Source organism: Parapedobacter deserti, from assembly GCF_042646065.1.
Taxonomy (GTDB): domain Bacteria; phylum Bacteroidota; class Bacteroidia; order Sphingobacteriales; family Sphingobacteriaceae; genus Parapedobacter; species Parapedobacter deserti.
In genome coordinates, this window is sequence record NZ_JBHRTA010000030.1 from 230,687 (window position 1) to 288,357 (window position 57,671).

Below are 57,671 nucleotides of genomic sequence, written 5' to 3' on the forward strand. Positions count from 1 at the left end.
ACCCGTTCCACCGTCGTACCCGGCGATGAGGATAACATCAGCATGGGCTTTGGCTACACCGGCCGCTATTGTACCCACTCCCGCTTTGGAAACAAGCTTCACATTAATACGGGCATCCCGATTGGCATTTTTCAGGTCGAATATCAGCTGAGCCAAATCCTCTATAGAATAAATATCGTGATGGGGAGGCGGGGAAATTAACCCCACACCCGGCGTGGAGTGCCTTACTTTGGCTATCCATTCATCGACCTTGTGTCCGGGAAGCTGCCCACCTTCGCCCGGTTTGGCGCCCTGAGCCATTTTGATTTGGATCTCATCGGCCTGTGTCAGGTAGTTGGAGGTGACACCGAACCGGCCGGAAGCCACCTGCTTTATGGCCGACCGCATCGAATCGCCGTTAGGCAGCGGTTTATAACGAATTTCATCCTCGCCACCCTCGCCTGTGTTGCTCTTGCCGCCGATACGATTCATCGCAATGGCCAACGTGCTGTGTGCTTCGTGCGAAATGGAACCGAATGACATGGCGCCTGTGGCGAAGCGTTTCATGATGTTTTCGGCCGGCTCCACCTCCTCAATGTTAATAGAAGTTCTGTGCCTTGCAAAATCCAGAAGGCCCCGCAAAGTAAACATGCGCTCCTTTTGGCTGTTAACCAATGCCGCATACTTTTTATACGTTTGATAGTCTCCCGTACGACAGGCTTGCTGTAGTAAGTGTACCGTCTGTGGGTTGAACAAGTGCGCTTCGCCACGGCGTTTCCATTGGTAGATGCCGCCTTCGGGCAGGAGGTCCTTCGCATTGCGCGAGCTGCTGAACCCCCTGTTGTGCTTGTTCAGCACTTCGCGAGCAATATCATCCAGGTCGAGACCGCCGATGCGTGATACCGCCCCGCAGAAATAGTTATCCACCACACTCTTGTTGATGCCGAGCACTTCGAAAATCTGTGCACCATGGTACGATTGCAACGTGGAAATGCCCATTTTCGAGAAAATTTTGAGTAAGCCGCCGCACACCGCCTTCACGTAGTTCTTAGCCAATTGCGGCCAGGTGAGTTGCGTATCCAGGACGTTCTGCTCTTTGAGCGTGCGGATGGTAGCCAATGCCATGTAGGGGTTAATGGCCGTGGCGCCAAAGGCCAACAGGCATGCAAAATGGTGCACTTCCCAAACATCACCGGCTTCTACCACCAAGCCCACGGCGCCGCGGTGTCCCGTCTTAATGAGGTGGTGGTGCACGGCAGATACAGCCAGCAGCGACGGTATGGCAGCATGCTGCGAATCGATAGCCCGGTCGGAGAGGATAATTACTTCAAAGCCGTCACGCACAGCATCCTCGGCATAACGGCAGAGGCGTTGCAGTCCGTCCTCAAGTGCGCCGGGCTTGCCGTTGGCGTTGAAATAGCATTGCAGCGTTTTGGCCTGAAAAATACCCGTATCTATACTGCGCAGCTTTTCGAGCTCTCGGCTGGTCAATATCGGGTGTTCCAATGCGACGCAATGGCAGTGCATTTTGTCTTCGCCGAGTATATTCCCCGCGTTGCCGATAAAAGTAGCGAGGCTCATCACCAAGCGTTCCCGTATGGGATCGATGGGCGGATTGGTTACCTGCGCGAAGAACTGTTTGAAGTAAGCGGAAAGGTGCTGTGGGTGGTTGGATAGCACAGCCAGGGGCACATCGGTACCCATAGAGCCTATCGGCTCCTTGCCGTCCAGTGCCATCGGAGTAATGATGCCCTCCACGTCTTCCCGCGAGTAGCCGAATATTTGCTGGTATTTAAAGACTGATTCTTTTGAAAGGTAGGTGAAAGTAACCCGCGGATCGGCCAGTTCTTCCATCCGGATTTTGAATTGGTGCAACCAGTCGCCATAGCGCTGCCGGTTGGAAAGCCCACCCTTCACTTGTTCGTCTGACAGGATTTCGCCTTTTTCCATATCGATGAGCAATATCTTGCCCGGCTGTTGGCGCCCCTTTTTAATGATAATACTTTCATCGATTGGCAGTGCCCCCGCTTCGGAAGCAACGATGACCCGGTCGTCTGAAGTGATTGCGAAGCGCAGTGGGCGCAGGCCGTTCCGATCGAGCATGGCCCCGATGGTTGTCCCGTCGGTGAAACAGAGTGCCGCAGGGCCATCCCATGGTTCCATCAGTGTAGCATGGTACTCATAAAATGCTTTCTTGAGCGGATTCATCTGGGAGTTTCCATCCCAAGCTTCCGGCACCATCATGAGCATCACGTGTGCGATGCTTCGTCCGCTGTGTAGCAACAATTCAGCAACGTTATCTAGACAGGCCGAGTCTGACTGGTGACCGTCTACCACTGGCAGAAGAATCTGCATTTCCTCTTCAGTGAAATAAGGGGACGATAACGACCGAAGACCGGCATAAAACCAGTTGAGGTTTCCGGTGAGTGTGTTGATTTCCCCGTTGTGTGCCAGCATACGGAATGGCTGAGCCAATTGCCACGATGGGAACGTATTGGTAGAAAAACGTGAATGCACCAAGCCGAAAGCCGAAACCACGCGCTGATCCAAAAGATCAGTAAAATAAGTAGCTACCTGATAGGTCGTCAGCTGGCCTTTATAAACGATGACTTTGCATGACAAAGATGCGATATACAACTCCTCAGTAAGGTCGTTATGCTCCCGCGTACGTTTGGAGATGAGCCGCCTAAGTACGAAGAGCTTCCGCTCAAAATCCGCCGTATTGGTCACCCCTGCCGGGCGGGAGACAAAAAATTGCACAATTTCCGGCTCTACGCTAAGGGCAGTACTGCCGATATCTGCGGGGTTCACAGGTACACGCCTGAAACCAAGAAATTTCATTCCCCTGTCTTCCGCTGCCTTTTGGATGATCTGCCGGCAGATGTGATTTGCCGTTTCTTCTTTGGGTAGAAAAGCCATGCCGGTGCCGTAATACCCAGGTTCGCTCAGCTGAATGCCTAGTGCTATGCACTCTTCCCATAAGAATTCGTGCGGCAGTTGTATCATAATGCCCGCTCCGTCTCCACTTTCCGGGTCACAGCCACATGCACCACGATGCTCCATATTTTCCAGCATGGTCAGCGCATCCCTCACTTGTGCATGGGTTTTGTTTCCCTTCAGGTTCGCTATAAATCCAACTCCACATGCATCGCGCTCAAAATCAGATCGGTATAGCCCATCCTGTTGTTTCAATATATCAGTCATTCTATTTAGTTAGCTATATTTATTTGCTAAATTAGTAATTAATTTGGGGATATTTAAAATTATTTTCAAATATTTATTTCATTTGTTGATAATTACCTATTATTTATAACGATTTTTGATAAAATGGCAAATTTGAACTTACGACGATCATCTTTGGTCGGTCTTCCCGTTAAAACATTAACTTCGAACCGGTGAATAATACCATAAGTAAAATTAAAAAAAAATGAAGATAACCCACACGGAAATCTATCGGTTCAGTATTCCAATGGAACCCTTTGTAATCGCTACTGGGACGATGGAATATGCACAGAACATTTTTATTAGAATACATACCGACACCGGTATTTCTGGCGTGGGCGAATGTTCTGCGTTTCCAATGATTGTTGGCGAGACGCAGGAAACCTGTCTGGTGCTTGCGCGTGAGTTTGCGTATTTATGGAAGGGAAAGGATCCGCTGGCTATTGACGACCGTCTGGCAGAACTCGATGCGTTTATTGCGCGAAACACCACGGTCAAAAGTGCTTTCGACATTGCGCTGTACGATCTTGCCGCTAAGCATGCCGGCGTCCCGTTATATCAGTACCTTGGCGGTGCCATACGCGATATCGTCACCGATATCACGGTCGGAATAGGTAGTCCCGAGGAGATGGCAGCCAAAGCGCTTGCATTCAAGAACCAAGGGGCAGAGGTGCTTAAGGTGAAGCTGGGTAAAACACCAACAGCAGATATAGCCCGCATACAAGCCATCCGCGATGCCATTGGATACCGCATTCCTATACGCATAGATGCCAACCAAGGATGGAGCTACGAGGCGGCCGTGGAGGCTTTGCAAGGCCTACAGGAATTGGATATCCAGTTTTGCGAGCAGCCCATGCGCAGCTATGACGACGGCCTGCTGCCGCGGCTCCGGAAAGAGACCACCATACCACTCATGGCCGACGAAAGTTGCTACGACCACCGGGATGCTATTCGGCTGGCCGAACAAGGAGGGAGCGATTACTTCAATATCAAATTTTCTAAATCCGGTGGTATCGCCGAAGCCCTCCGCATCGAGCAAGCTGCGGCGCAATACGGTATCCCGTGCATGATCGGCGGTATGCTCGAAAGCCGGTTGGCGCTTTCGGCCAAGGTGCACTTTGCCTACGCTGCGCCTAATGTGTTTTTTTTCGATATGGACACGTGTATGCTAGGACACCTGGAAGACCCCATTACGGGCGGTGTCCAATTCAATGGTTACCGCATCTCGTTACCTGAACTGCCCGGTATCGGTGCCGACGTCGACGACGTGTTCTTGCAACAATGTGAGCGATGGGAGGTGTAGCCAGCTTCCACATGTCGTAGTGAATCCATACCTTTGTAAGCACGAAACCAAGTACAACAAGAAATGAGCAAAGCAAGAGGCCCCATATCCCAGTTTATCGAGAAGAACTATTTACATTTCAACGCTGCGGCGTTGGTGGACGCGGCCAAAGGCTATGAAGCCCACCTGGATGCCGGAGGCAAGATGATGATCACCTTGGCGGGCGCAATGAGTACCGCCGAATTAGGCATCTCACTTGCTGAGATGATCCGTCAGGATAAAGTAGCCATCATCAGCTGCACGGGAGCCAACCTTGAAGAGGACATCATGAACCTGGTGGCGCACTCGCATTACAAACGCGTGCCAAACTACCGCGACCTCAGCCCACAGGACGAATGGGAACTGCTGGAAAATCACTACAACCGCGTTACAGACACTTGCATCCCCGAAGAAGAGGCTTTCCGGCGCCTCCAGCAGCACATACACAAAATTTGGGAAGACGCGGAAGAGGCCGGCGAGCGTTATTTCCCGCATGAATACATGTATAAGATGCTCAATAGCGGAGTGTTGCAGCAATATTACGAGATCGACCCGAAAAACTCCTGGATGCTGGCCGCTGCCGAAAAGAATCTTCCTATGGTGGTGCCCGGTTGGGAAGACAGCACCATGGGAAATATTTTTGCATCATACGTCATTAAGGGGCAGCTAAAGGCCTCAACGATGAAGAGCGGTGTCGAATACATGGCTTACTTGGCAGATTGGTACGTTAAAAATTCCGATGGGAAAGGTGTCGGCTTTTTCCAGATCGGTGGGGGTATTGCAGGTGACTTCCCCATCTGTGTGGTACCCATGCTTTATCAGGATATGGAAATGGAGAACATCCCGTTCTGGAGCTATTTCTGCCAAATTTCAGACTCAACCACATCGTATGGTTCTTATTCAGGTGCCGTACCCAATGAGAAAATTACCTGGGGCAAACTGGGCATTGACACGCCAAAATATATCATCGAATCAGACGCCACCATTGTGGCGCCGTTGGTCTTCGCATGGGTGTTGGAGCAGTGAGCTGAAGGTTATGCCGCAATCGAACATAAACACTGTTGACCCCATAGCGCTTTGCCATCTGATGACGGAGACAATCTTCGGTATGGAAGGGAGAAAGGGTGATGTAGCAGCTGAACAGCTATCGCAGGCCATGCCTACGGCCAAGCCGGCAGCGTCTTTCTCGTTTTACGGCCAAAATAGGCGTAACTACCTGTTCCTGACGCGGGAAACACAGTACGAATGGATGTCGGTGAATGCCATGGATGCTTTTCTCAAAACATTGGCTGCACTGAAGCTTACTTCGGACGATATCGCCTTGTTAAATGTGGGGAGGCTCAGTGTATTTCCGCAAGAAGATGACCTGTTCTCGTTTTTTAAACCGAAAACGGTGGTTTCCCTCGGCGTCGCCCTGCCATGGACGGAGTTGAATAATGCCGCGCCTGTCATGGATTGCAAGGGCGTCCGGTTATTCCGCACGTATACGTTTGATGAAATGCTGGCCGATGCGGATAAAAAGCGGCAATTTTGGACAACAGCAAAGACTATACTGGTATGACTCAATTGGTATTTGCAACCAACAATGCGCACAAGCTGGAAGAAGTGCAGGCGATGGTTGGCGATAATATCCATCTGCTCACACTTGCCGAAATCGGTTGTACGGACGATATTCCGGAAACGGGTAATACCTTTGAAGCGAACGCTTCGCAGAAGAGTGCTTACTTGAAAAACCGGTACAAGTATGATTGCTTTGCCGATGACTCTGGCTTGGAAGTGGAAGCACTCAATAACGAACCGGGCGTGTATTCCGCACGCTATTCCGGTACGAGGGATATGGAAAAGAATATTGATTTGCTGCTTAGCCGGCTGGACGAACATACCAATCGGAAGGCTAGATTCCGCACAGTTATTTCCCTGCGGCTGAAGGGTAAGGAATACTTTTTTGAAGGGTCTATCGAAGGGACGATCGGTTTCGGACGAAAGGGCACGGGTGGCTTCGGTTACGATCCGTTGTTTACACCCAACGGTTACACCCAAACGTTTGCCGAGATGTCCGCAGCGGAAAAAAATGCCATTAGCCACCGTGCCATCGCTGTCAAGAAGCTTGCGGATTTTTTGAAAAGGTACCAGGCCGGGTAGGATAGCCTTACGTTTGCCAGGATAATTTTGCGCCTTGTATTTTTTTGCATAATCGTTTTAGCTATTTCCTGGTGATTGTTATTCAGAAAATTTTATATTTGGCCAGTGATATGCCAGTTACTTTCGCGGCTGGCGGTTATCACGGCTAAATGATGACAAGTTATAAACCATAAGTAATGATTTCCTATCAAATTAAAGCAAATCCAACGGTCTACGACGCAATTGTTGTCGGTTCGGGGGCCGGGGGAGGGATGGCGGGATATGTGCTGGCCAACGCGGGACTAAGGGTGCTGATGCTGGAGGCCGGTCCTTTTTTTGATCCTGCCAAAGACGCAATGCAATTACGATGGCCGTGGGAATCCCCTCGTCGGGGTGCCGGTACCGTGCGTCCATTCGGTGATTTTGACGCAGCCTATGGAGGTTGGGAGCTTGATGGAGAGCCTTATACGCGTGCCGCGGGCACATCCTTTGAATGGTTCCGGGCGCGGATGCTGGGCGGGCGGACAAACCACTGGGGGCGCATTTCGCTGCGCATGGGCCCTGATGATTTCAAGCCGAAAGACGGTGTCACAGAAGCGTGGCCGATTACCTATGACGAGGTAAAGCCTTATTATGACCGTATTGACCGGATGATCGGGATCTACGGTACGGTTGAAGGATTGCCCAATGAGCCGGATGGCATCTTCCTGAAACCGCCTAAGCCGCGACTGAATGAACTGTATATCAAACGGGGTGCACGGAAAGCCGGTGTACCCGTGATCGCAGGCCGAGGATCTGTGCTTACTGAAGCGCTGCCTGGTGTGGAAGACCGTGGAACATGTTTCTACTGTGGGCAGTGCGGTAGAGCATGCCGTGTTTATGCAGACTTTTCATCGTCTTCTTGCCTGGTAATGCCGGCCATGAAAACGGGTAATCTGACGGTCATTGACAACGCCATGGTGCGTGAGGTGCTTACCGATGACGAGGGCCTGGCTACAGGGGTTTCATATGTTGATACACAGGATCTACAAGAACATACGGTAAGGGGAAAACTGATCGTGTTAGGTGCAAGTGCGTGTGAGAGTGCGCGACTGCTCCTTAACTCGAAGTCTGCGGTCCATCCCGGCGGACTTACCAATAGCAGTGGATTGGTGGGCCGTTATCTGCACGATTCCACGGGCGCCAGCGCGGGCGGCTTCCTGCCGCAGTTGCTGGATAGGCCGCGGTATAATGAGGATGGCGTAGGTAGTGTGCACATTTATTCACCCTGGTGGCTCGACAACAGTAAACTCAGCTTCCCCCGGGGCTACCATATCGAGTATGGCGGCGGTCTGCATATGCCCTCATACGGTTTTCTGGACTGGGTAGCTCACGTGAACAACCTGGTGCCGGCCAAAGATGGCCATCAACGTGAGCAGGGCGGCTATGGCATATCGTTGAAAGAAGACTACCGCCGTTTCTATGGAGCAAGTGTTGGAATGGCCGGCCGCGGCACGGCGCTTGCCCGCTATGACAATTACTGTGAAATCGATCCCATAGCGGTAGACAAGTATGGTATCCCGGTAATGCGTTTTCATTATAAGTGGGCCAACGAGGAGGTGGAGCAAGCCCGGCATATGCAAGAGACATTCAAGGAAATCCTCCACGAGATGGGAGCCGTCGCGGCTTCGCCGATGCCGGGCCCCGAGACCCTGTACGGACTGGAGGCTCCTGGCAAAATCATTCACGAAGGGGGGACAACGCGCATGGGCGACGATCCGAAGAAGTCGGTACTGAACCGCTGGTGCCAGTCACATGACTGCCGCAACCTGTTTGTGGTGGATGCTGGGCCGTTTGTGCAGCAGGGCGACAAAAATCTTACGTGGACCATTCTCGCACTGTCAATGCGAGCGGCGGAATACATGCTAAAGCAGAGAAACAAACTGAATATATGAAAAGGATAGCCCTATGAACAGAAGAGAATCGTTAAAAGCCCTCGGGCTTGCGGCGGCAGGTGGAGCGCTATTGCTGGAATCGTGTGGGCCGGATAATGTTAAAACTTCAAAGCAAACGGACGCGGAGGTGGACAACAAGCTGCCCGGCGTTACCGACGTAGAACACCGCCGTAACCAACAACTTGCGGCAGATCAGTTTTTTACACCCCACGAACTGGCTACCATAGCGGCGCTGGCCGATATTATTATACCCGCTGACGGGGTTTCTGGCAGCGCCACCGATGCCGGTGTGCCGGATTTCATAGAGTTTATGGCGAAGGACATTCCGGTATACCAGACGCCGATGCGGGGAGGATTGAAATGGCTGGATTTACAGAGCCAACGACGATACGGTGGTGTATTTACCGCATGCAACAAGGAGCAGCAGCTCGAATTGGTGGATGATGTCGCCTATCCGGCCAAGTCCAAGCCTGAGATGAAGCAAGGTGTAGCGTTCTTCAGCTTAATGCGTAACCTCACCGCGTCCGGATTTTTCACCAGTGAGATCGGAGTCAAAGATATCGGATACGTAGGCAACCGCCCGGGAGTATGGGATGGTGTCCCGGAAAATGTACTCAAAGCCCACGGGTTTGCAGATGGATGGGGCTAAGCCGCCATCTTTCTGCAAACAGCCGCACATTGCCGACACGCCGCTGCACACGCTGCGCAGTGTTCGTGATCGTGTTTTTCACATTCCTCCGCACAGTCGTCACAGATTTTGGCGCACAGACCGCATATTTCGGTCACGTATCCTTCATGGCCAGTCGTACTGGATTTCGCCATGAAGGAAGCGGCCGTTCGACAGATTTCTGCACAGAACCGGTCCAAATGTATACAGGCTGCCATCGCTTTTACATGATCTTCCCGCAAGCAGGATGTCGCACAATGGTCGCATGCATCTGCACATTGATAACACAGTGCTATGCATTCCCTGAATTTCTCTTCTACCATGATTTACTGAATTTGTAGGGTTAAAAGCATATACTTACCTATGCTAACAGCCACCGTGACCATTTGTTTATTACGATGTCATTCCGCTCAGAAAAGCAATGGAAGGTCCAGCAGGGAGATGTTATTTCCTATTCGGTTGATTTGAATCCGCATGAATGTCTGCCCGCTGCTTTCCACGCGACCTAAAGTGAATTCATACCGTTTTTCTCCTTCAAAAGACCAGCGGTATCCCTGCCATTTGTTGTCGAACCTATCGTTAATAATCACTTTTTTTACGCCAACATAATTTAACTCGGCTTCACCGATGATGACAACGTTTTGTTTAAGGTTTATTTGAACCTTATCCAGCATATTTGTCGGTAAGGAGTGGCCATCGTAAGTATGAAACCATATATGCTGGCCATCACTGCCTATTGAAAAGCTCAATCTGCCGAAAGCTCGCATCCCGTATGAGCCTTTTATATCCAGAATAACCGCTAGAATATCACCTTCGGGAAGCATGGCTGCGATGTCCTGCTGTATCCAGTCAGTCGGCTGCCTGTCTGTTTTGGCAAAGGCACAGATGGCTATACAAAGCAAGATACCATATAAAATTGGTTGTTTCATTGCGTGTGTGTCTGGTTTCCAAAGCGCAAGGCAAAACTAACCAGTATCCATAAATATCTGTAACTTTAGCGTCAAAATCAAAAGAAGTAATGACTTACACCCCGAAGTCCATTGTTCTCTTGGGATGCTTTGACACCAAAGCAGCAGATTTTGCATTTCTGCGCGAGTGTATTTTAGCCCACGGTGAGACCGTGATTACGATCAACACAGGTATATACACCGGTACAGCAGTAGGTTTCCCAGTTGATTTCGATGCCAATGAGGTGGCCTTGGCTGGTGGGCATACGCTCAGTAGTTTAAGGGAACGTGCAGACCGTGGGCACGCTGTCGATGTGATGGGGCGCGGCGCGGCTGGTATCCTTACCCGGTTGTGTGAGGCTGGCAAGCTGAAGGCAGTCATTGGCATGGGGGGCGGAGGAGGTACTTACATGGCGATTGCAGCGATGCAGGCGGTGCCGCTGGGCATCCCCAAAATTTGCCTTAGCACGGTAGCTTCCAAAGACCTTTCCCGGCAGATCGGCAGCAAGGACATCACAATGATGCCATCGGTTGTCGATGTGGCGGGATTGAACAGCATCAGCCGGATGTTAATCCGGCAGGCTGCGGCTGCCATATGTGGCATGGCCAATGCGGGGGCAACTGCAGAGGAAGCAGCCCAAGCCCCGGCAGGCCGCATTGCTGTCACCATGTTTGGTAATACCACCGCCTGTGTAACAGCGTGTGCCGATTTGCTCAAATGCAGAGGTTACGAAGTGTTTGTTTTCCACGCTAATGGAGTGGGTGGGCAAACCATGGAGTCGTTGATCCGCGAAGGATGTTTTGACGGCGTGTTGGATCTGACCACTACTGAATTAGCTGATGAGCTTTGCGGCGGCATATGTAGCGCGGGGCCGCACCGACTTGAGGCCGCGGCGGAATGCGGCATTCCCCAAGTGGTCGCCCCAGGATGCTTAGATATGGTAAATTTTGCACACCCGGACACGGTTCCTGAACGATACCGTCATCGATTATTGTACAGCTGGGCACCCGACGTAACGCTGATGCGTACCGATGAGGCAGAAAATCGTCAATTGGGAAAACTGCTCACCCGCAAGCTGAGCGTTTCCCAAGCGCCTGTGGCTATTTTGCTGCCTATGAACGGGGTGTCCCAGATCGATGCGGATGGCGGTTTTTTTTTCCGTCCGCAGGTCAATCAGCTGTTGTTCCAAACAATAAAAGAGACCGCAACCGGGCCGGTCGAAGTTAGTGAAATCACAGCGCATATCAACGACAGCATCTTTGCTCGCCATGCCGTAGCCGTGTTGCAGCGCTTAATGGGACACCAGCATGACTGAAAGACAATTTGCGTATGTTGCCAAACTTGCCGACCTTCGCATGGCAAACAACAACGATTGACATATGCCAAATCCATGGACAGGGGTGGGCAATCCCTACACCAAGCAGGAAGTGAGGGAACGCCTGCAGCAGACATTAGCAGAAAACAAAGCCATCATTGCCGCCGGAGCAGGTACAGGTATCAGCGCTAAATTTATTGAGCGGGGCGGTGCTGACCTGATCATTATCTACAACTCTGGGCGTTTCCGCATGGCCGGACATGGCTCTACCGCAGGGATGATGGCGTACGGAGATGCCAACGCGGAAGCGCTGGAAATCGGTGAATTTGAAGTGCTGCCGGTGGTAAAGGAGGTTCCCGTAATATGCGGTGTGCATGGCTCCGATCCACGGCGCCGGATGTGGCACCACCTGCTGAAGGTAAAAGACATGGGTTTTTCGGGCGTAAACAATTTCCCTACCCATTCCATTGTAGATGGGCACTTCCGCCAGGTGCTGGAAGAAACCGGAATGGGTTTTGCAAAGGAAGTGGAAATGATTCGCCTTGCCACCAAAATGGATTTGTTTTCCATTGTTTATGTTGCCACAGCGGAGGAAGCCAAGCAAATGGCTGATGCCGGTGCGGATGCAATCATTTCCCATGTGGGCACTACAGTAGGCGGATCCATCGGTGTGGTTAATGCTACCCGAAGCATGGATTTTGCCATTACCCGGACGCAGGAAATAATTGAAGCGGGCCGGTCTGTTAATCCCGATGTTTTTTTTCTTGCTCATGGAGGCCCAGTCAATACGCCAGAAGATGTACGGCAGATGCTCGATCAGACCGACGTCCAAGGATTTGTAGGCGCTTCTTCACTTGAACGCATGGGCGTTGAGGAGTCGCTGACGGAATTGACCCGTTCCTTTAAGGCTTTGACCTTGAAATAGGGAAAGCCAGCTGGTGTCCGGCTTGTACACCTACAGCACGGCCGATCCCGGTGAAGATGACGGTTAAAAACAGGTATCTTAATACATTTTCCATAAAATTATAAATTCTAAAAATATTAGCATTAAATTTGTTGTCCAATCTCTGAAGATATGGCAACAATGTTGGAAAACAAAAGTGCGGTAGTGAATCGGTTGAAGCAGGATATCCTGCGTTTGCAGGGCTTTGCACCATCGGAAAATCCTACAGGCAAAATCGGGCTGGGGCCTATAGAAAGCGTGTTTCCAAATGGCGTCTTTCCGGCCTGGGGTATTCATGAGTTCATCAGCACAAGTCCCGAACAGGAAGCCGCAGCCAGTGGTTTCATCGGGGGGATACTGGCCCGCCTGATGGAAGGCGGCAAGGTTTGCTTGTGGATTAGCAACTCCAAAGTGTTATTTCCACCTGCCATCCGGGCCTTCGGTGTGGAACCGGACCGTATCGTTTTTGTAGACATGGCGCGGCAACGGGATGTCCTTTGGGCTATGGAGGAGGGGCTCAAGTGCCCGGGGCTTGCTGCGGTTGTTGCTGAGGTGCGTGAACTGGAGTTCGTGCAATCTCGGCGCTTGCAACTAGCGGTTGAAAAAAGCAGAATAATGGGGTTTGTACTGCGCAGCAATCCCCGCAAGATTGGAGCGACGGCTAGCGTTGCCCGCTGGCAGATCAGGCATCTAGCAAGTGCGCTGGAAGAGGGATTGCCGGGTGTGGGATTTCCGCGGTGGGAAGTTGAGCTTATGAAGGTGCGCAATGGTCATCCGGGATACTGGAAGATAGAATGGTCATCCGGGAATTTCATACCCGTTGATCTGCCAATGCAACCCGGTGTTCTATCGCTATATGACAGGAAATCGGGGTGACATGAAAAAAAGGTTTGCTTCTCTGTGGTTTCGACACCTTACGGCAGATCGGTTGGCGCTTCAACAACCCGAACTGCACGGCGTACCGTTTGTGCTGGCAGCGCCCATGCATGGACGCATGGTCATCACGGCGGTAAACACTTTGGCCGAGGAGCAGGGTGTAGCCCCTGGAATGGTTGTTGCTGATGCAAAGGCCTTTCTGCCCACCTTGAAAGTTATAGAAGATCAACCTCAACTGGCGGGAAAGCTGCTCAGAGCGATCGGTTTTTGGTGTATACGTTATACCCCTTGCGTGGCGGTAGACCCACCCGATGGCCTGATCTTGGATATCAGTGGCTGTGCCCACTTGTGGGGTGGCGAGCGGGCGTATTTGAAAGAGGTCGTTACTCACCTGAGGCGGAGAGGATACGACACGCAGATGGCTATTGCAGGCACCATTGGCACTGCTTGGGCAGTAGCCCGTTTCGGCAAGGCAACTCCCATAGTGGAAACGGGGAATGAAAGAGAGGCGCTGATGCACCTTCCACCTTCCGCGCTGCGGCTTGGGCCGGAAACCGTAGAACGGCTGTATAAGTTGGGATTGAACACCGTGGGCGGTTTCATTGGGATGCCACATGCCGCATTGCGGAAGCGCTTTGGTGAGCACCTACTGTCAAAGTTACGGCAGGCACTGGGAGAGGAAGAGGAACACTTATCTCCCCTGCGGCCTGTGCCCCCATATGAAGAACGGCAGCCCAGCTTAGAACCCATTCGGACAGCGACAGGTATTGAGGTTGCTATAGGTAAGCTGCTGGAAGCGCTCTGTAAACGGATGGCCGGAGAAGGAAAAGGCCTGCGTAAAGCGATCCTGACCTGCTATCGTGTGGATGGAAAAATCGTCAAAGTGGCTATTGGTACCGGTAGGCCAACCGCCAACACGTCACACCTTCTCCGGTTGTTCGGGTTGAAGGTGCCAGAGATCGAACCTGCACTGGGCATCGAATTGTTTGTATTGAAAGCCTGTAAGGTGGAGGATGTGGATACCATGCAAGAAACTTTATGGAAGAAAGCAGAAGGGTTGGGAAATACAGCATTGGTTGAACTGCTGGACCGACTGGAAAGCAGAGAGGGTACCTGTAACATCCGCCGCTACCTTCCTGATGAGCATTACTGGCCTGAGCGATCCATTAAGATCGCCTCGTCCATCGGGGAAAAGGCCACGGCCTCTTGGCCCGAATGCCGACCGCGCCCTATACGGTTGCTTGACAAGCCGGAGCCGCTGGAGGTAACGGCTCCAATACCGGATTATCCACCCATGCTATTCCGCTACAAGGGTGAGACGCATGTGATCAGGAAGGCCGACGGGCCTGAACGCATCGAGCGTGAGTGGTGGTTGGAACCTGGCGACCACAGAGACTATTACCAGGTGGAAGATGACGAAGGGCAACGGTATTGGCTGTTCAGGTCGGGACATTACAGCGATCGCAACCAATGGTATATTCATGGTTTTTTTGCTTGATCAAAAAGGTGCCGCATTGCCGAGAGGAGAGATTAGGGCGGTACTGTGGAAGGGATGCCCAGAGCCTGTTTAGTTCGCGGAGGTTGATCGGTTATAAGCAGGTAACGAAACAATGAAACTGGTCCCCGATTGTCCGTCGCTCTCCATATGAATGGTGCCGCCATGCGACTCAATGATTGTTTTGGTGAGATACAACCCCAGCCCGGTTGTAGGCTCCCCAACGGTTCCGGCGCGTTTTGCTTGCGTAAATTTATCAAATATCTTTTCCCGCATGGCTTCGGGGATGCCAATGCCTGTATCCTGTATAATGAGTACCACCCGGTCGTTTACCTCTTCCTTGGTAGAAAGGCTAATCATTCCGCCTGGATGGGTAAACTTGATGCTATTCCAAAGGATGTTATTGATCGCACGCTTCAACTTTAGACGGTCGGCCTTGATGGTCTTTGTGCAGTGCAGCTGTTTCGACAAGATGAGGGCTTTGTCTTCCAATTTGTCTGATAGCGAAACGGCACATTCGTTTACTAGATCATCCAGATCTTCGTCTTGAAGTGTCAGCATTTCACTTTGGGATTGTTCTGTAGTGAGGATATCTTGGATGAGTACCTCTGCGTAATCGCAGGACTCGCTTAACTTATCAATAAGATGTTGGTGTTTGTGTAACGCCGGGTCGGCTTTCAATATGGTTCCCAGCATACTTATAGCAGCTATAGGGCTGCGTAAATCATGCGCTGCTGCCAATAAGGCCGTCCGTTGTTTTTCCTGAATGGCGTGAAGGTGTGAAAGGATATCTGCCTGTTTAATTATTCCGCAAAAGCGCTCATAGCATGTAACGGGAAGTACGTTATTCCCGGTTGTTTTCATGAGGGTCAACACGTTACTTATTAATTCGGTGCAGGTTACGACTGGCCTATCTGGCAAACAATCGATGACCAATTGATGTGGTTTCATTGCCAGGTCTGCCGCCGTAATTATTCCGATCGGTGAGTTTCCATCCAGAATGACCACTGCATCCGTTGTACGCAACAACGCTTTTGCAGCGCCCGTTCCGGCATATGCATCGAGCGTCAGGTATTGCTTGGTAACCAATGTCTTTATATTCATAACAGGTGTACCTGCGGTCAACCGTTAATATTGTTCATCGAAATACGTACCTTCATATCAACCTGTATTAATTCCCCTTCACCAACGTAATCAAAGACATGCTGTTTTAATAACATTATCACGTTTTCGACCGGGATTTTAGTGAGGAGACGTTTGTTTATAAAAACAGCTTCAATATGCTCATGTCCTACATCTGTACTCACCGCCTCAAAGACGCCGGGTATAAGCAAGTCCAACGATTTTCCAAGTCCGTACTTTCCCTGGGCCGCATTTTTCGCAAGGATTAGCACGTCGTGGAACAGTGGCAGCTTAAGCTCCTCAAAACTGATGTCAATTCCATATGTTTTGCCCGTATTCAATCGGATTGTTCTGTTTTTAAATGAGTACGACTAATGGATCCTGTTCCATTAACTTGAGCAATTTTTCCCTCGTCAATGGTTTTTTATTAAAAGCGATGACTTGGGCGTACGATTTCGATTTTACCTCGTCTGCAATTTCCTCCGATGAAGTGTTTATGATAACCCAGATATTTTTATAGTAAGGTTCGTTGCACAGAAAATCCAGAACGTCCCAACCATCCATTTCCGGCATATTGATATCGAGCAGGACCAATATCTTTTTGCCTAAGACTGCCTCCTGTTCAATAGATTTAAGCGCACTTAACCCGTCGTGACAAACAGTCGGATCGTCCAATGGCCATATTGATTTTACCAGTGCCTTCTGTATTTTGCCCAGCATGATATCATCGTCTACGATAAATATACTCAAATTCATATATACCTTTTGGTATTAGCGGGCTAACGTGCATTGGCAGACCCGTTCCATAAGTGGTGGCAAAGGTATGAACGAGTGTGTATTATACAATGATAAACTAATTGATAATCAGATATTGTAGCGGATTTCCGACAACAGTAACTTATTAGGTATTATTTGCCATATCCTGCCGGACGGCAAAGTTGAGTGGAAGGGAGGTTCAGGTTGATAGCACGGGTTGGACTTTTATTTTCTCAGTTTAATTCGCAATACATATTGATGGTTTGTTATATACGCTGTTTTTTCGTCGGCCGATAATGCCACGTTGGAAGCTGCTTCGTCCAATTTTATTTTCCCCAGCACGTGTCCATCCGCGTTGAAAATCCATATTCCTCCGGGCCCGCTAGCGAACACAGTTCCGTTTTTATCGATTTTCAATCCGTCAGGCAGGCCTTTTAGCCTTTCCCGTTCGTTAGTGGCGCTGTAAAACAAGGACCGGGATGCGGTATGTTCGCCGATAGATAATACGTACCAATTGGCCGCCTTAGCGTCTGAACAAGCAACCAGTAATTTTTTTTCGCCGGGAAAAAATGCGATCCCGTTTGGTCTGGTTATGCTGCCTTCCAGCAAGACGACGTCTCCACCAGGGGTAATCTTATATACTCCGTTAAAACCGATTTCTTTTGCCGGATCATCGTCATTTTGTGCTGGTAGGCCGTAAGGAGGGTCGGTAAAGAACAGGTCTCCCATGCTGTTGTACACCGCATCATTCGGGCTGCTGAAACGCTTGCCGTTGTAGTGGGTTGCCAGTGCAACAAATCTTGCTTCTGGTTTATCCAATGGAGCGTCCATTCTGGCCAGTTGGCGGTTGCCATGTTGGCAGAGGACAAGGTGGCCGTTGCTGTCCAGCAATAACCCATTGCTGCCAGGTTCTCTACTCTGGCTGGGTTCAAGTCCGGTATAACCGCTTGGTCGCAGGTAAATTTCCGTGCCATTTTCTTCTGTCCACTTATAGATTGTATTTGCGGGAACGTCCGAAAACAACAACATTTGTTCACTTTCCACCCACAGGGGCCCCTCACTCCATTTAAAGCCTTCAGCGATGATTTCGGCTGTTGCACCCGTATCGATAATGGCATCCAACGCCGGGTCTAAGCGCTCGATGCTGCCGGTTGTTTTGTACTTCATTTGCCTTGGTTGTGCTTGGGTACACGCAATAGTAATTGCTAGAACGAATGGGATCGATATTAGTTTCATGCCTCAAATTTTGTGATGTTACTATCGATTTCCATCTGTTTTGTTACGAAAGCAACGCTAAAAGGTATACCTTTTGCTTGGTTCTCATCAGTGACGGACGGGATAGACTTTTGCCCTTTGAAGTTGAGTGCTTTGAATAGTTCGTTCATCTTCCATTAGTTTATAGCGTAAAATTACAAAATAAACGGGCAAGGCGGTAAAAGGTTTTCGGTAGTAACCGCGAGGACTGCCGATGAGCTGGAGTATGCCTATCCAGAAACAAACGCTATATTGCATATAAAAGTGAATTTGCATAAATTTGATGGATGAAACGAAAGATAGCACGCTATTTACTGGGTAGTATATGTCTCATTGGCACTACTATGAAAGCCAATTCGCAAGAGAAGAAAGCGCTGTTTAACCATGTCGCGCTATCTGTTTATGATCTGGAGAAAAGCGCATCCTTTTATCAGGACGTGTTGCAGCTCGATACAATTCCCGAGCCTTTTAAAATAGGCAAACATAAGTGGTTTGAAATCGCTCCGGGGTTGTCGTTGCATTTGATTAGGGATGCTGCCGAAATCAGGGAACACAACAGGAGTACCCACCTGTGCTTTAGCGTGGTCTCCATCGATGATTTCATTGCACGGCTTAAGAAATTTGGTGTTGATTACTACAACGTGCAGCATGAACTTGGCAAAGTAGGTACCCGTGTAGATGGTGTAAAACAGCTCTACATTAAAGACCCTGATGGATATTGGATAGAGGTAAACGACGAACGGCGTTACTGATTCGCTAATCGCGTGTTAGTTTATGAAGCGAGCCGTGCGATATATTTAAACATATCATTATACGTATTCATGAAAACAACATTTGGCCGTGTTATTATCCTGGTTGAAGACTACGATGCTGCCTTTGATTTTTACCATAGCAACTTCTTTTGCGAGAAATTATTTGACGCTGAAGTTTCAAGCAATAAGCGTTTTATGCATATCCGTTTTAGTGCAGATGACAATGTTGGAATATGGTTTCTGCAAGCGGAGGGTAAGGATCAGAAGGCTTTGTTGGGAAAACAAACAGGAGGACAGCCTACCGTGGTCATTTATACGGACGACTGCCGTAAGTTATATGAACACATAAAAGCAAATGGCGTAGAAATTATTGAGCCGATAGCAAGCAGCGATGGCAGTACTTACTTCCATTGTGCCGATCTTTACGGCAACAGGATAACCGTGGTAGAACTTGGCATGACCGGAAAATAGTTTGTAGCCAAGTAAATGCAACTTTAGCATACTGCTTACTTGAGAGCAAAAAAAATATATGAAACTATACAAAACCACACAGGGGCCCCTGCTTCATGCGTCAGATGGATACTACGCCGCTGGTCAGGATTGGGACGAACTTGTCAATCGGGATGACTTGTATCGATATCTCAATGAAATACTCAGTTCAGCGCAATTAATTCAGGAGTCAGCGGCACGGGCGTGGATTGACAACGGACTATTACCGCCCATCGGTAATCAAGAAGTGTGGGCCGCCGGGGTGACTTATTTCAGAAGTATGGAAGCACGGATGGAAGAGGCTAAGGATTCGGGCGGAGCGGACCTGTACGACAAGGTCTATCACGCTGAGCGACCGGAGCTGTTCTTCAAGGCGTTGCCACATCGGGTATCCGGGCACGGGCAACCGGTTAGTATACGTCAGGATTCGGTATGGGACGTACCCGAGCCGGAATTGACGCTTTTCATTAATTCGCGGGGTAGCATCGAGGGCTATACAGTGGGGAACGACATGAGTTCACGGAGCATCGAGGGCGAGAATGCCCTGTACTTGCCACAAGCTAAGGTATATGACCGGAGTGCCGCATTGGGGCCATGCCTTTATGTCCCTGAATCACGAATAGACCCGGAGACTGTAATCGAAATGGACATCATACGGAATGAACAGTTGATGTATTGCGATTCCGTTAAAATCAATCGCATAAAACGCTCATTGGACGAATTGGTCGGTTACCTTTATCGGGAATGCCGATTCGACTACGGTAGCTTCCTGATGACCGGTACGTGTTTGGTGCCACCAAATGAATTCACGTTGCAGGTGGGAGACCGCGTAGACATTACGATCGGTCCCATCGGTACTTTGAGCAACACGATTGCCTATAACTGAGTTAACCAAGCCGTTGCGGTAAAAGGCCGTAGTTTGCTAGCTATGTAGTTTATCAGCAAGGAAGCTTTCTTTGCCTTCCGGCGAAGATAAAAAACAGGTAGAAAAGGATAACAGACGTGTGGTCAATACTATTTGCCTCAGTTATATTTGCTATAATGGAGTTGATGAATTACTTAATGATGAAAAGAAATATATGGATGGTTCCCGTTTCTTCGGGTATACTGGTCTTATTCGGTTTTTCAAGTCTCTTAGCGCAAAAGTCGACGCAGCAGACGCCCAAAACGGTGAAGCTATTTGACGGTTCAACGCTCAAAGGTTGGAAGCCTGTAGACCAATCGGATTCGGTATATTGGAGGGTTTCGGATAGTTCGATAACGGGTGGCGACGGGATAAGTAATATTCCGAAAAACACTTACCTGCAAACGGAACAGCAATATGAGGATTTTGAATTCAGTTGTTTGTTTAGGTTATCTGGCGATCCAGCTACCGGTTTCATCAATAGCGGAATTCAATACCGCTCTTACGTTTCAAATAATGATATGGTAGGGTATCAAGCTGACATCGGAAATGGGCATTGGGGAGATATTTATGATGAGCACCGGAGGGCGCTGCTTGTTAAAGGTGATTTATCGACGCTTCGTCATATCCTTCGAGATGGTGATTGGAATAGTTACCTGATACGAGTGCGCGGTAATCACCATACGCTTTATATCAACGGGATAAAGACCTGTGACTATGTGGAGAAAGACCCTAATATTCCATCAAAGGGTGTAATTGCTTTGCAACTTCACAGTGGGGGAGCGGCAAAAATTCAGGTAAGGGATGTAACCATTACGACCTTTTGACTTTCTGTTACCTAAACGTGCGATCGCTTTTCTTGAAGCGTGATATATAACAGTCATTAAAGGGAAAAATTCCGTTAGGTTTTCCTTCCAGTCGGGCTTACCTTTGAACAACCAATTATACATGATGGTTGGCCATGTAACCGGGTGTCAGAAAATATAGATGCGGTTACGTTGCCTTGAATCCGAATGAAACCTTTAATCGAAAAGCGGGACTTAACGGAAAAACAGCTCCTCGAACGGATCAGTATTCAGGATGAGGGTGCGTTCAGCGTGCTCTATGACCGGTTCCGGCCCAAGGTCTATACTTACGCATTGAAAATATCGGGATCCGTAGAAGTTGCCGAGGATATCGTACATGAGGTCTTTTTGAAGGTGTGGCAATGCCGGGAGCCTGACAACATTGCTAACCTCGATGCATACCTTCGTGTGGTTACCCGGAATTTCACCTTAAAATGGCTGCGAAGAATGATCTTGGAAAGGACGGTCGGCAAGGAAATGAAAGACAATTGGGATGAGGTTGACTTTTCCACCGAGCAAGCGGTCAATTTGAAGGAAACGCAGGAAGTCATTGATCGTGCCATCGCGCTGCTCCCCCCACAACGGCGCCTGATTTTCCAATTGTGTAAAAACGAAGGGCTAAAGTATGAAGAGGTCGCTGAAAGAACCAATCTGTCTCGATTGACCGTCAAAACCCATATGCAGCTTGCGTTGCGCTTTTTGCGTAACTACATGGTTAGGTATCAAGATGTAGTGAAGCTGTTTCTTGCGGTGTTCCTGCCGCTTATTTAAATTTTTTTTCACCCTATTACTCCTCGGTATACCCGTTAAGGGTCATATCATAAAGTGACCAATTCAGGATACTTATAGCAATGGACAATGCGCGCGTAAAATTTTTAGTCGATCGGTACCGTGACGGTATAGCATCCGACGAAGAAATAGCCGAATTGAGGCTTCTGGTATTGGATGCGCGTTATCGTCACCTGCTGGAAGCGTGGACGGATGAGCTTTGGGATGACTTAGATAAAGAAGCGTTGTCGGATATGTCGGGCGAAAGGCAGCAGGCAGCATTATGGCGTATCATTGGACATTATAACAAAGATTACGGGCGTATCCATCGGTTGATGAAGTATGCCGTAGCAGTTGTATTACTGGTTTCTGTAGGGGCGTTTAGCTTCTGGTATTGGCAAGAGTCACCGGCCGCCATTTTTTTGACGGTTGGTGCTGATGATGTTACCGAGATTTCGCCAGGTGCAAACAAAGCAGTGCTTACCCTGGCAGATGGGCGGAAGATCGTGTTAGATGACTTGGTAGGAGGGGAGCGCATGGAAGTCGGAGCAGCTACTACGGCACTGAAGCACGTCGACGGCGTCTTAGTATATCAATCTGAGCACGAACATCACTTATCGACAGCAAAACAACAGGAAGTTTACAATACCATAACGACGCCGATTGGTGGCCAGTATCGGGTGATACTGCCCGATGGATCCGAGGTCATGCTTAATGCGGGATCAGCATTGCGCTATCCGGTTGTATTCGGAAAGGGTAAGCGAGTTGTCGAATTTTCGGGAGAAGGTTACTTTAAGGTTGCATCCGACCAGAACAGGCCTTTTTTCGTAGAGACCATGCTTGCTGATGAGCGCCATACCGTACAAGTGCTCGGCACAGAATTTAACATAAATACCTATGATCATGAGCGTGAAGTTTTGACCTCAGTTATCGAGGGGAGTGTAGGGGTTAGTGCGACGCATCAAGGGTTGGGATCCGTCGTGTTAGCGCCCGGACAGCAGTCTGTATTATCGGGTAAGAGCGGCGCGTCATCTTTGCGTGTGGTTATGGCAGACCTCAATTCAGTGACCGCTTGGAAAGATGGATTGTTTGTATTTAATGACGAGCGGCTGCCCGACCTGCTTAAACGCGTAGCAAGATGGTACAATGTCACCTTTACCTATGAAGATGACGTGAACGATATCCGATTTCAGGGAAACTATTTCCGTGACAAGGGATTGTTGAATTTGTTGGAGAACCTGGAAATGGCAGCCCAGGTTGAATTTCTAATTGAGAAAAAGGAGATGGCTAATACCAGCAGTGAAAGGAGGGTATATGTAAAAAGACGATAAACCTATATAACAAAAAAGTCGAGAGTGCGGCGAACACCCTCGACAGATTGTAATTAATTGTTTCCAATTAAAACCTAGTAATCTAATTCGAATGTATAAAAGATATTTGAAAAAGAGAGGAATTGCTTTATCCGAAAAATTCCTGAAGTATATTCTCGTCATGAAACTTACATTGATACTGCTTTTGTTTTTTGTTCAGGTAAGTGTCGCAGGACTGGCTCAAGAGGTGACGCTGAAGGTGAGTAATATGCCGGTAAAGGATGTGTTCCATCAACTGACCTTAAAAACGGGCTACAATTTTATTGCTGGATCCGAAGTCATGAATAGCTTGGGTAATGTGACCCTGAATGTGAATAATCAGCCGTTGATGGCGGTTTTGGATAAGATTTTTGATCCGGGAACCGTAGACATCCTGCTTGGCGGTAATAAAACGATTGTTATTAAGATGCGCGCTGGCTCAGTCGATTCCAAACGGGCTTCAATGCCGGCGGCACTGGAACAACAGGAACGGGATGTGCGCGGAACGGTCAGGGATTCGACCGGAGAAGCATTGCCCGGTGTTACCGTGACTGCGGTTGGTACGTCCAATGTGGGTACCTATACCGATGCTAATGGACGTTTTGTGCTTGCGCTTCCAAATGAGGTCACCCACATTGAATTTAGCATGATCGGCTTTGCGACTGTAAACGAACAGGTCGTGGGTAGAGACGTTATCGATATCGTGCTGATGGAGTCGGACGCCCAAATAGATGAAGTGGTGGTAGTAGGGTTTGGTACGCAAAAGAAAGTGTCGGTAACCGGTGCGATATCGGACGTTCCGGTAGCTAATATACAACGTATCGCTACCCCCTCGCTTTCCAATGCGTTGGCGGGCAGCATGCCTGGTATCATCACCAGGCAGAGCTCCGGTGAGCCGGGCTATGATGGCGCTGCGGTATTTATCAGGGGGTTTGGTACGTGGGAAAACCGTTCGCCGCTCATTCTGGTGGATGGGGTAGAACGCGATATCAACAGCTTGAACACTCAGGAGATCGAGAGCTTTTCTATTCTGAAAGATGCTTCCGCCACGGCAGTGTACGGCGTACGGGGTGCTAATGGCGTAGTGTTGATTACAACAAAAAGGGGTAAGGTAGGCAAGCCACGGGTAATATTCCGTACGGAAAATGCAACACTCCAGGCGCTGCGCCTGCCGGATTACATTGACGGGTACGAATACGCGGGATTGATAAACGAAGCACTCACGAACGAAGGTCGGGCCGAACTTTATTCTTCTTCTGATCTGGAGAAATTCAGGGATGGGTCAGACCCGTACCTGTATCCGAATGTCGACTGGGTGAATACGGTGCTGAAACGAAACACCTTTCAGACAATAAACAACCTGAGTGTAACCGGCGGTACCGATATGGTTCAGTATTACACCAATGTCGGTTATACCGTGCTCAACGGGATTTATAAACAGGACCCGGATAATTTTTGGAATAACAACGCGCAGATGAAACGCTATAATTTTCGATCGAACGTTGATATTAAATTGTCCAAAAACCTTAGCCTGGATTTGGGTATTGGCGGTATCATACAACGCGGAAATTATCCGGGCAGAAGTGCTCCGGATATCTTCAACTCGTTACGGATAACCTCACCGATTAATTTTCCGATTACGAATCCGGATGGCTCAGTTGCGGGAGGACAGACCTCGTATCTACAAGAAAACCCGTATGGTTTAGTTGCGCGGTCTGGCTATTCTACGCAGGACCGGAATACCCTCCAGGGCACATTTGGGGGACGCTTGGATCTGTCTGAATGGGTTACCGAAGGGCTTTCGCTGCGTGGTCTTTTTTCCTATGACCATCATTATCACGGATGGAACAACAGGATCAAGCCTTATGCAATCCGGCAATACTTAGGCAAAGACGCGAACGGTGAAGACCAATACAGGGATCCGGATATCCGTGAAGAAGGATCAATGGGGTATGGTGTAGGCAATACGGCAAATCGTGCATACTATTCTGAAGCAGCGATAAACTACGCACGGTCATTTGATCAGCATAATGTAGCTGGCATGTTCCTTTACAACCGACGCGACTATACGGATATCACTGCCGGATCGAGCCTATATAATCTGCCGTACCGAAGACAGGGCATTGCCGGTAGGGTAACCTACGATTTCATGAGCCGGTATCTCTTTGAGGCTAATGTCGGATACAACGGCTCGGAGAACTTCCCGGAAGGTAAGCGGTATGGTTTTTTCCCCTCTGTGTCAGCCGGATGGGTCATTAGCAACGAGCCATTCTGGAACGTCAGTAAAGTGAATAACCTGAAAATCAGGGGGTCATTTGGACAGGTGGGTAATGACCAGATCGGTGGAACACGCTTTCTGTTTCTCACCAATATTATTCATGGTGGGCAAGACTATCCATTCGGCGAACAGCAGACTTGGATGCCGGGGTATAATGAAGATCAGATCGGTAACCCTGACGTGACCTGGGAGGTGGCTACCAAAGCAAATATCGGTATTGATCTGGAGATGTTCAATGGCCGGGCCGTATTGCAGGTCGATGCCTTCAGGGAAAACCGCGAGGGCATTTTGATACAGCGGGGTGTGATACCGCGGGTAGCGGGATATTATCCCTGGGTAATACCATTTGCCAATCTGGGTGCGGCTAAAAACCATGGTATAGATGCCTTGCTCGAGATCAAGAATACTACCCGCAGTGGATTCTATTATAATTTTAGGGGCACGGTCACCTATGCGAAAAGTACGAGGGTGAAAGATGATCTGCCAACTTATCTTTACCCGTATCAGAACCCGATCGGACACCTTATTGATCAACCCTTTGGGTATATCTCATTAGGTCTGTTCAAAGATGAGGACGAAATCGCGAGCAGCCCGCGACAAACGTTCATGGAGGATGTAAGACCTGGTGATATCAAGTATATGGACGTCAACGGCGATGGTGTAATCGACGTGTTCGATCGGGTGGCAATCGGATATCCCCGTACACCGCAACTTGTTTACGGGGCAAATTTCAGTGTGGCTTACAAGGGTGTCGAACTGAGCGCCTTCTTTACGGGAGCGGCCCGGGCAAGCTTGTTCATTGATGGTGCCTCCATGTACCCTTTCCAGATGGGACTGGGGACGTACAATATCATGAGAGCGTATTATGATAACCGCTGGACGCCGGAAACACCGGATGCCAAGTACCCGAGGGTATCAACAATGGATAATCCGAATAATAACCGGACCTCTACGCACTTTCTTCAGGACGCAAGCTATATCCGGTTGAAAAGTGCCGAGGTGGCGTATAACTTCGAAGTGAAGGCCCTGGCTAAGTATGGGTTGGAAAGGTGCCGGTTGTTTGTAAACGGTGTCAACTTGTTTACCTGGGACAAGATCAAAATTATCGACCCCGAGTCAAATTACGGAACAGGAGGTTACCCCTTGCAACGCAGTGTCAATTTTGGCGGACAATTTACATTTTAAAACATAGCGTTAAATCCATATGAAGAAGTTAGCAACAATGATATGCTTCGCTTGCCTGTTGATGATAACGGCATGCGAAAAGGACTTTCTGGAAAAGCAACCAGACGAAAATTTGGATATTGAACGGATTTTTTCCGAACGGAAATTCGCAGAGGGCTTTCTCTCGTCAGTGTACCATAATATACCTCCAATGCAGGATCCATCGCAATGGGTACAACGTAACCCGTTTACCGGTGCAAGTGATGAGATGGAAATCACCTGGACAGGTGCATACTCTCATTTGCTTAATTCCGGTGCATGGAGTCCCGCTGACTTTGAGCCGGATCTCTGGGGATTCATGTATGAAGGTATCCGGAAAGCCAACTTATTCCTTGAAAATGTTGACAGGGTGCCGATGGATGAGATTGAAAAAAACAGGTGGAAGGGAGAAGCTACATTCCTGCGTGCATTTTATCATTTTCAATTGGTCAGGATGTATGGCGCAATTCCGCTGGTGGACCATTCCATCGGGTTGGCCGACGACTGGAGCGTGATACGACGACAACCTGTAGACCAGGTTATTAACTTTATTGCAGACGAGTGTGATAAGGCTGTAGCGCTGCTGGACTGGACAGTTCCCCCGATACGATATGGCCGGATTACGAAACCTGCCTCATTGGCACTAAAAGCACAAGCGTTACTTTATTTGGCTAGCCCCCTGTTCAATGGTAATCCGGACTATGCAGGACTTGTCGACGACCAAGGAATCCGTCTGTTCCCAGATTACGATGCCAATCGTTGGCGGATTGCCGCCGAAGCGGCTAAGGCGTGTATAGACGGTGCCGAAGCAAATGGATATGGACTTTACTACGCGGCTAATAATGATCCGGTTCGGAATTACTCGGAGTTATTCTTCGTGCGCAACAACAGGGAGGTATTGATGGCTAGAAATAACGGTGTGCACGCGCACTTCGAACGCTGCGCCAATCCTACAGGTTTCGGCGGTTTTTCCATTTATTGCCCTACACAGGAGTTGGTCGATGCATACGAGATGAGCAACGGACAGCGCCCCATCACGGGTTATAACGCTGATGGTTCACCCATCGTGAATCCGGAATCGGGTTATGTTGAAACGGGCTTTACAGCCGATCCGCATCCGGCGGGTTATCATACAGCCAATGTGAGCAATATGTACGCTAATCGAGATCCGCGCTTTTACGCAAGTATTAGCTTCAGCGGGGCTATCTGGAAAGACCGGCCAATCGAATTTTGGTTTACGGGCATCGATGGACGGCAACGCGCCGGTTCCGACTATTGTATCTCGGGCTATCTCATGCGTAAGATGGTTGACCCGACATCCAATATACCGCAAGGACAGTTCGGTTTAAATACGTGGGTTCAATATCGATTAGGAGAGCAATACCTCAACTACGCAGAAGCGCTGAATGAGGCGGATGGTCCGGTGAGGGACGTGTACCACCATGTCAACGCTATCCGTTCGCGGGCGGGGATGCCCGCGTTGCCGCAAGGTATGAGTAAAGAAGAGATGCGGGACCATATCCGCCACGAACGGCGGATCGAGTTAGCGTTCGAAGCTCATCGCTATTTCGACACACGGAGGTGGAAAATTGCGGAGGTGGTTGATGGACGGGAAGTACATGGGATGAATATCTTGGCAGGCACACACCTGCAGGATGAAGCATTTTATCAGCGAACGGTTATTGAAAGGCGAGTGTTTACAGCACCGAAGCATTACCTGTGGCCTATTCAGATCATGGAAATCGAGAAAAATCCTAGGCTGGTACAAAATGTAGGGTGGTAACGCGAAAAAATATAAGCAATGAGAACAAAACTCTTTTTTTATTCGATAAGCCTGCTAACGTTGTTTTCTGCATGCAGTAAGGTTATTATTTATGAGCCTAGCGCTGAGGAAATTGAGTTGTACAGCCAGATCTATATGCCGCGTGCCGAACGAGGTGCCGTGAGTGTCCCACTTAGTTTGGCGGAACAGCAATTGACATTCACATACAACGCCTTTCTGGGTGGGCCGATTGACGCCAGAAATGACATTTCAGTTCGCTTTGGGGTCGATCCAAACAAAGTGGCTGCATATAACGAAACCAATAACACCGATTACCAACTGTTGCCTGAAGAAGCTTATGAGCTGGAAGTAACACATGCAACGATCGGAGCCGGGCAACGTACCACTGGCGACTTTCAATTGAAAATAGTGTCGGGACCCCATTTAGAGCTTTTTCAGAACTATCTATTACCTATCAGCATCTTGGATGCTGAAAACTCAGTGAATAATATGCTGGCCACAACTTATTACTTGTTTTCTGTTTCCTACGAACCAGGAAAGGTACCGCGTGAGCTGGTGTTGAGTATGGGTAGCAATTGGGGGAATATTTTGTCGAACGGCGTCAGAGGAACGCTGATACGGCGTGATGCGAACAACGACATCTTAGTGTATGAACCGGATGAACAGGGTGTTTTTTCGGCAGCGCCACAGGTTGCCGGGATAAATTGGGATGCTTCAGAATCGTTCTACTATGTTAACGAAAACACGATCGTCGTTCGGAATTATCCGTACTGGGCGGGACTGTTTAATTTTCGGGTCGATGATGATTACGTGCTGCATGGTGCAGATCCGTTCTGGCTGGGAGACTTCTGGGACCAATTCCGGCTGATACCCTTCAACGACTTTTTCCTGACGGTTGACGGGGGAGGGGTGATGCGGCGGCAACCGGCATTGACAGACGTAAATGCCCCCAAAACGGAGGTGGGGTCTGGTTTCGGCGGGTTTAAGCAGTTATTAGCCTATGACGATTCGCTGCTTGCCCTGGCGCACGATGGAAGGCTTTGGCTGTATGAAATGTCTGATCAGGCTGTGCCCGGTCCACGCAGACAGGTGGGCAGTGGTTGGGAGATGTATCAGCAGATTATCGTATCCGGAAGTGACATACTTGCGCTGGACGGTGCAGGGGACGTATACCGGTATAAATTCAATCCAAATGGTTTTTTTCCATTGAAGTAGGATGATACAGAAGCTGATCGGTCGATGAAATATCCACATTTACTCGTTGAGTATGTGTGCTTGCTTTCAAGCACTAGGCACAGCAGCCAGGCTCCGAGCGCCCGGGACGGTGAAACTTTTGCCACCGGGGTTTTCGAAGATCTTGTGTTGAAGAAATTGCGACGACTATGATAAAATACAGTCAGAGTCTGATTGGTTAGCGTTGGAATTTTTGATTGGCCGTTTGTTATCTTTGCCATACGCCAATTAAAGCAGCGGCAACTCAGGTTTGAAAAACATAACAGGATACTAATACATAAATTTTATTAAAAAGGTAAACAGATAATGTGCTTGCAGGTTTTAGGTAGAAGACTTTTGGGTTTATTTTTCGTCACGATGTTAGTGGCGGGATGCTCGTCAGGTGACGAATCAGCGGATGCTGAATCAATAGATCGAGAATATGTCCTCAATTCAAAGATGATTGGCTATATAGGAGTTGGCGGCGATATCGACGGGAAGATGAACCCGACGTTAAGGGCGCTGAAGGGCGAACGTGTCAAAGTTACGCTGGTAAACGGTGAATTGATGGCCCATGATTTCGTGATTGATGAATTGGAGGTGAAGTCAGACAATGTCTTAGAAGAAGGCGACACGACAAGTGTAATTTTCATAGCTAACGAAAGCGGCGAATATTATTGCAGTATTCCCGGCCATCGCCCCACGATGAGCGGACGCTTTGAGGTTGTGGAACGTATGAGTGGCAGTGATTTTGTGTATGACGTTGGTGTGTCGCCGCGAAAAAACGGCCGCCCTTTAAACCTCGGTTTCGAACGGGGAAATCTCCAAGACTGGAAAGCGACCGGCAATGCGTTTACTCCCAAATCCGTGACATATAATGCAGCACCCTGGTATCCCGACAGCGTATTATTAGGGCAGGCCGGAGACTACTACGTGACCAGCGGTGGTATCACAAACTACCAGGCAACAGGTACGCTGACATCCGAGGCGTTCGAGATTACGCATCCATTTGCTTCGTTCAAGGTGTCCGGAGGTGCGTTAGCCGGTGTCCGTGTTGAATTGGTACTGGTGGAAAACAATGAAGTATTCTTCAAAATTTCAGGGCATGTAAACGATGGACAATTTACCGGCTCGCGCCAGGTTGCCTTCCGTCCTGTCGTGGTGGACCTGAAAGCCCATGAGGGTAAGCAGATGTTTGTTCGTATCGTGGATGAGGAAACCGGACAAGTTCCTGATATCGCCTATATCGGTGATAATATTTGGGCACATATTTCGTTCGATGATTTCCGTTTCCACGATGTTCGACCGACTTACCCCAACGAATTCAAACCGGATGACGTAGTCATTCTGCCCCCGTTGGATCCTGTCGAAAACTCCGGTCTTTCAGGGCCGGAGGCCGTCAAGGCGATGGTCGTACCTGACGGATTTTCGGTGACGCTCGCTGCGTCAGAACCGGATATTGTGCGCCCTATCGCATTCGCTATGGATGACCGGGGCAGACTCTGGGTGGTTGAAGCGCACACCTATCCAGTGCGGGCAGAAGAAGGCAAGGGCACGGACCGAATTCTTATTTTCGAAGATACCGACGGCAATGGAACATTGGATAGCCGCAAGGTATTTATTGAGGGCCTGAACATGGTGAGCGGGATCGAGCTCGGCTTTGGCGGTGTATGGGTTGGCGCGGCGCCTTACCTGATGTTTATTCCAATTGATGCAAGTGGAGATAAGCCTGCTGGCGAACCAAAGATTCTATTGGACGGATGGGCCTACGAAGATACACATGAGACGCTGAATTCGTTCAAATGGGGACCGGATGGCTGGCTATATGGGACGCATGGCGTCTTCACGCATTCGAATGTCGGGAAACCAGGGGCTTCTGATGCTGAACGGCACCCCATCAATGCGGGAGTATGGCGTTATCATCCCACCAAACACATATTTGAAGTGTTTGCTCATGGCACCAGCAATCCTTGGGGCATCGATTTCAATGATGTGGGGCAACCGTTTATCACGGTATGCGTAATCCCTCATCTCTTTCATGTTATCCAGGGCGCGAGGTATCATCGCCAGGGTGGTGAGCATTTCAACCCATACACCTACGATGATATCAAAACCATTGCTGATCACGTACACTGGCTGGGTGATCGTGGCCCCCACGCAGGTAACTTCCGCTCAGGAGCGGCTGGAGGCGGACACGCTCACGCGGGCGCAGTGTTTTACCTCGGAAATAAACATTGGGGGTTGGACCGCGACGCCATCTTGATGAATAACATCAATGGCTACCGTGTCAACGTGGATCATCTCAAACGGTCCGGATCGGGATATACCGCAAGCCATGGAAAGGATTTTATCAATACGAACGATTTCTGGTCGCAATGGATTAACTTCCAGATTGATCCGTCGGGATCGATGTTTGTGATCGATTGGTATGATAAAAACCAATGCCATAGCCCCAATCCGGATGTGCACGACAAAACGTTGGGCCGGATCTTTAAGATTACCCATAAACAGGATAAATGGGTACAAACCGATCTCAGTAAGAAATCCAGCTTGGAATTGGTAGATCTGCAGCTGCATGAGAACGATTGGTATGTCCGGCATGCCCGCAGGTTATTGCAGGAACGGGGTGCCGACAAACAGGTGCACGACGCGCTTTGGAAGATTTTCAATGACAAATCCGAGGTCCCGCGCAAGTTGCGTGCATTATGGGCGCTGCACGTGACGGATGGCTTACCGGAAAACCGCTTACTTGAACTTCTGGGTCATCCAGATGAGTATGTCAGGGCTTGGGTAATTCAACTGTTGACTGAACGGAAGGCGGTATCTACCGAAGCACAGCGGAAGTTTGAGTCCATGGCAAAAAATGACCAGTCTGCGTTTGTCCGTTTGCATTTAGCCGCGGCATCGCAACGAATGGCACTCAATCAACGGTGGACGTTGCTAGCCAACCTAGCCAATTGGGTGGAGGATATGGAGGACCACAATATTCCGTTAATGGTATGGTATGGGTTCGAGCCGTTGGTTGAGGTTGATGCCAATAGGGCGTTAGATATCGCCAAGAAATCGAAATTCCCGCACCTATTGGAATTCGCCAATAGGCGTATCACCGATGCGAATGCGCATGCCCATCATTAAGGAACATGAAAACAGTTATGGAAAAAAATAAATTCGTTATCATCTTGGCTGTGTTTCTTTGTTGCCTGCTTGCCGTGGGCGCAGTTGGCCGCAAAGTCGTAGGGCCTTCTGAAAAGAATGGATATCCAGCCCGCAAGATAGCTTTCAAAAAAACGGTATTAACAAAGGAGTTCATTTCTGAAGGCGTCGCTGTTGGTGACGTCAACAACGACGGCCAGATGGATATCATTGCAGGCGCGCGTTGGTTTCAGGGGCCGGATTGGAAACGGGTACACGAAATTTATCCCGAAGATCAGGTGTTTGATGGCACCACAGGTTATAGCAACTCCATGCTCAATTTTACCATTGACGTAGATCAGGATGGCTGGGTGGATTACATTCGCGTAGATTTTCCGGGCAAGGAGATATGGTGGTATCAGAATCCGGGTAACAAAGGCGGGTACTGGAAACAGCATGTGATTGCCAGGTCGGCAAGCAACGAATCTCCGGCTTTCGTGGATATCGACGACGATGGGCGCAATGATATACTTTGTGGAGACCCCGATACGAGGGAAATGGTGTGGTTCCGATGTCCTTCGGAAAAAGGAGATACTACATGGGTGCGTCATGTGATCAGTGACAAGGGAGCGCCCGGTACCGAAGTTTTCTCTCATGGGCTTGGCTTCGGCGATATCAACGGAGACGGAAGGGGCGATGTCATCATCAAACAAGGATGGTGGGAAGCACCCACCGACCCTACGCAACCTGGCTGGACATTCCATCCCGCTGATCTTGGCCTCGATTGTGCCCAGATGTATGTAATGGATGTGAACGGAGATGGCCTTCCGGATGTTATCAGTTCGTCTGCTCATCGGTTTGGTATGTGGTGGTATGAACAGGGGCGTGACGCGGCTGGTAAAACGACTTGGAAGCTTCGCGAAATCTATAGTGAATATTCGCAGACCCATGCCTTGTCGTTGGTAGATCTGAATGGAGATGGAAATATGGATTTGCTGAGCGGTATGCGTTATCTTGCCCACCAAGGTCATGACCCCGGCGAGTCGAATCCTCCGACCATCTTCTGGCTGGAGTTCCTGCCCGGCGATCCTCCGACCTGGGTGCCTCACGTCATTGATGATGCGTCCGGAGTCGGAGTGAATAATGTGGTCGAAGACATCAATGGCGATGGACTGTTGGATATCGCGGTTGCCAATAAAGGTGGCGTGTTCTATTTCGAGCAGATTCCTGCAGGACGGTAACGGATGGTTTAGTGAGGACATTATTACGTTTTTTACGGTTGTTGTTTTTCCATGTGCCGCTTGTTGGGCTTTCACTGTTTCCATTTCTGTCTTTTGCCTGGCCTGCATCAGGCGGGCTGGATACGACAGGGCAGCGTCCGTTGGACCCTGTGGCTTCGCGCTCGCTGACCGAGGTGCCGGATGGTTTTAGTTTAACATTGTTTGCGAGCGAGCCCGACATCGGTAAGCCGATCGCTATGAACTGGGACGAACGTGGCAGGCTTTGGATTATCGAAACCGTCGATTTTCCCAATAGCGTAACTGCGCAATCGGATAGCGGCGATGATAGGATTTTGATCTGCGAAGACCGTGACGGCGATGGTAGGGCGGACAACTTCACGGTATTTGCCGATGGATTAAATGTACCGACTTCGTTTACGTTTGTGGAAGGAGGCGTACTCGTAGCCCAAGCTCCTCATTTTTTACTGTTAAAAGACTTGGATGGAGATGATGTTGCCGATAGCCGCGAGATCGTCATGACCGGTTGGGGTACGTTCGATGCACACGCGGGGCCTTCTAACCTGCAATACGGCTTGGACAACAAGGTGTGGGGAACGGTCGGCCATTCCGGGTTTGACGGATACATCGAAGACCACCCAGCTAAGTTTAAGCAAGGGGTTTTTCGTTTTGACAGCGATGCAAGCCGCGGTGTGAAGGACTTTGAATACCTGGCGTCGACGTCAAACAATACCTGGGGACTCGGCTATTCCGAGGAATTTGACGTGTTCTTGTCGTGTACAAACAACGAGCATAGCATTTTTTTTGCCATACCGGCGGCTTATTACGCGAAAGCTGGTATCGAAGAACAGGGGGTCGAACCTATCAATAGTCATTACGCCATTCACCCGCTGGTCGATACATTGAACCAAAAAGATGTAGTTGGTGGGTTTACAGCGGCTACTGGCCACAGCTTGTATACCGCGCGTAGTTTCCCGCGCCAATATTGGAACCGCGTTGCATTCATATGTGAGCCAACCGGCCGATTGGTTCACAAGCACATCATCACCAGGCGAGGGTCGGGGTTTGCCGAAGTGGGTGATGGCAAGAATATACTGGCTAGTAGGGATACGTGGTTTAGCCCCGTCGCAGCTAAAGTTGGTCCAGACGGCGCGCTATGGGTATTAGACTGGTATAACCACATGGTGCATCACCTGCCTGAACAAGACGATCAACATGGCCAGGATCGGCGCGACTTGTTCAGGGGGCGTGTATATCGATTGGTTTATGATGAGGCTCCGGCTACGCAGATGCCGGCACTATCCGTCGACCGTCCTGAAACACTGGTTCAGGCGATACAGCATGATAATATGTTTTGGCGTACCACCGCTCAGCGGCTCGTTGTTGAGCGGAACTACCGTGAGACGGCGCCGGCGTTGCGGCAATTGATTTCGGTAAATACTACGGATAAAATCCAAACAAACGGCGCTGCACTGCATGCTGTTTGGACGCTGAAAGGTTTAGGACTGATAACGCCGCATGACCCGCAGAGCCTTCAGGCCGTCGTCCGTGCACTACGGCATGCTGCGCCCGGCGTCCGTAAAGCCGCCGTACAGACGCTCCCGATAGCATTGCCGGCGGTTTTAGACAGCATGGTTGCAGCAGGTGTCTTCTATGACGATGATGACCGGGTACGGCTTGCCGCCTACCTCGCGCTGGCTGACGCACCAACGTCTTTTCAGGTGAACCGCATTCTGGAAGAGGCAATGGCAGACCAACGCAATATCGATGACAAGTGGATCGCGGAAGCATTGAAAATAGGGGGGCGAATACATGGATCCGTCAATATGGAAGGCCGCAAAGACGCCGATATAATAAGACCAACTCCGGACCAGCACATCGAAATTCGTTCAATTCGGGGCGGGCTTTCGTATGATCGGACGTATTTCTCCGTTAGAGCCAATTCACGGGTGCGGATAAAATTTAGCAATCCAAATTTCATGCAGCATAACCTCGTTATTATAAAGCCTGGCACCTTGGAAAGCGTACAGCAAGCAGCCGTTGCCTTAGCCCGCCAGCCGGATGGTGCCACACGGCAGTACATTCCGGCGTCGGATGATGTGCTATTCGCGGCTCCTCTGGTAAATCCAAACGAACATTTCGATCTTTCGTTCACTGCGCCGTCAACTCCGGGGCTGTACCCCTTTTTATGTACCTTTCCCGGTCATTCGCAGGTTATGCTCGGGGTGATGGAGGTAATTGATCAGGATATTTAGCCGCTATTTCTTTTAAAGATTCGACTGTTTTTTCGTTGCCGCAATGTCAATGTGCTTTTTCGGTAATCAATAACCCCGCCGTGGCGGGTGAGGATATCGCCGCCAATGACTCCGATGACAGGTTCAATATCCAGCTGCTCATAGGCATAGTTAATCGTGGATAGGTCGAGCACGGCGACTTCGTAACATTTCAGATGAAGTCCGCCGATCTGCAGGTCGGGTATCTTAAGGATAAAGCTCTCCATGGATGTAGTGCCTAAGCCCGTTGAAACCATGTCGGTATGCTGCAACACCATGTCTTCTTGTAGGTGTGTCTCCACAGTGGCCTTATCAAATACTGTTTTAGAAGCTCCCGTGTCCAGTACAGCCTTAAATCCCTTGCCAAAAACAATGACTTCCAGCACCAAGTGGAAGCCATCGTCTTGCAGGTTCAATAACGTCAGGGGGACAGATACCATTGATTACAGTACCCCGATTTCCTTCAGCACATTGTTCATATTGCGTACGGCCTCTGTGCTTTTGGCAAATGCGGCCTTTTCTTCATCATCCAGCGGAAGGTCGAGGATGCGTTCCCAACCGTTTCTGCCCAAAACAACAGGGACCCCGAGATTAATATCTTGTTGTCCGTATTCGCCTTCAAGGTACACTGAAGCGGTGAAGAGTTTCTTCTGGTCACGAACGATGCTTTCCACCACCGCGGCACCTGAAGCGCCAGGGGCGTACCAGGCCGAGGTGCCGATGAGCTTGGTGAGTGTAGCCCCTCCGACCATCGTGTCGGCCACGATCTGCTGTTGTTCTTCTGCCGATAGGTACTGGGTCACCGGTATGCTGTTCCAAGTAGCATGTTTGATGAGCGGAATCATGGTGGTATCTCCATGACCGCCTATGACGATGGCATTAAGGTCGGCAGGTGAGGCGTTAAGCCGTAAACTGAGCTGATACCTGAAGCGGGAAGAGTCCAATGTGCCGCCCATGCCGATAATCCGGTTCTTTGTCAACCCGGTAGCCTTCAGTGCTAAATACGTCATGGTGTCCATTGGGTTGGAAACGACTACGAGAATGATGTCAGGCGAGTGCTTCAACAGATTTTCAGCTACATTGCGCACGATGTTAGCATTGGTCCCAATGAGTTCCTCGCGGGTCATTCCTGGTTTTCGAGGGATTCCGGACGTGATGACGGCTACGGCAGAACCTGCTGTCTGGCTGTAATCATTGGTAACACCGGTGATCTTGGAATCAAATCCCAATAGGGCTGCGGTCTGTGAGATGTCTTGCGCCTTCCCTTCTGCCAACCCTTCTTTGATGTCCAACAAGATCACTTCTTCTGCGAGTTCTTTCCGGACTATGTTGTCCGCGGTGGTGGCACCGACTGCCCCCGCACCTACAACGGTTATCTTCATACGGCTATCTATTATTATTTGGTTTTTACACTATACATCGAATGGTAGCTAAGGTAGTGATATTAGAACGGATATCCAATCGCCAAGTTAAATACTAGGTTGCGTTTACGCCAGTCGCTATCCCTGAAATTGATTTCATCAAACACCCAGCGTTCTCCGGCTGGACGGTATGGAATACGCAACGGAGTGGCTAGGTCGGTACGGATTACTAGAAAACTCAAATCGAACCGCAGACCCAGCCCGGCGCCCACCGCCATCTCTTTGATGAAGTTTCTGCTAAACGCTGCACCGGGCTTTTCCGGGTTGGCATGTTGTAACCAGATATTACCAGCATCGATAAAGGCTGCCCAATGAAGGATACTGGCCAGTTTTGCACGATATTCCGTATTAAGCTCAATTTTGATATCTCCGGTTTGGTCGGCGAAGAAGTTGTCTTCTCCATAAAACTCCGGGGTATAGGAGCCCGGCCCCAATGTCCTCGCACGAAATGCCCTTATCCCGTTCGGTCCGCCGGAAAAGAACTGTTTCACATACGGGAGTTGGGTCGAATTGCCGTATGAATAGCCAAAGCCAGCCATTGCCCGCGACGCCAGTGTCGAGTTCGTTCCCAGTTTCATATAATGTCTGAAATCGGCCTCCGTTTTTATGTACTGAGAGAAGTTGGCGTTGAAGATCTGATATTGCCGCCCTTCGCGTACGTTAGCACCTCGGATAAGCCCGTACAGGTTGGCAGACAGGTCCACGCCTCCCTTGAAATAATACGTATGGGTGAGGTCAGTCCGCGTAGTATTGGTCCGGGTATATTGGTAAATCGGACCGAACGTAAACTGCGGCTCAATGGCGTGCCGGAGCGGGGGTACCGTGTCCAACAGGGCCTGGTAAGAGTCGGAGATATTCCAGGGCTGCACATAGGCGACTTCAAGCACCTTCAGCTCATGTTCTTTTTCAAGGTTTTCTCTCCATTGGTATCCGAATGAAAACCGCAGGGCGTTCAAGCTGTAGGCGGTGCGGCGACTCAGGAATTCGTAGCCGGCCGTGAATACGGTCCGCGGGACAAACCGTTTGGTAGGTTGCCACCGGTATGGCGCAATCATACGAGGGAAAGAGAGGCTCGTTTCAATACCGTAGCGGTAAAAACTTGAATTGAGGTTGACATTACCTCCTGTCTGTGTTTCGAAGCCACCGTATACCGTAAAGGTGAGCAACTCTGCGCTTTTAAAGGCATTGCGATGCTGCCAGTTGACGTTGATCTCCGAACCGTTATACACCGCTGCAGTTTTTCCGAGCAACTCGACGCGGAGTCCTCTTTTCGGCATCGGTGTCAGGTAATAATAGGCATCCAACTGGTTCGCCTTCCCCGTGTCTACGTCTACAAACTCATTGCGTACGAAGCGAAAGCTGCCCATTCCCACCAGTTGCCTGATGGTGCGGTTGTGATTGCCGCGCGTATATAGTTCGCCGCGCCTGAATATCATGGCATTCGCAAGTGCAAATCTCCGGAATGTGTATTCCGGATCAACAATGTGATACTGCCCACGGTAAAGTTCTGCCTCTCGCGGATCGGCGCGTTGATACCCGCCCTGAGTCAGGGTATAGTTCGGATAAATGAAAATATTATTGATGTAATAGGGGCGCTTAGCCTTCGCCGGAGTTTCCGTTTTGACCATCACATAGAGGTCCACTTGATGATCGGCCGAGACGCTGTCAACCTCGACGATCAGGTAATCGGGATTGAAATAATAGTATCCCTTGTTTTTTAGGGCATAGTCTATCCGCTCCCGCTCGGCAATGATATTATCGAGGTTATACGGTCTGCCCACTTGCAGTAAAGACTGGGGTTCTGTTGATTTGATGGCTTTCCCTAGTTCGCTGCTGTCCACATCAAAAGTTACCGATTTAATCCGGTAGATGATATGCGGCGCAGCAGTGTAGGTGACAGTGGCTTTTCGCTTATTGATGGTCGTGTCGGACGTAACCTGTGCTTGGAAAAAGCCCAGGTTTTCCAGGCGGTTGCGGAGCAAATTCTCGTTATACTCACGGTTTACATCGCTCAGCAGCACAGGAGCTTGTCCAACTTTGTTTTTCAGCCAGTTTCGGAATCCGCGGTCGCTCTGTGGTTCCCCAGCGATATTGTAAAGGTATAACTGGGGCCGCATGCCTAAGATAGTCGTATTGGGTTGAGGCCGCAATAAATTTTCAAGATTATCGCTCAATGGCTTGATATACTGCTTCGGTATGGTATCCGTTTCGATTTCGACCTCGCCTTTTACATACAGGTGCTCCCCATCCGGGAGATATTTGATGTTGCTGCAACTGGCTAAATACCATAGGACAGCAATGGCATAGCTCATCCGTATAAGGCTATTGCCCATTGTCGCCTCCTTCTTCTTGTGATGCGTTTTCGTCTTGGTCGTCCCGTATGGCGACATTTTTCTGGCCACTGGGTGAGGTGAGCGGCATACGGTTTTCTTGCGGGCCATTCAGGGTCTGCCGGTTTTGCTCTTCCTGCCGTCTTTCTTGTAACCGTTCGCGAAACTCCGGATCGTTGCGCTGCAGGCTGTCGATGATCACTTTCCGCACGCTGTCGCGGTACGCTGAGTCAGTTTCCATGCGTTCCACATCCCAGCGTCTCCTAAACCGACGGCTTTCCGTATCAAATTCATCGGCGTACGCGTCTTGTCTATTGAATATCTCCCTGAATCGGTCGTAATCCATACTTATGATAAGGCCGAGACCCGTTTCCACAAACTGCCCCTGAAGCGTTACCTGATATTGGTTTTTCCGGTATGCCCGTGCGATGTACCGGCCATCCTCGGACAGCTGGTAGTCCACCGCGATGTCTCCTGCGATATTTGTTGTTTGCTCACCTGGCCGCGCGTTGCCTTCCAACTCGAAGTTAGAACCTACGGAAACTTTCATCCTGTCGTTAAATAGCATCTTGGATACCCCGACGTTCAAGTCTGTTCGGTTCTGGCCGCTACCTGTGGTGTAGTCCTGCTCAGATTGCAGGCTGAAATCGAATTCCACACCTTGAATGAGGTCGCCGGCCAAACGGTTGAGCTGACCGCTGAGGAAGGAACTTACCGTATTACGGGCAATAGCTTCTGCGCCGCCGCCCCCCGATAAACTTTCAAAGGGATTGGCCGCCATAAAGCGCCCGAGCACGATAAGTGAAAAAACCTGCTTGTTCATCTCCGATTCGTTTTCCCGCAATTGCGTCAGTCCGGTGTTGACCTTGCCCGCCACGTCTTGAGAAATCATTGCATTATCTTCGTCCAAATCGATATCAAACCGAAGCTGTGGTTGAAACAGTTGCTCGGTGATATGCATATTGACATTGAAGGGCACACGTTGTTTATATAAATTCGGTTGTCCCGATCCGATCTGGTTTTGTACCAATTCCAAGGTTGGAGCTTTCAGGTTGTACACTGCCGTAATATCCAACCTGGCATCCATCGGGTCGCCTGTCCAGGAAAGCGTACTTCCCTGCCGGAACTGAAACACCCGTTTTACCGGCCCAAAAGAAAAAGAATAATTTCCTTTCTCAACAGTGTATGTGCCGTTAAGCGTAATGTCTCCGCTTGGATCCATGCCGGCATTCAACTCGGCCTCTCCTTGAACGGTCAGCGCATCCTGGCTTCCTGGATCGATGACGATAGTGAAAACTGCATTTTTATCTGTTGAAACGTTCACCGACAGGTTTACGCCTGCCAGTTCGGTGTGTTTAAGCGAATCCACCTTGGCAAATACATTAGCTCTTACGGTATCGCTCCGGTCCACAAAGCGGACGATGCCCTGCCGGTCTACCATGCCCGGGTCGTCATTGGGCATCACAAACGTAACATTGGTATCATCATTCACCCGCAGCGTTCCACTCACTTTCGGGTTGTTCATGTCGCCTTGAATACGAAGGTTGCTTGAAATAAAGAGCTTGCCGTAGTACATGTCGTTGTCCTGTTGCGAAGAATTCAGGACCTGAAAATCGTTAGCAACGAGTGTGAGCCCAAACTCAAAGTCGGAATAGGTAGTTGTATTCACTGCTCCGTTGAGTACGGCTGCGTTGCCTACGCTGTCTTCCAGCCGGAATTTGTTGAAACGAAGTCCCTTGTCGTTAAAGACGATGCTTTGTTCATCAATATTGAATGTCGCGTTGAGCATGGCCACATTGAGACTGGCTTGATCAAACAGCAATGCGCCGTTGATACGGGGCTGATTCGGCGATCCCGTAATAGCTAATTTTCCGTTGACTGCGCCTGTGGTATTCCTTAGATAGCCCAAACTGAATGCTTCGAGGGTGCGCATGGACAGCGGATTGACATTGAGCGTAAAATCCAACTGGGCGTCCCTATCCGGTGGGCTGATGAAGTCGCCTGTGAGCTTCACATCATTACCATTACCCGTGATGCTGATATCGGCCGCAAATACGTTTTCACGTTCGTTATTCACTTTCAGGTTGATGTCGCCCACGGTATCATTGCCAAGATAAAATCGGTCGATCGTAATATCAGAGACAAAAACCGGGGACGCGTCGAGCCGCGATACGGTTGCTGATCCGTTTATGCCCCCACCCATATCCAACACTTCACTTTCAAGTATCTTGCTGAACGTTTCGATTCTGAAGTTATTAAAAACCAAGTCGAGCGGAGCGTTGCGCGTCGAATCTTGGGATTGCAACGTCATTTCCTGTCCATTGTTACTCAAGATGAATTGATGCGCAAGCAGGCCGTCATTGCCGAAAAAAATACGGTTCTGCGGTTCCACCTGCCATTGCTCGTAGTTGAGCATAAGGCCATCTTCTTTCAGGATAAACAAGAAATTGCCCGCATCGACGTTGAGTGCCATGCCGAGGTGATAGCGTTCCTTGTCGGCATTATCTTTGATCCATAGGCCGAAATCGAGCTGGTTTTTAACGATGGTGCCGCTGAGTAACGTGTTGACCAGCTCTACGTTGCCAAAGCCGATACGATTGATCAACACGGTATAATACAATGTGCTATCAAAGGTGTTGATGTCGAAACCAACTTGATCGATAGTGGTGCCGGCATACACGACTTGTGGTGCTGTTGCTTTTACAAGTAAGCGCTTTTCCTCGCTGTTGAACGACCCGTCTAAGGTGATATCGTCCATCGCTGTCAGCTCAGGCAGTAAACCCCGGATAAAATGCGAACGAGTAAATTGTGCACTAAAATCAAATCGCTGTGGGGCATACTCGAAAACCGGTGCTATCGAATCTGGCTGATAGTACGCCGCGACAATGTCCTGCACGGAAGCTCCCAGCTCGCTGAGCTTAAAATTGCCGATCATGTGGGCATTAAGAAACTCTGATCGCAATTGGAGCAGGTTGGAACTGTCTTGCGCTACAGCTCGTAACCGGACGGTATCTAAGGTGTAGCGTTCGGCATTGTAGGCAATGGATGAATTGACGATGTCGATGGTTCCATTCAGATGGTCGATATCAGCCGTTTGTAAGTCGGCGATAAGCCGGCCGTGATAACGGAATTCCTCTTCCAATAGATTGAGGTTTTTTAGGTTGATGCTGTCCATCATCAGGTTGATATTCACCCTCGGATATTGGCCCCGCATATCAGCATGTGCGTCAAGCGTAAAATCTACATTGGGATCCTCACTGCTTATAGATGCGTTAATGTCGCCGCTTTGGGCAACCGCTGTTATTCCGATGTCTGTATACCGATACCCCATTGCCTCCAGACTGATCAATTTCCCCTCAATGCCTGCAACGGCAGTTGACGGGTCAAGCCCGGTTCCCTTGGCGTGCGCGGCAAAAGAGAGCTTGCCCAATAGGGTGTCCATCCTCATCAGCTGGCCGATATCGATGTCCATGATGCTGATCTGCGCATCATATACTGTGTCCCGTGTACCGGCGTCTACTCGGTAATCGGCGTCCACACTTGCGCCACCCATGCTTGTTTCGAGTTGCATATCCGTTTGAAAGCCGTTGAGACCTCCATTAAACGTGCCCGCCAGCCGAACGTCGTCAGGAAAATTGATGCTGTCGGGTAGGAGGCTCGGGGCGATAAGCCGATCCAGATCTGCTTTGCCAGAAACAAGTTCCTCGAGGTCAAGGTCGATGTGCAGATGTTCGGTTTCCGGTAAGCCTTTTATCTGAACACGGGCGGCGACGCGCGTCTTATCCAGCGTACGCAATTCGATGTTGGGTATCTCGAGATCATCCACGCGGCCACTGATTGTTGTATTGATGTGGAGTGTATGCGTAAGAAGCGGCTTCATGATTTCCATGGTGTCGAGGTCAGGCACGAAGTATAGCACGTCTTCCATTCCGAGGTGGCTTTCTTTGATATCGGCCGAGACCTCGATACTGCCAAGTTGCTCGGTAATGGTTTCCAATGAGGGATAAGCCACCTTGATGTAGTCACGAACGCGTGTATGGGGTGTTTCGGCATAAAGATTGTCCAATTCAGCGCCCTGATTGGTATAGACAAAATCTGCTTGCAGGCGGTTCAGTGTAAAACCGCTGTGATCGCTGGCTCTTATGCCCGAAACACGGCCACGAATGGTGTCAGCTGAATAGTATAGATCCGCCAACTCGCCTTGAAAGCCAGTAATCCCAATATTGCCATAATCAAAGCCTTTGGCGATGCGGGGCTGGTTTGCGTCTTCAAACGCAAAATCCGTATTGGCTATACGTATCGATGCCGCTTGCACCCGCCAGTTGACGGGCTCGCCCTGTTCGGTGCTGGCAGCGCTTGTAGATGGGCTTACTGTTTGTCCAAAGAAAATCCGGGATGCCGATCCGTCCAGATCAATTTCCCGGATATCCACGAACTCGCCGTTAAGATCCAACTTGTTGAGCCGCGCTAGCAACTTATCGATCCGAAATCGGGTATCCATAGCACTGGCTTCGTCCGTGTAGGCAAAATCAATAGCGGCGAGATTGAATGTTTCAAAATCGAGCTCGGGTAGAAGAGCGGTTTCAGCCGCATCCGTGATGCCGAAATCCTCAACGTCCGGCGCGTCTTCCGGATCGGCTACAGCCCACTGCCTCACAGATCCTTGTAAGCCGTTGATGTTTATTCGCGGTATGCCGAAGCGCATGTTGCCTGCCAGATCAAATGTCTTTATACGGGTGTCGAGGTGGTTGAGGTTCACCTCGGCAGCCATGCCGACTACATCATCGCGGTAAACGAAGCGAATTTGATTGAGATTTACCCGGTCGATATCGAATTTCATCGGGGCAGTGCTATCCGCCTGAGCCGGTTTCTCCTGCTCATTTACAAACGCTTTGATAATATAGTCGAAATTAAACGTGCTGTCAGGTAGGGTGCGGTTTATCTTGGCGGTGACGCCCTGTAAATCGATCCGGCCGATTTCCACTGTATTGTTCAGCAATTTGAGCATGCTAATGTCCACTCGTATCCGTTCGCCGGAAAGGAGCGTGTCTCGCGACTGATCTTCAAAATAAACCCCTTCAAGTACGAGCATCTTAGGGAGATCTAAGCTAACATTGGCTATTCGGACAGGGGTCTTAATCTTGTTTTCAAGATAGGAAGTCACTTGCCGGACGACATAGTTTTGGACAGTGGGGATGCGAATTACTACAAAAAGGAGCAAAATCAATCCGATAACGCTCCCAATTATCCAAAGGAGTGTCTTAATTGCTATCCTGCCGAATCTCTTCAATGTTAACCTGTAATTTAAGCTACCCTTTGTACGATCAACATATGCGAATCTCAAAGGTTTAGCGAAGATGCTGAAAACTTTTCAGATTCTGAAAAAGCAAAAATCAAACCATAATAGGTAAATTGGACGGTTTATATAAACTTGTATATCAAAGCAAGTTTGCCTATGTTTGGCGGTATGAAGAATCAGCGCATAGCTTGCCTGGTGTTAATCGCTAGCTTACTGGTCTTTTCATGCCAAACGCCGAAACGGGAAGGGGTTCCCCTCGTGGGTTTCGTTGAAGCCTTTGAAGATGCGACTATCGCCCAGGCGCGTCAGGGCTTCGTTGACGCGTTGCGCGACAGTGGATATCGTGAGACGGAAGGGACGCTTGAAATCATTTACCGAAATGCGCAGGGCGATGCGGCTACACTCAATCAGATTGTCAGTTATTTCAACAGCCGGCGGGTAGACCTTATCGGTACCAGCACTACCTTGGCCACAGTTGCCGCCGCACAACGGAGCAAAGACATCCCCATTTTCCAGACGGTTACTGCAATGCCGAGCATTTTGGGCCTTGAAGTAAATGGCCACCCGCCAGCAAACTTGTTCGGAACAGGCGAAAACTTGAATTACATCGATACATCCTTTGCGCTCATTGCTGAAACGGTAAAACCGAAGGGATTGCAATTGGGAATAGGCATGATTTACAACCAATCTGAGCCTCAGTCTGTAGAGGCATATGAGCGTATTTCCGAGCTGGCGAAACAGATGAATATCCGCTTGATAGCGTTGCCGCTTAACTCCTCGGCTGAAGCCCATTTGGTAGTCCGTTCGTTGCTGACCCGTGAAATTGACGCCTTTTTTGCCAATCCAGACAATACGGTATTTGCCGCATTTGAAACCATATTAAAGCACTGTAACGATCATGGCGTACCTGTATTTACCAGCGAATCGGGCTTGGTAGCAAGAGGCGCTGTTGCTGCCTTCGGTGCCGATATTTACCAATGGGGTTATCAAAGCGGAGCGCAAGCTGCGGTATATTTGAAAAGCGGCTCTACCGATGGGCTTCGCGTGGAAATGCTGAAGATACGGACGCGGGTGTTTAATCCAGACGCTGCACTACGATTTGGTTTCAGTTTCCCGGATACTTTCAAGCCTATCGAGTAAAAGCGGAATACAACCTATTTGCATCGTATGTGCCGTCGAGCCTAAGCTGCTCTTACCAATGGTGCAATTTTGGTTCCATATATTTCAATGGATTTCATGATGTCAAGATGCGAAGGAGCCCCAACGTCCATGTGTGCAGCAAATCGGGTTAGTCCGAACAGTTCTTTCATATATAATATTTTATCGACCATAGCCGCCGGCTCCCCTATAAACAAAGCGCCATGTTTTGAAGTTCCGAAGTCGAACTGGGTACGTTGGTAAGGCGGCCAGCCCCGTGACCTGCCTACCCGGTCCATCTGCGCGGCATACAGCGGATAATATCGCTTAGTGAGCGCTGCATTATCCTCGCCGAAAAGCGCGTGCGAATGGATGCCGACGCGATAGCCGGCGGGATCGTGGCCGCTTTCGATATAAGTCTTCTTGTACAACTCGAACAGTGGTTGGAATTGAGCGGGTGAGCCACCGATGATTGCTATCATCAGCGGAAGGCCGAGTTTGCCAGCACGCACTACGGATTGCGGGGTGCCGCCGGCGGCTATCCAGATGGAAAGCTCGTTGTTTAATGCCCTCGGCAGGATTGTCTGGTCGTTCAGCGGTGCCCTGAATTTTCCGTGCCAGGTTACCCGTTCATTCTTATTGATTGTAAGCAATAAGTCCAGCTTTTCGGCAAATAACGCATCGTAGTCATGGAGGTTGTAGCCAAATAATGGGAAAGATTCGACGAAGCTTCCACGGCCAGCCATCAATTCAGCCCGGCCATTGGACATGAGGTCAACCATCGCAAAGTTTTGATAGAGTTTTACCGGATCGGCAGAGCTCAATACCGACACGGCGCTACCGAGCTTGATGTTCTTGGTTACCGCAGCAGCCGCAGCCAGTACAATCTCGGGGCTGGGCACAGCGTAATCGGGGCGGTGATGTTCGCCGATTCCAAAATAATCGATGCCGACTTCGTCCATTAACTTGATCTCTTCAATGAGTTCCGTCAGGCGTTGTTGTGTAGATTGGAATTTATTTGTTGCCGAATCCACACGCAAATCACCGAACATGCTGATGCCTAATTCCATAACTGTTCTTTGTTTGAACACAAAAATACGGAAGATGTTTGGCTATGGCGTTGACTTAGGTTAAGAAAGAATTTCTTTTCGGGTTTCCGTCCATATACGTTATTTTTACCATCGGAATATCGCGAATGCATGTCACAAACCGCTGAAACAACGGATGAAAAGCGCTTGGTACTGCGGCTAATGGACGGGGATGGCCTGGCATTTAAGCTGATTTATGATAGCTATAAGCATGGTTTGGGGCTCCGCTTGCTTCGCCTATTGAAATCTGAAGTCCTCGCCGAAGAAGTGCTGCAGGATGTTTTTTTGAGGGTCTGGGAGCGTCGGGCAACGATCGATCCGGAAAAGTCATTTAGGTCTTACCTCTATCGTGTTGCCGAAAACATGGTGTATGACCTTTTCAGACGGGCGGCAAAGGAAAAGGAAATTTTGCAAGCGATCATTGCGGCAAACTCTGAATTATATACTCATGTTGAAGAGGCGCTGATGAAGAAGGAAAGCCGTGCGTTCCTCGAAGACCTCCTGGCCCGCCTGCCGAACCAGCGGCGAAAAATATTCATAGCCTGCAAGCTGGAGGGCAAAAGCTATAAGGAAGTAGCCGCTGAACTGGGGATTTCGACGACTACGGTAAACGATCACATCCAGAAAGCCATGCAGTACCTGAAGGCCAATATACACCGGGTACCTACCACGTTCCTGATGATCATCATGCTCCGGTTTTTCCACTTGGCGATTCAGGCAGGTTTTCTGGAAAAATAAAAAATATGCCGGGAACCGTGATTTTTCCTACGCCATCCGTAATAGCGTAAAATGACCATTTTATAAACGCTATGGACCCTCACGGAGACCGTTACGCTTTGTTTGAAAAATATCTTTCCGGTGCTTGTACGCCGAAAGAGATCGAAACATTATTCCATCACTTCGGAGTAGCACAAGATGAGGCCGCGCTGAGGCGATTGATCCGTAGCGCCCTGCTGGAGCGGGGCCAGGCAGATGCAGAACTTCATGCAAGGGTGGAAGCGTTTACCGAAAGGGTCGGTGAACGGCTGTGGGTGGAAACCGCAAAAGAACGCCGATTTCCCTGGGGCTGGCGCTTGGTTGCCGCATCCCTCACGGCGGCTATTACCATCGGCGCCATGGCTTACCTGTTGGTCAAGAGCGATGAGCCCGCTGCACAGCTGGTCAGTGAATATGGGGGAGAGGTGCTGCCAGGCGGCAACCGCGCTACGCTAACGCTGGCCGATGGGCGCATCATCGAATTGAACACCGAGCGCGAAGGTATTGTCGTGGGCGATGAGATTACCTATGTAGATGGAAGCGATGTCTTGAGGCAAACGATAAAGGCAGAGAAGCAAAGACCTGAAAACGATAGCAATATCCAATATGCCGTCCTCACCACCCCGAAAGGCGGCACGTACCAAGTGGTGTTGCCGGACGGTTCGAAAGTCTGGCTGAACGCCGCCACATCGTTGAGCTATCCGTTGAGCTTCACCGGAACCAGGCGCATCGTCGAGTTGGAAGGTGAAGCATATTTTGAGGTCAGAGAACAGCGGTCGGCTACCGATGGTCGATATATCAACGTGCCGTTTGTCGTTAAAACCCGTGGTCAGGAAGTCGAAGTATTGGGCACTCAATTCAATATTTCCGCTTATGCCGACGATAATGAAACGAAGACCACATTGGTAGAAGGGAAGGTAAACGTTGTTATTGCAGGTGCAGCCACCGCTTTGCAACCCAGTGAGCAGGCCACCCTGCGGAGTGGGGACCTGGAAATCAAAGAGGTCGATACAACGCCTTTTGTCGATTGGAAAAATGGGTTGTTCAGCTTCAATGAAACAGGTCTCCGGGACGCGATGAGCCAATTGAGCAGGTGGTATGATCTCGAAGTGACCTACGGTGAAGCGGTTTCAGAAACGTATTTCTTTGGAAAGATCAAACGGGATAAAAGCCTTAGTAACGTATTGAACATTCTGCGGAAGAGCGGGTTAAATTTCAGAATCGAGAACAGCGGAGAACAAGACCGGCTGATTGTACTTCCATAGCGGTGCGGAGATATACGAGTGAGAAACCAATTTGTTGAACCAATTTAATGAACGAATGCATATGACAAAAGCAGTAACTTAGTGTAATCAGGAAAGCAAATCCGCAAAAAAACCGAATAGTGGTTGCGACACTACCCGGTTACCTGTTGGATTTGTTACAAAAGTTGGTGGAGCCCAACGATCTTATTAGACATTTAGCAAACATATCCAAACAGTACAAACATATGAATTTTTACTCATGTGGCAGGAGAATATATGCTCCTTTAACTAACCAATTGCTGCTGATTATGAAATTGGCCATTTTTTTGACATTATTCACGGTGCTGCAGGCCACGGCAGCCGGTTTTGCCCAACGGGTAACAATGAAGGTACGCAACGTCGCGTTGAACGATGTCATGGAAAAGGTTCAGGAACAGACCGGCTATCTATTCTTTTTTCGCGGCAAAGACATCGCTTATACGCGGATTAACGCTGAAATTGCAAATGCCGAGTTTACCAAAGCCATGAGCATGCTTTTGGACGGGCTTCCTTTGGCATGGTCACTGGAAGACGAAACGATCATCATTTCACGTAAGGCTGATGAACGGTTTACAGACAAAACTGAAAAGGCGGGGAAAGCCGCGGTGCAGCAAACGGTGGTGAGCGGCGTAGTCAGGGATGAGGCGGGGAATCCGCTCGAAGGCGCGACGGTGGCGGTCAAAGGGACTTCGTCAGCCGTCACCACTGATCAGCATGGGACTTATCGTATTGCAGTGCCCGACCCGGCGGCGACGCTGGTATTTACTATGGTCGGTTTTGATGCTATCGAGCGGTCGATAGATGGGCAGACGGACATCAGTGTCTCGATGAAAGCTTCGGTCAGTGACTTGGAAGAGGTCGTAGTGGTGGGCTATGGCACCATGCGTAAATCCGACCTCACCGGTTCGGTGGCACAGGTAAAATCGGAAGACCTTCAAGCGGTACCGGTGTATAATATGGAACAGGCCTTGAAGGGGCGCGCGGCCGGCGTACAGGTGACCCAGAATTCCGGTCAGCCGGGCGGACGGATTGAAGTGCGCGTACGCGGCGGCAATTCCATGATCGGTAACAACCAGCCGTTGTATGTGGTCGACGGCTTTCCGATAACGGGTGGTATCAACTTCCTAAACCCGGCCGATATCGAATCCATCGATATCCTGAAGGACGCGTCGGCCACAGCAATCTACGGTGCGCGGGGTGCTAATGGTGTGGTCATTATTACTTCCAAGAAGGGAAAGGTAGGCCAGGGAGGTCAAATCGAGTTGAACAGCTTCTATGGCGTACAGCAAGAGACCAAGCGATACGACCTGCTCAACGCCAGGGAATACGCAGTGATTGCGAACGAATGGCTGCGGAACGGGGGGCAACAGCCGTTTTTCAACATCGATGAGGTGGTAAACCCAGGAACGGACTGGCAGGACGTGGTGTTACAAGCTGCGCCTATACAGGACCATACGATCACCTTTTCCGGGGGGGCGGAAAAGACGCAATATTCGGTTTCTGGAAATTACTACGACCAGGACGGGATCATCATCAATACCGGTGTGAAGCGTGGCTCAGCCCGGGTGAATTTAGGGCACGATATCAAAGATTGGCTGCGCTTTAATGTGAACCTGAACTTGTCACGCCGGGAGTTCCGTACGGTACCGGTCAATAACGGGTACCGCGGTACGTCCGTTTTATCCGCGGCGGCATCCGCACCGCCCACATTATCGGTATATGATGAAAACGGATTGCCGACCCAGATCGAGCGGATCTATAGTTTCGGTTCGTCTGACATGCGCAATCCATTGATTTTTGCACGAAATCAGACCCGGACACTTGCCAACTCCGTCATTGGCAACACGGGTTTGGACATCACGCTTGCCGATGGCCTTGTGTTCCGGTCTCTGGTGGGTCTGGAATACAATAATTCGCTTGATGACCAGTTCCAGCCTATTATCTTTGAGACGGACCGCGGATATGCCCGCCAGCGTAGCGCGTATAGCAGCTCCTTTCTGAATGAAAACACGCTGACGTATACCAAGGATTTCAATGACATCCATAGCCTGACCCTGCTCGGCGGTTATACCTACCAAACCGACATGAACCGGGCCTTCCAGGCGGAAGTCAGCGGTCTTCCTGGCAATACTACTGAAAACTACGATCTATCTGCGGCGGAGACCATCAACCCGCCGGGGTCCAATATCTCCGAATGGGTGCTCGCCTCATGGCTGGCCCGCGTCAACTACGGCTATGCCGGTAAGTACCTATTGACCGCCAGTGTGCGGGCCGACGGTTCCTCTCGTTTTGGCAGCAATAATAAATGGGCAGTATTCCCTTCGGCAGCCGTTGCCTGGAGGCTATCTGAAGAGGCTTTTATGCAGGATGTGACGTTCATCAACGACCTGAAACTGCGGGCAAGTTATGGAAGAACCGGCAATACCGCGCTCAGCCCCTACCAGTCACTGGACCGGTTGGCCGCCTATCGGACCATTTACGGCAACCGTGAAGAGGTAGTGGGGTATAGCCCGGCCGGTATATCCAACGATGATCTCAGGTGGGAGACTACGGCGCAGACCGATGTAGGTGTCGATATCGGGGTTTGGAACAGCCGGTTGAACTTTACGATCGATTACTACTGGAAATATACCACCGACCTGTTGGCTTCGGTCCCCCTGCCGCCTTCCGTAGGTTTCGGTTCCATGTTCCAGAATGTCGGAGAGATCAAAAATCAGGGGGTTGAGGTAGGCGTGAATGGGGATGTCCTCACCGGAGAATGGAAGTGGAATGTGGCGGCGATGGTGTCTTCCAACCGGAATGAGGTGGTAAAGCTTGCCGGCGGAAGTGATATCTACAGCGCCGGCCAGGCAGCTGTATGGTCCAGCACGAACATTGCCCGCGAGGGCGAGCCGCTTGGTGCGCTATTTGGCTATCTGGAAGACGGTTTAAATGAAAACGGCCTTATCAAGTACAAGGATACGAATGGGGACGGGGTAGTCAATGCGCAGGACCGGGTAATCTTGGGTAATCCGCACCCCGATTGGATATACAGCTTCAATTCAACACTGTCATACAAAGGGTTCAACCTGAATGTTTTTCTCGAAGGCGTTCAAGGCAATCAGATTTTCAATGCAACCAACGGTACGCATCTGAATTCCTTCCAGCGCGGCAGTAACCAGTTCAGGGACATCATTGGTAATTATTGGACCGTCGAGAATCCGGACCCCAACGCCAAGTATCCGAAAATCAGCGCAGCGACGGGCGTAGACATTTCTGACCGCTTTATTGAAGACGGCAGTTACCTGCGGGTGAAAAATATTAGCCTCGGCTATGATCTTCCGGTCAAGAGGTTGGGCATGGCATGGTGCAATGGCTTGCACCTTTACGTTTCTGGAACCAACCTGTTCACGTTCACAAACTACACCGGCCTGGATCCCGAAATGAATACACGGGGAGACGATTCACAGAGCGTCGGGAATCGCCTCCAAATGGGACACGACCAAAGTGGCTATCCGAATGCGAAAGTGTATGCGGCTGGTTTAAGATTAACGCTTTAAAACAATGAAATTATCATGATTTATTTAGCCAAACAATGGAATGAATAACCTGATAGCTTCATCACCATTAACAAATTATAAACGGATGAAAATGAAAACAATACGAATTTCCATCGTTGTCGTTACGGTTCTTTTCACGTCTTGTCAGAACATGTTGGATGAAATTCCCAAGGATTTTGTGGCAAGGAATAATTACTATAAAAACGAAGCCGATGCACAGGGGGCGCTGAACGGCGCATACAATACGTTAGGTCCTGATTTTTTTAACATTGAAGATTATATTTTGAGTGAGTTGCATGGCGATTACCTGAATGGAAGGGGATCTCAGGCATCGATTTCCATTATGCATCAGCTGCTGGATCAGCAAAACATTGGGCGGGCATCCACACTGTGGTCGCGACTGTACAGTGGAATCAACCGCGCGAATGCCGTCTTGGACAACGTGCCACGGATTGCCGATATGAATGAGGGGGCGCGTACCCGTATCCTGGCCGAAGCGCATTTTATCCGGGCACTCGCCTACTTTGAGTTGGTACGTGGATTTGGTCCGGTACCCATAAAAACCAAGGAAAGTACCGATCTTTCGGATCTGGAGTCGCCCAGACGTCCCGAAAACGACGTTTATGATCTCATCATTGCCGATGCCCTGGCCGCGGAGGAAGGCTTGCTTGAAACGGTCAGTGGGACGGGGCAGGCATCCAAGTCGGCCGCTAAAATGCTGCTGGCGCATGTGTACTTGACCATTGGAGATTGGCAGGCGGCGGCTACCAAGGCCGATGAGGTGATCACCAGCGGGAAATACCAGCTGGTCAACGTGCGTGAGCCGGACGATTTTTACCGGATTTTCGCGGCGACGACGAGTTCAGAAGACATCATGTCCGTACACCATTCGGAAACCAGGCAGTCAATCATCACCGATTACTTGCACATGGGGAATAACTTTCCGTACAATTACAGCAGTACGGGTTACTTCGCGTGGGTACCCGATATGAATTCGTTTATCGGCGAAGCATGGGATGAGAACGATCTGCGCAAGCCCTTCAATTTATATACCCATACTCAAAACGCCGCGGGTGAATGGGTGCCGCTACCGGCTACAACGCCCGTGCTCTTCAAAAAATTCATTACCGACAACAGCGGACTGCGGACCTACAGTGTGCCGATATACCGCTACGCTGAGGCCTTGTTGTTTTATGCCGAGGCCGCCTGCCGAGCGGAGGGAGGTCCCTCTGCATTGGCCTTGGAACGGTTGAATATGGTACGGCGGCGAGCCTATGGCTACGACCCTCATGTGCCGTCGGCGGCAGACTACGCGACGGGCATGGGTGAGGAAGAGTTTGCCGATGCCGTTTTGCAGGAGCGCGCATACGAATTTTTGATCGAACGGCGGCGTTGGTGGGACCTGAAACGGACCGGCAAGGCGAAGGAAGCTTTTGCGGCGGCGGGCAAGAACCTTATCGACGAACGCCTGCTCTGGCCCATACCTGAAAACGAAATCAACAATAATCCGGCGATTGGCCAAGAAGACCAGAATCCGGGATATTAGTGTTATGGCGTTTAATAGACTGTTATTGTTTATCGTTTGCTGGGTAGGTGGGCACACGGGTGTATCTGCACAAACAGCAGGCACTGCTGAGCAGCGGAAAGACCGGTATAACGTGCTGTTCATCATGGTGGATGACCTGCGCCCGCAGTTGGGATGCTATGGCGATTCAGTGGTGCAGACACCTAATATCGACAGACTGGCATCTACGGGCACGGTATTTAACCGTGCCTACTGCCAGATCGCGCTCTGTAATCCATCACGTGCCTCCTTGCTTACGGGGCTGCGGCCAGATGATATCCAAGTATATGATCTCACTACGCATTTCCGGCGGCATCTACCGGATGCCGTGACAATGCCCCAGCTATTTAAAGGAAACGGCTGGCAAAGCCAGGGGCTTTACAAGATATATCATCTGATACCGAGCGATCCACGGGCATTTGGCAACATGGATGACCCGGCATCTTGGAGCCGCCCGCTCTGGCTGCCGACAAAATCCGTGTATGGGCCCAAAGGCGAAGCACTCCGCCAGCGGAAACTGGATGAGATGGCTGCCGCCGGTGATCGCATGGACTATAGCAACATCCCGCGGGGATTTGCCATTGAGGCTCCGGAGATTCCGGACAGTGCCTTGGCCGATGGAGAAACAGCTGTTCAGGCAGTCCGGGCGTTGAACGAGCTGAAGGACGAACGGTTTTTCCTGGCCGTCGGTTTTTATAAGCCCCACCTGCCGTTTATCGCCCCGAAGAAGTATTGGGATCTGTACGAAGAGACAGATATCATCCTTCCCGGCAACCGGTATGCGCCCAAGGACGCGCCTGATTTCGCGTTGCAGAAATATGCCGATCTCCGCCTATATGAGGATTACAAGCACCTGCGTAGTACGGATGACCTGCCGGAGGAGCAGCAGCGCCGATTGCTGCATGGGTATCTGGCCTGTATCAGCTATATCGATGCGCAGATCGGGATGATCCTGCGGGAACTTGACCGATTGAAACTTCGCGAAAAGACGATCATCGTACTGCTGGGCGACCACGGTTTTCAGGTTGGCGAACACAATATGTGGGCTACCAAACATACCAATTATGAAACCTCCGTGCGGGCACCGCTCATCGTGGCGAAGCCGGGTCAGCAAGCGGCCGGTTCGGTCAGGGATGAATTGGTCGAGTTTGTGGATGTTTATCCCACGCTGGCAGCGCTCTGCGGACTGGATGCTCCGGCATCCCTGGGCGGAACAAGCTTCGCGACATTGCTGGATGATCCGGAGGTACCCTGGCCGAAAGGTTTCGCGTTTAGCCAATACCCCAAGGAGGTAGGTGGTGAGCACGTCCTGGGCCGGAGCATTCGCTCGGACCGTTACCGGCTGGTGGAATGGCGAATTCCATCGACGGGACACGTCTTCCACGAGCTCTATGATCATGAAACCGATCCGCATGAAAACCGTAATGTGGCTGAACAGCCGCCTTATCGGGATGTGGTTGATTACCTCAGCGAGGCATTGAAAAATGAATGGAATACTAATGATAATGAATAACCAATTACGATGAGCATGATAAAAAGCGTAATGATCCATGCAGTTCTGGCTGTTTTTACTGCGGCGTCCTGTTGTTTGGCGCAGATCAAAAAGGTTACTTACGACCTCTGCATCTATGGCGGAACCTCCGCCGGTGTGGTGGCCGCATATACGGCATCCAAGGCGGGCAAATCCGTTATCTTGATCGAACCCAGCCAGCTGCTGGGCGGCATGAGCTCGGGGGGCCTTGGCCAGACCGATATCGGCAATAAATACGTGGTACGGGGGCTGGCCCTTGATTTCTATCGAAAGATCGGCGAGCACTATGGGACGTTCGAGCAGTGGATATTTGAGCCGAAAGTGGCGGAAGAGATTTTCAGGCAATATATGCAAAACTGCGATGCGGACCTTCACCATGGCCAAGCCCTGCTGGATGTGAAAAAGCGCGGCACGGATATCGAAGAGATCCGGCTGCAGTCGGTCGATGAACTTGGCAAGCCCTCGATGGCGGTGAAGGCGAAGGTATTTATGGACTGTACGTACGAAGGGGATCTGCTGGCTATGGCCGGTGTGTCTTATCACGTAGGCCGGGAAGACAATAGCGTATACGGCGAAACGCTCAACGGTGTGCAGTTGATGACAGGGCACCAGTTCCCGGACGGGGTCGACCCGTATGTAAAGCGGGGCGATCCGAGCAGCGGCCTGCTTTGGGGAATCCGCGACGGGGAACTGCTGCCGGATGGCACCGGTGATGAAAAGGTGCAAGCTTATAACTACCGGATTGCCTTGACTAACGTACCGGAAAACCGCATTCCGATTACGCGGCCCGACAACTATGACTCCACACGGTATGAGCTGCTGCGCCGGCAGAAGGAAATTCAGCCCTGGAAGGGGCTGAACGATGTATTTATCTGGAGCCTGATGCCTAACGGCAAGACGGATATTAACAATCGGAATGGGTTTTCGACCGACATGATTGGCATGAACTGGGACTATCCCGAGGCTCATTACCACCGCCGGCAGGAAATTATTAAAGCCCACGAGGACTATACCAAGGGGTTGCTGTATTTTGTCGGCAACGACCCCTCGGTGCCGAAGTTTATCCGTGATGAAATGAAAACGTGGGGATACCCGAAAGACGAATATGTGAATAACAACCACTGGAGCCCGCAGCTTTACGTGAGGGAAGCGCGCCGGATGGTGGGGGAACTGGTCATGACCCAGCACCATTGCCAGGGCCGGGAGGTGGTCGATGATGAAGTGGGCTATGCCGCGTACACGATGGATTCGCATAATTGCGACCGGCTGGTGGTGAATGGCATGGTTAAAAACGAGGGTAATGTGGAGGTAGGTGGGTTTCCGCCGTTTCCGATATCCTATCGGGCGATCGTTCCGAAACGGAATGAAGCAACCAACCTGCTCGTGCCGGTCTGCCTGTCGGCGAGTCACATTGCCTTCGGTTCTATCCGCATGGAACCGGTATTCATGGTGCTGGGACAGTCGGCTGCCGTGGCCGCCTGCCTAGCCATCGATCAAGGTGTGCCTGTACAGGCCGTAGCCGTAAAGGACATCAAGACGATCCT

Annotated in this window: 42 protein-coding genes (2 of these 42 running past the window's edge); 29 read left to right on the forward strand and 13 right to left on the reverse strand. The window is 50.1% G+C overall.

Features of this window, described 5'->3' with window-relative positions; genetic code table 11:
- Positions 1–3,183: the 5' portion of a glutamate synthase large subunit gene (gene gltB, locus ACFOET_RS09760; protein WP_379022040.1), read on the reverse strand. It extends 1,332 nt beyond the left edge of the window; only the first 3,183 of its 4,515 coding nucleotides appear in the window; the start codon lies at positions 3,181–3,183; its stop codon lies off the left edge, out of view.
- Between the two features lie 223 nt (positions 3,184–3,406).
- Here gltB and ACFOET_RS09765 point away from each other — a divergent pair, with 223 nt between their 5' ends.
- The 6 genes from ACFOET_RS09765 (at position 3,407) to ACFOET_RS09790 (ending at position 9,226) form a co-directional block, all read left to right on the forward strand.
- Complete coding sequence (locus ACFOET_RS09765; protein WP_379022042.1) at positions 3,407–4,504, forward strand: mandelate racemase/muconate lactonizing enzyme family protein; 1,098 nt, start codon at positions 3,407–3,409, stop codon at positions 4,502–4,504.
- A 63-nt stretch (positions 4,505–4,567) separates the two neighbouring features.
- Positions 4,568–5,548 (forward strand): deoxyhypusine synthase family protein, encoded by a 981-nt coding sequence (locus ACFOET_RS09770; RefSeq protein WP_379022044.1) that lies wholly within the window; start codon positions 4,568–4,570, stop codon positions 5,546–5,548.
- A 61-nt stretch (positions 5,549–5,609) separates the two neighbouring features.
- Positions 5,610–6,083: a hypothetical protein gene (locus ACFOET_RS09775; RefSeq protein ID WP_379022046.1), complete on the forward strand. Its 474-nt coding sequence runs from the start codon at positions 5,610–5,612 to the stop codon at positions 6,081–6,083.
- Positions 6,080–6,664, forward strand: a complete 585-nt coding sequence (locus tag ACFOET_RS09780; protein WP_379022048.1) for a non-canonical purine NTP diphosphatase — start codon at positions 6,080–6,082, stop codon at positions 6,662–6,664. The genes ACFOET_RS09775 and ACFOET_RS09780 overlap by 4 nt, the downstream gene beginning before the upstream one ends.
- A 176-nt stretch (positions 6,665–6,840) precedes the next feature.
- Positions 6,841–8,577 carry a GMC family oxidoreductase gene (locus tag ACFOET_RS09785; protein ID WP_379022050.1) on the forward strand — a complete coding sequence of 579 codons (1,737 nt, stop codon included), beginning with the start codon at positions 6,841–6,843 and terminating at the stop codon, positions 8,575–8,577.
- A gap of 13 nt (positions 8,578–8,590) precedes the next feature.
- Positions 8,591–9,226, forward strand: coding sequence for a gluconate 2-dehydrogenase subunit 3 family protein (locus ACFOET_RS09790; protein WP_379022052.1), 636 nt, complete (start codon positions 8,591–8,593; stop codon positions 9,224–9,226).
- Here the strand turns inward: ACFOET_RS09790 and ACFOET_RS09795 are convergent.
- Together ACFOET_RS09795 and ACFOET_RS09800 are read right to left on the reverse strand one after the other, a co-directional pair.
- Entirely contained in the window at positions 9,223–9,567 is a 345-nt protein-coding gene (locus ACFOET_RS09795) for a four-helix bundle copper-binding protein (RefSeq protein ID WP_379022054.1), read from the reverse strand. The two genes, ACFOET_RS09790 and ACFOET_RS09795, sit on opposite strands and share 4 nt — an antisense overlap.
- An 87-nt stretch (positions 9,568–9,654) precedes the next feature.
- Positions 9,655–10,173: a hypothetical protein gene (locus ACFOET_RS09800; RefSeq protein ID WP_379022056.1), complete on the reverse strand. Its 519-nt coding sequence runs from the start codon at positions 10,171–10,173 to the stop codon at positions 9,655–9,657.
- Positions 10,174–10,262: 89 nt separating this feature from the next.
- On the opposite strand from ACFOET_RS09800, the gene ACFOET_RS09805 reads away from it, so the two are divergent.
- The 4 genes from ACFOET_RS09805 to ACFOET_RS09820 all read left to right on the forward strand — a co-directional run bounded on the left by ACFOET_RS09805 (position 10,263) and on the right by ACFOET_RS09820 (position 14,824).
- Positions 10,263–11,507, forward strand: a complete 1,245-nt coding sequence (locus tag ACFOET_RS09805) for a Tm-1-like ATP-binding domain-containing protein (protein WP_379022058.1) — start codon at positions 10,263–10,265, stop codon at positions 11,505–11,507.
- A gap of 64 nt (positions 11,508–11,571) precedes the next feature.
- Positions 11,572–12,432: a phosphoenolpyruvate hydrolase family protein gene (locus tag ACFOET_RS09810; RefSeq protein ID WP_379022060.1), complete on the forward strand. Its 861-nt coding sequence runs from the start codon at positions 11,572–11,574 to the stop codon at positions 12,430–12,432.
- A gap of 150 nt (positions 12,433–12,582) precedes the next feature.
- Positions 12,583–13,326 carry an ImuA family protein gene (locus ACFOET_RS09815; protein ID WP_379022062.1) on the forward strand — a complete coding sequence of 248 codons (744 nt, stop codon included), beginning with the start codon at positions 12,583–12,585 and terminating at the stop codon, positions 13,324–13,326.
- A gap of 1 nt (position 13,327) precedes the next feature.
- Positions 13,328–14,824, forward strand: coding sequence for a Y-family DNA polymerase (locus ACFOET_RS09820; RefSeq protein WP_379022064.1), 1,497 nt, complete (start codon positions 13,328–13,330; stop codon positions 14,822–14,824).
- A gap of 69 nt (positions 14,825–14,893) precedes the next feature.
- Here ACFOET_RS09820 and ACFOET_RS09825 read toward each other — a convergent pair whose 3' ends face one another.
- The 5 genes from ACFOET_RS09825 to ACFOET_RS09845 all read right to left on the reverse strand — a co-directional run bounded on the left by ACFOET_RS09825 (position 14,894) and on the right by ACFOET_RS09845 (position 18,084).
- Entirely contained in the window at positions 14,894–15,925 is a 1,032-nt protein-coding gene (locus tag ACFOET_RS09825; protein WP_379022066.1) for an ATP-binding protein, read from the reverse strand.
- Positions 15,926–15,942: 17 nt separating this feature from the next.
- On the reverse strand, positions 15,943–16,284 hold the full coding sequence (locus tag ACFOET_RS09830; RefSeq protein ID WP_379022068.1) for a hypothetical protein: 342 nt from the start codon (positions 16,282–16,284) through the stop codon (positions 15,943–15,945).
- A gap of 16 nt (positions 16,285–16,300) precedes the next feature.
- Positions 16,301–16,699, reverse strand: a complete 399-nt coding sequence (locus tag ACFOET_RS09835; RefSeq protein ID WP_379022070.1) for a response regulator — start codon at positions 16,697–16,699, stop codon at positions 16,301–16,303.
- Between the two features lie 225 nt (positions 16,700–16,924).
- On the reverse strand, positions 16,925–17,866 hold the full coding sequence (locus ACFOET_RS09840; RefSeq protein WP_379022072.1) for an SMP-30/gluconolactonase/LRE family protein: 942 nt from the start codon (positions 17,864–17,866) through the stop codon (positions 16,925–16,927).
- A gap of 65 nt (positions 17,867–17,931) precedes the next feature.
- Positions 17,932–18,084 (reverse strand): hypothetical protein, encoded by a 153-nt coding sequence (locus ACFOET_RS09845; RefSeq protein ID WP_379022074.1) that lies wholly within the window; start codon positions 18,082–18,084, stop codon positions 17,932–17,934.
- Between the two features lie 156 nt (positions 18,085–18,240).
- Here ACFOET_RS09845 and ACFOET_RS09850 point away from each other — a divergent pair, with 156 nt between their 5' ends.
- The 12 genes from ACFOET_RS09850 (at position 18,241) to ACFOET_RS09905 (ending at position 36,161) form a co-directional block, all read left to right on the forward strand.
- Positions 18,241–18,705 carry a VOC family protein gene (locus tag ACFOET_RS09850; RefSeq protein WP_379022076.1) on the forward strand — a complete coding sequence of 155 codons (465 nt, stop codon included), beginning with the start codon at positions 18,241–18,243 and terminating at the stop codon, positions 18,703–18,705.
- Between the two features lie 69 nt (positions 18,706–18,774).
- On the forward strand, positions 18,775–19,176 hold the full coding sequence (locus tag ACFOET_RS09855; protein WP_379022078.1) for a VOC family protein: 402 nt from the start codon (positions 18,775–18,777) through the stop codon (positions 19,174–19,176).
- A gap of 58 nt (positions 19,177–19,234) precedes the next feature.
- A complete protein-coding gene (locus tag ACFOET_RS09860) occupies positions 19,235–20,080 on the forward strand; it encodes a fumarylacetoacetate hydrolase family protein (protein ID WP_379022080.1) in 846 nt (281 codons plus the stop codon).
- Between the two features lie 176 nt (positions 20,081–20,256).
- Entirely contained in the window at positions 20,257–20,925 is a 669-nt protein-coding gene (locus ACFOET_RS09865; protein WP_379022082.1) for a 3-keto-disaccharide hydrolase, read from the forward strand.
- Positions 20,926–21,111: 186 nt separating this feature from the next.
- The gene (locus ACFOET_RS09870) at positions 21,112–21,714 is read left to right on the forward strand and encodes an RNA polymerase sigma factor (RefSeq protein ID WP_379022084.1); all 603 of its coding nucleotides are present in this window, start codon (positions 21,112–21,114) and stop codon (positions 21,712–21,714) included.
- 80 nt (positions 21,715–21,794) lie between these two features.
- The gene (locus tag ACFOET_RS09875) at positions 21,795–23,042 is read left to right on the forward strand and encodes a FecR family protein (protein ID WP_379022086.1); all 1,248 of its coding nucleotides are present in this window, start codon (positions 21,795–21,797) and stop codon (positions 23,040–23,042) included.
- 160 nt (positions 23,043–23,202) lie between these two features.
- Positions 23,203–26,523, forward strand: coding sequence for a SusC/RagA family TonB-linked outer membrane protein (locus ACFOET_RS09880; protein ID WP_379022088.1), 3,321 nt, complete (start codon positions 23,203–23,205; stop codon positions 26,521–26,523).
- Positions 26,524–26,542: 19 nt separating this feature from the next.
- Positions 26,543–28,324, forward strand: coding sequence for a RagB/SusD family nutrient uptake outer membrane protein (locus tag ACFOET_RS09885; RefSeq protein WP_379022090.1), 1,782 nt, complete (start codon positions 26,543–26,545; stop codon positions 28,322–28,324).
- Between the two features lie 18 nt (positions 28,325–28,342).
- Complete coding sequence (locus ACFOET_RS09890; RefSeq protein ID WP_379022092.1) at positions 28,343–29,539, forward strand: DUF1735 domain-containing protein; 1,197 nt, start codon at positions 28,343–28,345, stop codon at positions 29,537–29,539.
- Positions 29,540–29,995: 456 nt separating this feature from the next.
- A complete protein-coding gene (locus ACFOET_RS09895; RefSeq protein ID WP_379022094.1) occupies positions 29,996–32,671 on the forward strand; it encodes a PVC-type heme-binding CxxCH protein in 2,676 nt (891 codons plus the stop codon).
- 17 nt (positions 32,672–32,688) lie between these two features.
- On the forward strand, positions 32,689–33,909 hold the full coding sequence (locus ACFOET_RS09900; RefSeq protein ID WP_379022095.1) for an FG-GAP repeat domain-containing protein: 1,221 nt from the start codon (positions 32,689–32,691) through the stop codon (positions 33,907–33,909).
- A gap of 11 nt (positions 33,910–33,920) precedes the next feature.
- Positions 33,921–36,161 (forward strand): PVC-type heme-binding CxxCH protein, encoded by a 2,241-nt coding sequence (locus tag ACFOET_RS09905; RefSeq protein WP_379022097.1) that lies wholly within the window; start codon positions 33,921–33,923, stop codon positions 36,159–36,161.
- Here the strand turns inward: ACFOET_RS09905 and ACFOET_RS09910 are convergent.
- From ACFOET_RS09910 to ACFOET_RS09925, 4 genes are all read right to left on the reverse strand, one after another.
- Positions 36,158–36,619 (reverse strand): aspartyl protease family protein, encoded by a 462-nt coding sequence (locus ACFOET_RS09910; RefSeq protein WP_379022099.1) that lies wholly within the window; start codon positions 36,617–36,619, stop codon positions 36,158–36,160. The genes ACFOET_RS09905 and ACFOET_RS09910 overlap by 4 nt on opposite strands.
- Before the next feature lie 3 nt (positions 36,620–36,622).
- Entirely contained in the window at positions 36,623–37,561 is a 939-nt protein-coding gene (locus ACFOET_RS09915) for a malate dehydrogenase (RefSeq protein WP_379022101.1), read from the reverse strand.
- 62 nt (positions 37,562–37,623) lie between these two features.
- Positions 37,624–40,041 carry a translocation and assembly module lipoprotein TamL gene (gene tamL / locus ACFOET_RS09920; protein ID WP_379022103.1) on the reverse strand — a complete coding sequence of 806 codons (2,418 nt, stop codon included), beginning with the start codon at positions 40,039–40,041 and terminating at the stop codon, positions 37,624–37,626.
- Positions 39,923–45,274 (reverse strand): translocation/assembly module TamB domain-containing protein, encoded by a 5,352-nt coding sequence (locus ACFOET_RS09925; RefSeq protein ID WP_379022105.1) that lies wholly within the window; start codon positions 45,272–45,274, stop codon positions 39,923–39,925. The genes tamL and ACFOET_RS09925 overlap by 119 nt, the downstream gene beginning before the upstream one ends.
- Before the next feature lie 123 nt (positions 45,275–45,397).
- Here ACFOET_RS09925 and ACFOET_RS09930 point away from each other — a divergent pair, with 123 nt between their 5' ends.
- Complete coding sequence (locus ACFOET_RS09930) at positions 45,398–46,369, forward strand: ABC transporter substrate-binding protein (protein WP_379022107.1); 972 nt, start codon at positions 45,398–45,400, stop codon at positions 46,367–46,369.
- A 41-nt stretch (positions 46,370–46,410) separates the two neighbouring features.
- Here the strand turns inward: ACFOET_RS09930 and ACFOET_RS09935 are convergent, their stop codons facing one another.
- Complete coding sequence (locus ACFOET_RS09935; protein WP_379022109.1) at positions 46,411–47,436, reverse strand: LLM class flavin-dependent oxidoreductase; 1,026 nt, start codon at positions 47,434–47,436, stop codon at positions 46,411–46,413.
- 129 nt (positions 47,437–47,565) lie between these two features.
- Between ACFOET_RS09935 and ACFOET_RS09940 the strand changes: the two genes are divergently transcribed.
- From ACFOET_RS09940 to ACFOET_RS09965, 6 genes are all read left to right on the forward strand, one after another.
- The gene (locus ACFOET_RS09940; RefSeq protein WP_379022111.1) at positions 47,566–48,192 is read left to right on the forward strand and encodes an RNA polymerase sigma factor; all 627 of its coding nucleotides are present in this window, start codon (positions 47,566–47,568) and stop codon (positions 48,190–48,192) included.
- Positions 48,193–48,263: 71 nt separating this feature from the next.
- Positions 48,264–49,475: a FecR family protein gene (locus ACFOET_RS09945; protein WP_379022113.1), complete on the forward strand. Its 1,212-nt coding sequence runs from the start codon at positions 48,264–48,266 to the stop codon at positions 49,473–49,475.
- A gap of 287 nt (positions 49,476–49,762) precedes the next feature.
- Positions 49,763–53,032 (forward strand): SusC/RagA family TonB-linked outer membrane protein, encoded by a 3,270-nt coding sequence (locus ACFOET_RS09950; RefSeq protein ID WP_379022115.1) that lies wholly within the window; start codon positions 49,763–49,765, stop codon positions 53,030–53,032.
- Positions 53,033–53,123: 91 nt separating this feature from the next.
- The gene (locus ACFOET_RS09955; RefSeq protein ID WP_379022117.1) at positions 53,124–54,578 is read left to right on the forward strand and encodes a RagB/SusD family nutrient uptake outer membrane protein; all 1,455 of its coding nucleotides are present in this window, start codon (positions 53,124–53,126) and stop codon (positions 54,576–54,578) included.
- Positions 54,579–54,582: 4 nt separating this feature from the next.
- Positions 54,583–56,109 carry a sulfatase gene (locus tag ACFOET_RS09960; protein WP_379022119.1) on the forward strand — a complete coding sequence of 509 codons (1,527 nt, stop codon included), beginning with the start codon at positions 54,583–54,585 and terminating at the stop codon, positions 56,107–56,109.
- 9 nt (positions 56,110–56,118) lie between these two features.
- Positions 56,119–57,671, forward strand: the 5' portion of a protein-coding gene (locus ACFOET_RS09965; protein ID WP_379022121.1) for an FAD-dependent oxidoreductase. The gene runs 478 nt beyond the window's last position; 1,553 of the gene's 2,031 nt are visible here — the first part of the coding sequence; the start codon lies at positions 56,119–56,121; its stop codon lies off the right edge, out of view.

Coding starts and splice junctions, on each gene's coding strand:
- ACFOET_RS09915 (WP_379022101.1), bottom strand. CDS start 37,561: ATGAAGATAACCGTTGTAGGTGCGGGGGCAGTCGGTGCCACCACCGCG.
- ACFOET_RS09810 (WP_379022060.1), top strand. CDS start 11,572: ATGCCAAATCCATGGACAGGGGTGGGCAATCCCTACACCAAGCAGGAA.
- ACFOET_RS09880 (WP_379022088.1), top strand. CDS start 23,203: ATGAAACTTACATTGATACTGCTTTTGTTTTTTGTTCAGGTAAGTGTC.
- ACFOET_RS09935 (WP_379022109.1), bottom strand. CDS start 47,436: ATGGAATTAGGCATCAGCATGTTCGGTGATTTGCGTGTGGATTCGGCA.
- ACFOET_RS09800 (WP_379022056.1), bottom strand. CDS start 10,173: ATGAAACAACCAATTTTATATGGTATCTTGCTTTGTATAGCCATCTGT.
- ACFOET_RS09960 (WP_379022119.1), top strand. CDS start 54,583: ATGGCGTTTAATAGACTGTTATTGTTTATCGTTTGCTGGGTAGGTGGG.
- ACFOET_RS09790 (WP_379022052.1), top strand. CDS start 8,591: ATGAACAGAAGAGAATCGTTAAAAGCCCTCGGGCTTGCGGCGGCAGGT.
- ACFOET_RS09875 (WP_379022086.1), top strand. CDS start 21,795: ATGGACAATGCGCGCGTAAAATTTTTAGTCGATCGGTACCGTGACGGT.
- ACFOET_RS09780 (WP_379022048.1), top strand. CDS start 6,080: ATGACTCAATTGGTATTTGCAACCAACAATGCGCACAAGCTGGAAGAA.
- ACFOET_RS09950 (WP_379022115.1), top strand. CDS start 49,763: ATGAAATTGGCCATTTTTTTGACATTATTCACGGTGCTGCAGGCCACG.
- ACFOET_RS09955 (WP_379022117.1), top strand. CDS start 53,124: ATGAAAACAATACGAATTTCCATCGTTGTCGTTACGGTTCTTTTCACG.
- ACFOET_RS09825 (WP_379022066.1), bottom strand. CDS start 15,925: ATGAATATAAAGACATTGGTTACCAAGCAATACCTGACGCTCGATGCA.
- ACFOET_RS09900 (WP_379022095.1), top strand. CDS start 32,689: ATGGAAAAAAATAAATTCGTTATCATCTTGGCTGTGTTTCTTTGTTGC.
- ACFOET_RS09870 (WP_379022084.1), top strand. CDS start 21,112: ATGAAACCTTTAATCGAAAAGCGGGACTTAACGGAAAAACAGCTCCTC.
- ACFOET_RS09850 (WP_379022076.1), top strand. CDS start 18,241: ATGAAACGAAAGATAGCACGCTATTTACTGGGTAGTATATGTCTCATT.
- ACFOET_RS09840 (WP_379022072.1), bottom strand. CDS start 17,866: ATGAAGTACAAAACAACCGGCAGCATCGAGCGCTTAGACCCGGCGTTG.
- tamL (WP_379022103.1), bottom strand. CDS start 40,041: ATGGCCCGCAAGAAAACCGTATGCCGCTCACCTCACCCAGTGGCCAGA.
- ACFOET_RS09865 (WP_379022082.1), top strand. CDS start 20,257: ATGATGAAAAGAAATATATGGATGGTTCCCGTTTCTTCGGGTATACTG.
- ACFOET_RS09785 (WP_379022050.1), top strand. CDS start 6,841: ATGATTTCCTATCAAATTAAAGCAAATCCAACGGTCTACGACGCAATT.
- ACFOET_RS09770 (WP_379022044.1), top strand. CDS start 4,568: ATGAGCAAAGCAAGAGGCCCCATATCCCAGTTTATCGAGAAGAACTAT.
- ACFOET_RS09820 (WP_379022064.1), top strand. CDS start 13,328: ATGAAAAAAAGGTTTGCTTCTCTGTGGTTTCGACACCTTACGGCAGAT.
- ACFOET_RS09890 (WP_379022092.1), top strand. CDS start 28,343: ATGAGAACAAAACTCTTTTTTTATTCGATAAGCCTGCTAACGTTGTTT.
- ACFOET_RS09895 (WP_379022094.1), top strand. CDS start 29,996: ATGATTGGCTATATAGGAGTTGGCGGCGATATCGACGGGAAGATGAAC.
- ACFOET_RS09815 (WP_379022062.1), top strand. CDS start 12,583: ATGGCAACAATGTTGGAAAACAAAAGTGCGGTAGTGAATCGGTTGAAG.
- ACFOET_RS09885 (WP_379022090.1), top strand. CDS start 26,543: ATGAAGAAGTTAGCAACAATGATATGCTTCGCTTGCCTGTTGATGATA.
- ACFOET_RS09795 (WP_379022054.1), bottom strand. CDS start 9,567: ATGGTAGAAGAGAAATTCAGGGAATGCATAGCACTGTGTTATCAATGT.
- ACFOET_RS09930 (WP_379022107.1), top strand. CDS start 45,398: ATGAAGAATCAGCGCATAGCTTGCCTGGTGTTAATCGCTAGCTTACTG.
- ACFOET_RS09845 (WP_379022074.1), bottom strand. CDS start 18,084: ATGAACGAACTATTCAAAGCACTCAACTTCAAAGGGCAAAAGTCTATC.
- ACFOET_RS09835 (WP_379022070.1), bottom strand. CDS start 16,699: ATGAATTTGAGTATATTTATCGTAGACGATGATATCATGCTGGGCAAA.
- ACFOET_RS09855 (WP_379022078.1), top strand. CDS start 18,775: ATGAAAACAACATTTGGCCGTGTTATTATCCTGGTTGAAGACTACGAT.
- ACFOET_RS09805 (WP_379022058.1), top strand. CDS start 10,263: ATGACTTACACCCCGAAGTCCATTGTTCTCTTGGGATGCTTTGACACC.
- ACFOET_RS09940 (WP_379022111.1), top strand. CDS start 47,566: ATGTCACAAACCGCTGAAACAACGGATGAAAAGCGCTTGGTACTGCGG.
- ACFOET_RS09945 (WP_379022113.1), top strand. CDS start 48,264: ATGGACCCTCACGGAGACCGTTACGCTTTGTTTGAAAAATATCTTTCC.
- ACFOET_RS09910 (WP_379022099.1), bottom strand. CDS start 36,619: ATGGTATCTGTCCCCCTGACGTTATTGAACCTGCAAGACGATGGCTTC.
- ACFOET_RS09765 (WP_379022042.1), top strand. CDS start 3,407: ATGAAGATAACCCACACGGAAATCTATCGGTTCAGTATTCCAATGGAA.
- ACFOET_RS09860 (WP_379022080.1), top strand. CDS start 19,235: ATGAAACTATACAAAACCACACAGGGGCCCCTGCTTCATGCGTCAGAT.
- ACFOET_RS09775 (WP_379022046.1), top strand. CDS start 5,610: ATGACGGAGACAATCTTCGGTATGGAAGGGAGAAAGGGTGATGTAGCA.